The sequence below is a fragment of the Bradyrhizobium sp. WSM1253 genome (genome assembly GCF_000244935.1).
Lineage (GTDB): Bacteria > Pseudomonadota > Alphaproteobacteria > Rhizobiales > Xanthobacteraceae > Bradyrhizobium > Bradyrhizobium canariense.
This window is the reverse complement of the sequence record NZ_JH600073.1, coordinates 2,866,090-2,923,326: the sequence shown is the minus strand read 5'-3', so window position 1 is coordinate 2,923,326 and position 57,237 is coordinate 2,866,090. Positions and strand designations below refer to the sequence as shown.

Genomic DNA, 57,237 nt, shown 5'->3' with positions numbered 1-57,237 from the left:
GTCAAAGCTGCCGAGCCCGTGCGGATCGTCCGGGAAGTGGCCGGGCACCCAGTCGAGCAGCACGCCGACGCCCTCGCGGTGGCAGGCATCGACCAGTGCGGCAAAATCCTCCGGCGTGCCGAAGCGGCTGGTCGGCGCATACAGGCCAGTCGGCTGATAGCCCCATGAGCCGTCGAAAGGATGCTCGCTCACGGGGAGGAATTCGAGATGGGTGAAGCCCATGTCGCGGGCGTAGGCCGGCAGCTGCTCGGCCAGTTCGCGATAGGTCAGCCATTCATTGCCGTTCTTGCGCCGCCACGAGCCGAGATGGACCTCGTAGATCGACATCGGCGCGGACAACGCGTTGATGCCGTCGGGTGCCGGTCGCGGCCGGGGCAGATGTGCTTCGTCGAACACGATGGAAGCGGTCTTCGGCCGCACCTCGCTTGCAAAGGCCATCGGATCGGACTTCAGCGGAAGCAGATGGCCATGCGGTCCGATAATTTCGAACTTGTAGTGGTCGCCCGCCTTGGCGTGCGGGATGAACAATTCCCAATAACCCGCGCCGCGCACCCGCATCGGATGGCGCCGTCCGTCCCAGAAATTGAAGTCGCCGACCACGGAGACACGGCGGGCGTTGGGCGCCAGCACCACGAAGCCGATGCCATCGATGCCGTCGAGCCGCATCGGATGCGCGCCGAGCTTGTCGTAAAGGCGCTGGTGCGTGCCTTCGCCGAGCAGATAGAGGTCGAAATCGGTCAGGATCGGCGGAAAGCGATAGGTGTCCTCGAATTCGATGACGTTATCGCCGAACTTCGCGCGGAGCTGGTAGTGCTTCGCGCCGTTCGGCAGAGCGCCGATGAACAGGCCGGCATCATGGACGCGATCGAGCTTCGCCACCTCGCCGTGCTCGCCCACCGCCTCGACATTGGAAGCATCGGGAAGAAACGCGCGCACCACGCTCTTGTCGCCCTCGGGATGCAGCCCGAGATAGTGGAAGGGATCGGAGTGGCGACCCTCGATGATCGCATAGGCCTCGGCAGGGAGTTTAGGCATGGGCTTCGCTCTCGATACTGGACAGAATGCGAAGCAGTCCGGACAGCGGCGCATGGAGCCCCTCAGGCCGGTGGGACAGCTCGTACTCTACTTCCTCGAACGCTTGATCAAGCAGGAAAAACCTTAACAGGCCTGCCGCGGATTGCGGATCTTCCGGCCACAGCCGCCGATCGGTCATGGCTTCGCGGTAGGCGGTGAGGAACGTCGCGGTGGTGCGCTCGCGCCATTCGTCGAGCGCAGCCGTAAGCCGGCCCTGTTCGTCGGAAGCACCCGTGAGCGCGCGGTGGAGCGCCGCGTTAACCGAAAGATCAATCGAGCGGATCAGGCCGGCAACGTCGCGCGCCGCAGGCAGCTTGCGCCGCTTCTCCGCCAGCGGCAAACGCGGATCTCCGTCGAAGTCGATGATGAAGATATCGTCCTTCACGATCAGAGTTTGCCCGAGGCGGAAGTCGCCATGATGACGGATGTTCAACCCGCCGATCTCGGCAGGTAGTAGCGCGCTGAGCCGGCCGGACAGGGACGCGCGCTCCGCGGCGAGCTGATTGATCAGCGGCCGATCTGCCTCCCGCAGGCCGTCGGTGCTGGCGGCCAGCCGCTCGAAAATCCGCTCGGCCCGTGCCTTGAGCTCGGATGACCAGCGCTTGATGTGTGCGGAGCCAATCGGCTCCGGCGCGAGATCGCCGGACTTTGCGGCGGCCAAAGCCACATGCAGCTCGGCGAGGCGTCGACCGATCTGTGTAATGAAGTGCAGATAGGGCGCTTGCTCCTGGGTCTCGCGGGGCATCTCGCCCGGTGGCAGCACCCGCTGCTCGTCGATATAGCGGTCGAGATAGCCCGCAGTGACGCCCCAGCCGTCGCCCTGGTTCTCGACATAGGCGTGCAGCACGCCGACTGCGCTGCGACGGTCGTCTTCGACCAGTTCGACGCTGCCGAGCAGTGCCGGCGTATTGGCAAAGCGGGCGATTTCCGTGAGGTAGGAGCCGATCTCGATCTCGGGATTGATACCGGCTTCGAGCTGGCGATAGATCTTGGCGACATATTGATTGTCGACCAGCGCGGTGCTGTTCGACTGTTCGATCGCGCGGATGCGTTCGGGCTCCTTGATGGTGTACTCGGCAAACCGGCTGGTCGCCTTGAACTCCAGCCGCAGATTGTTTTCTTCCACCACCAGGTTCTGCGACAGATTGCGCAGGAACAGGCCAATGAAGATCTGCTCGGTTGCCACATCCAGCAGCGTCCCTTCGCGGGCGCCCTGACGCACGGCGGCGAGCGCCCTGGGATTGAAGCGTTCGCGGTCGAAGCGCACCCATTCGATCTGCATCGGCAGCACGTAGCGCGTGGTGACATCGCCCTGCGCCGCCTCGAAGAACGCGATCCAAGGCCTGTTGTCGCCGATGTCGCAGAACGGCACCGCCGAGGTCAGCGTCGGCTTGATGTGCTTGGGATTGTGCTCGGGATACCAGCGCGTGCGCGACAGGAATCCCGGCAGCACCTCGTGCTCGAACACGCCCCGCTCGCGCGCCAGCGACACCCAGGTCGAGTTCACCGGCACCACCAGCGTCTCGAATTCCGGCACCGCGCGCGGCGTCACCGGCTCGGACTTGTCGCGCTCGGTGAGCTGGAACCAGTAGAAGCCATAGGGCCCCAGCGTGACCATATAGGGCAGTTCGCCGATCGCCGGAAAACGCGTGCGGCCGAGCATCTCCTGCGGGATACGGTCCTTCCAGGGCGACAGATCGAGCTCGGTCGCCTGGGCCGCCCGCGACAGATTGGCGACGCAGAGGATCACCTCGTCGCGGTACTGCCGGACGTAGGCCAGCACGGCGCGGTTGGCCGGGCGGATGAAGGTCATGGTGCCGCGGCCGAAGGCGAGCGTCGATTTGCGCACCGAGATCAGGCGCTTGGTCGCGCTGAGCAGCGAGGACAGGCTGCGCGACTGCGCCTCCACGTTCACCGATTCGTAGCCGTAGACCGGATCCATGATCAGCGGCGCGTAGAGGCGGGCCGGGTCGCAGCGCGAGAAGCCGCCGTTGCGGTCCGGGCTCCACTGCATCGGCGTGCGCACGCCGTTGCGGTCGCCGAGATAGATGTTGTCGCCCATCCCGATCTCGTCGCCGTAATAGATGATCGGCGTTCCCGGGAAGGACAGCAGCAGCGAGTTCATCAGCTCGATCTTGCGCCGGTCGTTGTCCATCAGCGGCGCGAGGCGCCGGCGGATGCCGACATTGATGCGGGCGCGCGGATCGTTGGCGTAGGTGGTCCACAGGTAGTCGCGCTCGACGTCGGTCACCATCTCCAGCGTCAGCTCGTCATGGTTGCGCAGGAACAGCGCCCATTGGCAGCTCGCAGGAATGTCCGGCGTCTGGCGCAGGATGTCGGTGATCGGGAAACGGTCCTCCTGCGCGATCGCCATGTAGATGCGCGGCATCAGCGGGAAGTGGTAGGCCATGTGGCACTCGTCGCCGCGGCCGAAATATTCCTGCACGTCCTCCGGCCATTGATTGGCCTCGGCCAGCAGCAGCTTGCCCTTGGAGTAGGAATCCAGCTCGTGGCGCAGCCGCTTGATGATGGCATGCGTCTCGGGAAGGTTCTCGTTCGAGGTGCCTTCGCGCTCGCAGAGATAGGGAATGGCGTCCAGACGGAAGCCGTCGACACCGGCATCGAGCCAGCGCTTCATTACCTGAATCAGGGCGCTGACGACGCGCGGATTGTCGAAATTGAGATCCGGCTGGTGCGAGAAGAAGCGGTGCCAGTAGAAAGCGCCGGCCTCGTGATCCCAGGTCCAGTTCGACTTCTCGGTGTCGGTGAAGATGATGCGGGTGCCCTGGTATTTCTGGTCGGTGTCGCTCCAGACATACCAGTTGCGGGCGCTCGAGCCCGGAGGGCTGCGGCGCGCGCGCTTGAACCAATTGTGCTGGTCCGAGGTGTGGTTGACGACGAGCTCGGTGATGACGCGCAGCCCGCGCTTCTGCGCTTCCTGGATGAAGCGCTTGAAATCCTTCATCGTCCCGAAATCGGGATTGACCGCGCCGTAGTCGGCGATGTCGTAGCCGTCGTCGCGGCCGGGCGAAGGATAGAACGGCAGCAGCCACAGCGCGGTGACGCCGAGCTCCTGGAGATAAGGCAGCTTCTCGGTCAGCCCTGCGAAGTCGCCGATGCCGTCCTGATTGCTGTCGGCAAACGCCTTGACGTGGAGCTGATAGATGATGGCGTCCTTGTACCAGAGCTCGTCCACGATCTCGGCAGCCTCGGCTTTCTTGGTGTCGACGGAAGACAATACGTTCATGGCGTGCGCCCTTACGCCAGGCAGCGGAACAGTAGCGCCGGATCGCGCTCGGGATCGATACGCAACCTGATCCCGCCCCATTCGATGCGGGCCTGTTCGCCGGTGAGGAGGTTTTCGAGTGCCGACACATGGTGTCGCTGCCCGCCGGCGTCAACCGTGACGTCCCCGAGCGGCAACCAGAATTCGCGCACGTCGCGCGACAGTGCAACCACGGCGACGACGACGTTGGCCGGGCCGGTCGCCTCCTTCACGAAGGCGATCGTCTCGCCGTCTTCGATGCCGAGGAAGCGCAGGTTCGCGGTTTGGTGAAGCGCAGCATTCTCGTTGCGGATGCGATTGAGCTCCGTGATGTAGGCCTTGATGTTGCCGGGCTTGTTCCAGTCGCGCTGCCTGACCTGGTATTTCTCAGAATCGAGATATTCCTCGCGGCCGGGGATCGCGTCATGCTCCAGCAACTCGAACCCGCTGTAGACGCCGTAATTGCCGGACAGCGTCGCCGCCAGCGCGAGGCGCGATTTGAACGCCCAGGTCTCGCCGCCCTGGAGATGATAGGGCAAGAGATCGGGCGTATTCACGAACAGGTTCGGCCGATAGAAATCACGTTCGGGATAGCGCGTCAGCTCGCCGAGATATTGCTCCAGCTCCCACTTCGCCGTGCGCCAGGGGAAATAGCTGAACGATTGTGCAAAGCCGAGCTTGGCAAGCCCCTTCATCAGCTTCGGGCGCGCAAACGTCTTGGAGAACAGGATCACCTCGGGATGCCGGCGGCGGATGTCACGGATCAGCCACTCCCACAAGGCGAGCGGCGCGGTGTCATGATTGTCGATGGCGAAGATGGTGACGCCGTGGTCGATCCAGAACAGCATGGCGTCGCGAAACGCGTTCCACAGTCCAGCCCGGTCGACGGACGTGAAATCGGGGATGACGATATCGGAATAGGGCCCGTCAGCCGTCCGCACCGAGCGGTCCGGGCGCCATTTGAACCATTCCGGATGCTGCGTCAGCCACGGGTGGTCCGGCGAGCATTGCACGGCGAAGTCGAGCGCGAGTTCGAGGCCGTATTCCAGGCAGGTCGCGACCAGCGCGCGAAAATCCTCGATTGTGCCGAGTTCGGGGTGCAGCGCATCGTGCCCGCCCTCGATGGCGCCGATCGCATAAGGCGAGCCGGGATCGCCTTCGGCCGCCACCGGCGTGTTGTTGCGGCCCTTGCGCCGGGTGCGGCCGATGGGATGGATCGGCGTGAAGTAGAGCACGTCAAAGCCCATCGCGGCGATGTCGGGCACGCGCGCGATGCAGTCGCGGAGCGTGCCATGCTGTCCTGGCACCACGCTCTGGCTGCGCGGCATCATCTGATACCAGGCGCCGAAGCGTGCCTTGTCGCGGTCGACGAACAGTGGGAATAGCGCCGAGCGCGTGAGATCAGGCCGCGACTGGCTCTCGGCCATGGCTGCGCCGAGCTCGGTTGCCAGCAGCGGGGCAACGTCGCCGGTCTGAAGATAGTCCTCGCATTGCCTGACGATGACGGCGGCGGCGTCCTGCTGCGCGCCATGCGCCTTGGTCAGAAGGCCGGCGCCCTCGATCGCATCGAGACTGACATCGGCACCGGAGCGCTGCTTGCGCGCGACCGCGTGCGACCACGTGGCGAATTCGTCGGTCCAGGCTTCGATCGCATAGACATATTTGCCGGGCTCGACCGGTGTGAACGCGCCGGACCAGCGGTCATTGCCGTGAGGGATCATCGGCTCGCTCTGCCATTCGCGGTCCTGCTCCTGTCGCCAGATCAGCGCTGCGCCGATCACGGCGTCGCCGTCCCGGTAGATGTCGGCCCAGACCTCGACCGGTTCGCGCGCGATCCGCTTCACGGGGAAGCGCCCGCCGTCGATCAGGGGATAGACGTCCTCGATGAGGAAAGTGCTGCCGGCTGCGGCACTCTCGACAGTTTGAATTGTCTTGTTCACGGTGATGCCATTGACAAGAAAGCAGGAGCCCGTTTCCCTTGCCGGGAACCTACGCTTGATACCACTATAGAAAGCCGCTTGTGTGTCATTGGTTCCCTGGGGAACGGCAGGCGCGGCTTGCGAGTTGACCGTGACTAACCTCTTCCGCGACCTCGTTAAAATCGATGCCCCCGGCCAAAAAATGGCCTGCAAGCTGCGTGCCGAATGGATCTTTTAGCTCAAGCCCGGATCAAGGGCGTTCAATCCGAATTCGTCGATGCCCTCGGAAAGCTGCGGGTCACCGATCCCGTGGCCCTCAAATCCATCCTCGACGCCCTGCCGGAGAAGCGGGTTTACCGCTTCGTCAGCGGGCCCGTGGTGGTACGCGCCTTGGGCCATCCGCGCACCGAAATGGTGACGATCGGCGCGCCGCCGCTCAAATGGAAGATGACCGACAACGGCAATTTGATCGCGCAAGGTGAGACGCGCGAGCCCGTGATTGCCTGGCCCGCCGGCCTGCCGCTCGGCTATCACCGCCTGACGCTGACCGATGCCGAAGGCGTTACTGAAGAGGTGCCGATGATCGTGGCGCCGGAGCGGGCCTTTGGCGGCGATTTCGACCGCGGCTGGCTGCTTGCCGTGCAGCTCTACAGCGTCCGCTCGGACCGCAATTGGGGCATCGGCGATTTCACCGACCTCGCCGGTCTCGTCCGGCTCGCCAAGCAGTTGGGGGCCGACGGCGTCGGGCTCAATCCCCTGCATGTGTTGTTCGACGACCATCCGGCCGATTGCAGTCCGTATTCGCCGAACAGCCGGCTGTTTCTCAATCCGCTCTATATCGACGTCGAGGCGATCCCGGAATTTTCCCCCGACCTCGTCCCCGACGCGGCCGCGACCGCCGCGCGGCTCCGTGACGGCGATCGCGTGCCCTATCCCGACATGGCGGCCTTGAAATGGCTCGGCCTCCGCGCCGCCTTCGACAGCTTCGTCAAAACCGCGAGCGGCGTCCGCCGCAACCAGTTCGACGCCTTCCGCGCGGCTCGCGCGCCGCTATTGTCCCGCTTTGCCTGCTTCGAGGTGCTCCGTCATCGCTTCGCGGCGCCGTGGTGGGAATGGCCGGAGGAATGGCAAAAGCCGGACGAGACGAAATGCGCCGAGCTGCGCAATGGCCCAGACAAGCACGAGGTCGAGTTCGTCGAATTCGTGCAATGGACGGCCGACAGTCAGTTGCATGCCGCCAAGGAGCTGGCCGGCCAGCTCGGCATGCGGGTTGGGCTCTATCTCGACGTTGCCGTCGGCGTGCAGTCGAACGGCTTCGATGCCTGGAACGAGCAGGGGGCGATCTCCCGTCATCTCGCCGTCGGCGCGCCGCCGGACGTGCTCAATACCATCGGCCAGGACTGGGGCCTCGCCGGCTTCAATGCCGGCGGCCTGGAGGCGCAATCCTTCGTGCCATTCGCCGATATGCTCGCGGCTTCAATGCGCCATTCCGGGGCCATCCGTCTCGATCACGTGCTGGGCCTGAAGCGACTTTATCTGGTGCCGCGCGGCTTCAAGCCCGACAACGGCGCCTATGTGCAAATGCCGTTCGAGGCGCTGCTGGCGACTGTGGTGCGCGAGAGCGCGGCCCATAAGTGCATCGTGATCGGCGAGGACCTCGGCACGGTGCCGGAAGGTTTTCGCGAGACCATGCAGGATTTCGGCATCTGGTCCTACCTCGTCATGATGTTCGAGCGCGACGATGCCGGTCATTTCCGGCCCGTCGATCACTACCGGCCCAACGCGCTGGTGACGCTGAACACGCATGATTTGTCGACCTATGCCGGCTGGCGCTCATTCAGCGATCTCAGGATGAAGCGCTCGCTCGGGCTCGATCCCGGCGAGAACGATCAGGCCCGCTGGGATGCGCTCGGCCTGCTCGACGAGATCCTGCGCGCCAACGGCATCCGTGCCAATGATGTCTATTCGGTGCTCGCCTTCCTGTCGCGCACGCCGTCGCGGCTGCTTGCGGTGTCGCTGGAGGATCTGCTCGGGGTGATCGACCAGCCCAACATTCCCGGTACGATCGACGAGCATCCGAACTGGCGCCAGCGCCTGCCTGTGACGCTCGACAAGATTGCCTCGAAAGTCGATCTCGCGGCTTTGAAGGCCGCGACACGGGAACGCTCGTTGCCCGGCGGGCGTTGATCGCCGGGGCTCCAAGGGTGCCGTTTTCGAGGCTCGTACGACCTTGTCTCAGAGGATTGAGGACTATGCGCTGATCGGCGACTGCGAGACCGCGGCGCTGGTCGGCCGCAACGGCTCGATCGACTGGCTGTGCTGGCCGGCCTTCGATTCCGACGCCTGCTTTGCAGCGCTCCTCGGCACGCACAAGAACGGCCGCTGGCTGATCGCGCCGAGCGAGGACGTCACCGCGACGTCGCGCCGCTATCTCGGCGACACCCTCATCCTCGAGACGCGCTTTGAGACGAAGAGCGGCACCGTTGCGCTGATCGACTTCATGCCGCCGCGCGGCAAGGCCTCCGACATCGTGCGGCTGGTCCGCGGTGTCAGCGGCACGGTCAAGATGCGGATGGAGCTCGTCATCCGCTTCGGCTTCGGCGTCGACATCCCGTGGGTGCGGCGGATCGACCATTCCCTGCTGGCGGTCGCCGGGCAGGACATGACGGTGCTGCGGACTCCCGCGAAGACCCGCGGCGAGGATCTGACCACGGTCTCCGATTTCGAGGTGAAGGCGGGCGAGACCGTGCCGTTCGTGCTGACCTACGGCCCCTCGCATCTCGAGCCACCTGCACCGATCGACCCGGAGCTCGCGCTGCAGGAGACGGAAAAGTTCTGGCAGGACTGGTGCAGCCACTGTAATCGCGATGGCGACTATCGCGACCTGATCGTGCGCTCGCTGATCACACTCAAGGCGCTGACCTTCGGTCCGACCGGCGGCATCGTCGCGGCGCCGACCACCTCCTTGCCGGAGAAGCTCGGCGGCGCCAGGAATTGGGACTACCGCTTCTGCTGGCTGCGCGATGCCACCTTCACGCTGCTGGCGCTGATGAACTCGGGTTACACCGAGGAAGCCTCGGCCTGGCACAATTGGCTGTTGCGGGCGGCTGCAGGCTCACCGTCGAACATGCAGATCATGTACGGCATCTGGGGCCAGCGGCGACTGCTGGAATGGGAAGCCGGTTGGCTCGACGGCTACGAGGGCGCCCAGCCGGTGCGCGTCGGCAATGCCGCGCATGCGCAGCTCCAGCTCGACGTCTACGGCGAACTGATCGACGCCTTCCATCAGTCGCGGATGGCCAAGCTCAAGCTCGACGACGAGAGCTGGGCGCTGGAATGCGCCGTGCTCAAGCATCTCGCCGAAGTCTGGGACCAGCCCGATCACGGCATCTGGGAGCGGCGCGGACAGCCGAAGCACTATGTCTTCTCCAAGGTGATGACCTGGGTCGCCTTCGACCGCGGCATCAAGAGCGCCGAGACCTTCGGCTTCAAGGCGCCGCTGCTGCACTGGCGCACCTTGCGCGACGCCATTCATCGCGACGTCTGCAACCGGGGCTTCGACACGGAGGAGAATGCCTTCGTGGAGTCCTACGGCTCGAAGCTGCTCGACGCCAGCGTGCTGCTGCTGCCGGCCGTCGGCTTCCTGGAAGCGTCGGATCCGCGCATTCGCGGCACCATAGTGGCGATGGAAAAGCACATGATGCCTGACGGCTTCGTGCTGCGGCACGATCCGCGCGAAGTGCCTGCGGGGCAGCCGCCGCTCGAAGGCGCCTTCCTCGCCTGCAGCCTGTGGCTGGCCGATGCCCATGTGCTGGCGGGCGATCTCGACAAGGCGCAAGCCTTGTTCGATCGCGTGGTCGGGATCGCGAATGATGTCGGGCTGCTGGCCGAGGAATATGATTCAGGCGCCAAGCGTCAGACCGGCAATTTCCCCCAGGCGCTGACGCATATCGCGCTGGTCAACACCGCGCATAATCTGTCGGCGGCAAGGCAGGGCAGCGAGAAGCCCGCGATGCAGCGGTCGAAGTAGTGACGTGGATTAGTATCGATTGTATCCGGGGCGGAGGTGCGCCCCCTCTCCCGCTTGCGGGGGAGGGCTGGGGTGGGGGTCTCTCCGCCGGCGAGAGCCCCCGAGAGGAGAGAGCCCTCACCCGCCGCTACGCGGCGACCTGTCCCGCAGGCGGGAGAGGTGAAACCAGCCGGCCCGTCTACCCACTCCCGTTCCGCTTCAAAATCATCTCCATCGCCTCCGCAAAACCGTCCTGCTCGTTGGACGCGGTGACGTGGGTGGCCTGGTCTTTGACGTTGTCGGCCGCATTGCCCATCGCGATCGAGACGCCGCTGACGCGGAACATCGCAAGGTCGTTCTGCATGTCACCGATGGTGGCGACCGCGTCCGTTGAAATGCCGAGGCGCTTGGCCATCGCCTGCACGAAGGTGCCCTTGTCGAAGCCGGGCGGGGTGATGTCGAGATAATAGGTTTGCGAACGCACGGCGGTCGCCTCGCTGCCGAGCGCCTTCTGCATCGCCTTCTCGCAAGCTTCGAGGCCGGCCGCGTCGGCGCTGGCGCCGACGATCTTGCAGGCGCTCGCGAGATACGGCGAGAAATCCGTCACGATGGTCGGGTCGGAGCGGATGGTGTGCTGCTCATGTGCCACGTATTGGCCATCAGGCTTGTCGATCAGCCATTTGTCGGTGGTGAACAGCCAGATATCGGCGCCGAAGTCCCGGAGAATTTGCAAGCTTCGCTCGGCCGCGCCGGCCGGGATGAGATGCTGCTCGACCGGATGCATCTCGGGATCGACGATCGAGGAGCCGTTGAACGGGCCGACCGGCAGCCACAGCGCCAGCGGCTCGATCAGGAAGCGCATGCCGATCGCGGGGCGGCTTGACGTGATCGTGAAACCGATGCCGGCCTGGTGCAGACGCTGCACCGCGGACCTCGCGCGGTCGGTCAGCGTCTTGTCCTTGGTCAGCAGCGTACCGTCGACGTCTGAGACGACGAGCGAGATTTTTGGCATGGCGGTCCCTTGGGTGTTTCTTGGGTGTTTGGCCTCAGCGTTTCGCGCCGCCCAGTTTCAACTGCCGCACCGCGCCGTCCACGATCGCCTCCACGGACTCGTCGATCGAGACGGTGATCACGTGCTCGCCAGCCTCCGGCGGCTCCAGCGTGTTGAACTGGCTCGTCAGCAGGCCGGGTGGCATGAAGTGCCCCTTGCGTTGCGCGAGGCGAGCGGCGATCAACTCCTTCGTGCCCCTCAGGAAGACAAAGCGGACGTCGTCGCGTCCGCGCAGCAGCACGTCGCGGTAAGTGTGCTTCAGCGCCGAGCAGGCGATGATCACGTGCTCGCCCTTGTCACAGACCCGCGCGATCTCGTCGGCAATGGCGTTGAGCCAGGGCCAGCGGTCCTCGTCGGTGAGGGGATGGCCGGCCCGCATCTTCTCGACATTGCTGGCGGGATGAAAGCTGTCTCCGTCCTCGAATCGCCAGCCGAGGCGCTCGCCCAGCGCTTTTGCAACCGTACTCTTGCCCGAACCCGACACGCCCATCACGATCAATGCACAAGGTGCTTCAACGCCCGTCACGAATTCCCCCCGGAAGCGCGGCTTGGTCGACCAGCCAGACGGTCTCGCCATTCGAGCGCGCGCGTACAGCCGGCAGAGTCTCGCCATTGAGGAGGCGCGTCAAGATCGGCTGCTTGTCGTGCCCCGCAATCTCGAACAGCATTTCGCGGCAGGACGCCAGCGCGGGCAGGGTGAGCGAGACCCGCGGCACGAAGGGGGCAACATTGGCCTTGGGGACGCCGACCACCCAGCGTCGCGTCTCCTCGATTGCAGGATAGCCCGGGAACAGCGAAGCGGTGTGGCCGTCCGGGCCTGCGCCCATCAAAACCATGTCGAACAGCGGCCGTGCCGGATCCAGGCTTTCCGCGCCGTAGAAAGCCTGCAGCTCGCGCGCATAGGCCTCGGCGCTCTGATCGGGGGTGTCAGCCGTCGTCGGGATCGGGTGAACATGGCCGGAGGGCGCGTTGCGATCGAGAAAGGTCGCGCGCGCGACCGCCATGTTGTTGAGGGGATCGCTTTCGGGCACGAAGCGCTCGTCACCGATGAACCAGTGCACGCGCTCCCACGGGATTTTTTCGCGCCAGGCGTCGCTGCCCAGCAGCTGGTAGAGCCGCTTGGGGCTGGAGCCGCCGGTGAGGCAGATCGCGATGCGCCCGGGATTGGCCGCGATTCGCGCCATGACCCGTTCGGCCGCGGCGTGCGCGAGAGCCTCGGCGTCGGCCTCGACGATCAGCTTCGGTTGTCCCGCAGCCGTCACGAAAACTTACGCCAGCTTCGGCCGTCGCGGCGGAGCAATTCATCGGCGCAGGCGGGGCCGTCGCTGCCGGCTTGATAGGTCTCGATGCCGTTGCTGCCCGCGTTTTTCCAGGCGTCTAGGAACGGCTGCACCGCCTCCCATCCGGCTTCGATGCCGTCGGCGCGCTGGAACAGGATGTTGTCGCCGATCATGCAGTCGTAGATCAGCGTCTCGTAGCCGGTCGAGGGATCGGCCCGGAAATAGTCGCCATAGCGAAACTTCATCTCGACGCCGTCGATGGTGACGCTCGGCCCCGGGATCTTGGCGTTGAACTGGAGCTCGATGGTCTCCGTCGGTGCGATGCCGATCGTGAGGAAGTTCTGGGAGAGGCGATCGACAGCCGTGCCTGAGAACATCGACAGCGGCGCCTGCTTGAACTTGATCGCGACCTCGGTGCGCTTGTGGCCGAGCGCCTTGCCGGTCCGCAAATAGAACGGCACGCCGGCCCAGCGCCAATTGTCGATCATCAGTTTCAGCGCGACATAGGTCTCGGTGGTGCTGCCGGGTTTGACGTCCTCGGTCTTGCGATAGTCCGGGATCTCATCGTCGCCGATGCGCCCCGACAGATATTGGGCGCGCACCGAGCTCTTCAGCGCTTCTTCTTCGCTCGGGCGCTGAATCGAGGTCAGAATCTCGGCTTTCTCGGAGCGCACGGAATGGGCATCGAAACGCGCCGGCGGCTCCATCGCGACCAGCGACATCAGCTGAAACAGATGGTTCGGCACCATATCGCGTAGCGCGCCGGTGGCATCGTAGAAGCCGCCGCGATGGCCGACGCCGAGCTTTTCCTCCACCGTGATCTGGATGTGGTCGATATGGTTGCGATTCCAGATCGGCTCGAACATGCCGTTGGCAAAGCGCAGCACCAGGATGTTCTGCACTGTCTCCTTGCCGAGATAGTGATCGATCCGGTAGATCTGGTGCTCGTCCATGATCTTCAGCAGCTCGCCATTCAGCGCGCGCGCGGAGGCGAGGTCGGTGCCGAACGGCTTTTCGATCACCAGCCGCCGCCACGCGCCGTTCTCCTTCATCATGCCGGTGCGGCCGAGCTCGCGCGCGGTCGGCGCGAACGCGGCCGGCGGGGTCGCCAGGTAGAACAGCCGGTTGCCGCCGGTGTCCTGCGCGCATTCCAGGGAATCCAGATGCTCGCGCAGGCGATCAAAGGATGGCGGATCCTTTGCGTCGGCTTCGACGAAGGTCACGCATTCCAGCAGCTTCTTGGCAATGTCGTCGTCCACCGGCCGGGTTGCGAACTGGCGCAAGCCCTTCAACAGGCTGTCGCGCAGCTCGTCGTCCGACTGGCCCCGGCGGGCGACGCCGACCACGCAGAACTTTTCCGGTAACAGATGCTCGGCCGCCAGATTGTAGAGCGATGGCATCACCAGCCGATGGGTGAGGTCGCCGGTGACACCAAAGATGACGAAGGCGCAATTTTCCGGCTTGCGCTTGGCTTGCGGGTCTTTTGTCACGAACTATTGGCCTTCGCTCTGCTAATTGCTATTTCGGCTTCGAAGCAGCCGGCTGCTTCGGCTCCTTGTGGCCGCCGAAGCCGGCTCGCATCGCTGAGAGAATTTTCTCGGCGAAGGTGTGTTCCTTGCGGGAACGGAACCGTGCGAACAGCGCCGCGGTCAGGACTTCGGCCGGCACGGCCTCGTCGATCGCCGCGTTCACGGTCCAGCGTCCTTCGCCGGAATCGTCGACGAAACCGGAATATTCCGTCAACGCCGGGCTATCGGCGAGCGCCGTCGAGGTGAGATCGAGCAGCCAGGACGGGATCACGCTGCCACGCCGCCACACCTCGGCGATATCGGCGAGATCGAAATCGTAACGATGATCCGCCGGCAAGGCCTCGATGTTGGCGTTCTTGAGGATGTCAAAACCTTCGGCATAGGCCTGCATCAGGCCGTATTCGATACCGTTGTGGATCATCTTGACGAAATGCCCGGCGCCGACGGCGCCGGCATGGATGTAGCCCTGCTCGATGCGGGGATCGCGGCCCTCACGTCCCTCCGTGCGCGAAATGTCGCCGGCGCCGGGCGCGAGCGCGGCGAAGATCGGATCGAGCCGATCGACCACCTGTTTCTCGCCGCCGATCATCATGCAATAGCCGCGGTCGAGGCCCCAGACGCCGCCGGAGGTGCCGACGTCGACATAGTGGATGCCGCGCTGCTTCAGCGCCTTGCCGCGGCGGACGTCGTCCTGCCAGAACGTGTTGCCGCCGTCGATGATGACGTCGCCTTCCTGCATCGCGCCCGCGATCGTGTCGATCGTGGTCTCGGTGATGTGGCCGGCCGGCAGCATCACCCACGCCGCGCGCGGCCGCTCCAGTTTCGCAATGAACTCTTCGAGCGTCGCCGAGCCGACCGCGCCGTCTGCGGCAAGGCCGGCGACGGCCTTGGCGTCCTTGTCGTAGACCACGGTCGAATGGCCGTGGCGCATCAGGCGGCGAACGATGTTGCCGCCCATCCGGCCGAGGCCGATCATGCCGAGTTGCATTTGAGGAATTCCCTTAGTTCAGTGCGTCGTTGAGCGCGGCATTGAGCGCCGCGAGACCCTTCTTGAGCCCGCCCTTCAGGTGGACCCGCAGCGCGCGCCGGCCGCGCTCGGTGAGCACGTCGAAGTCGCCGCGCGCCTGCGCGGCCTTGATGACGCCGAAGCTGGCCTTCTGGCCCGGCACCGGCAGGTCCCTGGCATCGTCGGCGGTGATCTGGAGGAACACGCCGCTGTCGGGGCCGCCCTTGTAGGCCTGTCCTGTCGAGTGCAGGAAACGCGGTCCGAACTCGGCGCAGGTTGCGACATGTCGCTTCTCGCGCACTTCGAGCCGCATGGTCTGGAGTGCGTCGATCGTCGCCTTGTCGCGCGCGATGTAGCCGAGCAGGGCGACATAATCGCCATGGTTGGAGCGCGACAGATGCGCCTTCAGCCATGAGGTGAGGTCGCCGTTGGCGCCGGCGGCGCGCAGGGCCGCGGCGTTGGTCTCGTCGGTGTAGAGATCGGCCTCATTGGTGCTGACCACCGGCTGCTCGGCCGGCAGCGCGCCGGTCTTTTCGAATGACGCGGTGAGCTCTCGGGTCTTGATCTTGGCCGCTTCCACGTCCGGCTGGTCGAACGGGTTGATGCCGAGGATGCTGCCCGCCACCGCCGTTGCCATCTCGAAGCGGAAGAACTCCTGGCCGAGATGGTCGATCGACTTCATCACGATGCGCACGACGGGATGACCGGCCGCTTCGATCGCAGCAAGCTGCGAGTCATGGGCGGCGTCTGCTTCGCCCTCGATACGGATGTCGATGAAGAGCCGGTCATTGCCGTAGACCGCAGGCTCGCCCAGCGGCTCGCCGTCGATCGGGATCAGACCCTTGCCATCCTTGCCGGTCGATTCCGCGATGAGCTGCTCAGCCCAGGCGCCGAAATCGGCGATCCTCTTCGACGACAGGATCGTCACCTTGTCGCGGCCTTCGAGCGCTGCATGGCCCATGGCAAGGCCAAGCTGCACGCCAGGGTTCTCGGCTGGCGGCACGTCCGGTCCGCAGGAGCGGGCCATGGCAAGCGCATGCTTGACGAAGGTCTTGATATCGATGCCCGCGGTTGCCGCCGGCACCAGGCCAAACGGCGAGAGCACCGAATAGCGTCCGCCGATGGAGGGCTCGCCGTGGAAGATGCGCGCATAGCTCAGAGTCTTCGCCGCCTTCTCCAGCGACGATCCGGGATCGGTGACCGCAATGAAGCGATGGCCGGTCTTGACCTTCGGCCCGACCGCCTGCGTGACGCGCTCGTGGAAATAATCCTTCATCGCATTCGGTTCGGTGGTGCCGCCGGACTTGCTTGAGACGATGAACACGGTGTTGGCGATGTCGATCCTGGCCTCCATCGCCCGCACCTGCGCCGGATCGGTGGAATCCAGCACGTGCAGCTTCGGGAACCCGGGTTTCTTGCCAAAGGTCTCGGCCAGCACCTCCGGCCCGAGGCTTGATCCGCCCATGCCGAGCACGACGGCGTCGGAGAATTTCTGGCCTTTCACGCGGCTGGCATAATCCTCATAGTCGGCAACATCGGCCTTGGCGGCGCTGTCGAGCCAGCCGAGCCATTTGTCCTCGTCAGTGCCGGTCCAGACCGATTTGTCGCGCTGCCACAGCCTACGGATCTTGGCCGACGCGCGCCATTCCTCGGTGCTCTTGGCCACGGCCTTGCCGAGACCGTCGCCGAGCGAGAGCAGCTGGCGGTCGATCGCGGGCCCGAGCACGGTGGCGCGCTTGTGGGCGACCGCACCATAGAGCTTGTCGGCGGCGTCGGCGAACTGCTTGACGCCGTCCTTGACGAGCTCCTCTGTGATGGCATCGAGCGAGACGCCGGAGCGCTCCAGCTCTTCCAGCACGCGGCGGGCGTCGTCGAGGTTTTCTTCAAGGCTGTCGCGCGGCTTGCCGTGGTCACGGAATGCGTCGAGCGTCGCCGGCGGCACGGTGTTGATGGTGTCGGGGCCGATCAGCTCCTCGACATAGAGGACGTCGCTGTAATCCTTGTTCTTGGTGCCGGTCGACGCCCACAGCATGCGCTGCGGCTTGGCGCCCTTGGCGGCGAGCTTGTCCCAGCGGGGACCTGAGAACAGGCGCTTGTAATCCTGATAGGCGACCTTGGCATTGGCGATCGCGACCTTGCCCTTCAGCGCGGCCAGCCGCTCCTTCTCGGACGGATCGTTGGCGCGAGCGATCTTCTCGTCGAGCTGCTTGTCGACCATGCTGTCGATGCGGCTGACGAAGAAGCTGGCCACGCTCGCGACATGCGAGGGGTCGCCGCCACCGGCGACGTATTTCTCCAGGCCCGCGAGATAGGCCTCGGCGACCTGAAGGTAGACTGCCTTGGAGAACAGCAGCGTGATGTTAATGCTGATGCCGTCGCCGATCAGGGTCTCGATCGCCGGCAGGCCCTCCGGCGTTGCCGGCACCTTCACCATCAGGTTCTTGCGGTTGACGTCCTTCCAGAGCCGCCGCGCCTCGGTGACCGTGCCGGCGGTGTCCATCGCCAGATAGGGCGAGACTTCAAGGCTGACATAGCCGTCGCCACCCTTGAGGCGGTCGTAGACCGGGCGCAGCACGTCGGCGGCGTTCTGGATGTCCTCGACCGCGACGGCCTCGAACAGGTCGGCGACCGACCGATCGCCGCGCTTCAACGCCTTGCCGATCGGCGCGTCGTACTCGTCCGAGCTGCCGATCGCTTTCTCGAAGATCGAGGGGTTGGAGGTGACGCCCTTGACGCCGTCGGTGTCGATCAGCCGCTTCAGGTCGCCCTTGGCGATGAAGCCGCGGGCCAGGAAGTCCAGCCAGACGGCTTGTCCGTGCTTTTCCAGTTCTTTGACGGGATTCATGATGCTAATTTATCTCCAAGCCTGCGGGCGAGGGGTTTCCGCGCCGGTCCTGACGCGCTATCCTCTAGCTTACATGCTTCCTTGAGGGAACCAATCAAGGGTATGGGCGTCATATCCTCCAGTGTAACTCCGTCGCGATCATGGCGATCCGCGTAAAGGGAGCCGAGTTGCGTAAAAAGGTCGTTGGCCGTGAGGAATCGGTCGGGGCCTTGTTGTGTAGCGCCAGCTGTCTCGCCTCGCCGCTAGCGGCTGCGCGGAGTACTCATCAGCGGATTCCGGTCCGGCTGATGCATCGTGGCTCGGTCGCGAATGGCCATGCTGGGGGAAAGCATGCAAGCACATCATGACCGTCTGGCGCTCGCTGTCACAGACAGCCCCCAGTCGGTCACGTCGACCGGATGCGTCGATGCGTCCCACGATCTCGAAATCGGTCCGTGTACGACCCAAACGCGGCTGCTGGTCGTAGCGGGCTTCGCCATGACGCTGCTCAGCGCAACGCTCGCCTTGGGCTGGTCGAGCGCTTTTGGCGATTACGACGCGACGGTCGGCTCTGCCGGCGTGGTGGTGTTCGCCGTGATGACCGGTCGGCTGATCTGGATGCTCCCCGCCGAGCGGGGATCGGTGGTGATCGTCACCCCCTATGGCATCCGCGATCTCCGCATCGGCAATGAATTTCTGCTGTGGGACTCTATCGCGGAGATTTCGGCTGAAGAACGCCGCGGGCGCAAGGTGATCGTGCTGACGCCGACGCCGGCCTTGCAGCGGCAGCTCTGCAGCATCCGCGGCTTGGCCCGCTCCGTGAGGGACGATCGCATCGTCATCCGGTCGGAGGGCCTAGCGACCGATTTTGATACACTGCTGCGCGCTTGCCGCGACTATCACGCCGCCGGCGGTCCGCGCACCGCATTGCAGCAGGAAGATGAACGCGGCACGCAAGGCTTCGCCGCACAAGCGTCATAAGATCGCCGTTCGCAGACCGCTATGATGCGAGGCCGGATGAACGCATCCCCGGTAACGCCCGGATGTTGCGAGCGAGTGACATTTTCTGGAAATGAGCCAATATAGACAAAGATTCGCTCAAATATCAGGCAGGTGCCTGTTCGTAACTCACCCTGTGCCTACGTTGTGCGTTGCGCCGAGAAGGCGCCCGGGTGTCGAATGATCGTCATGTGCTCACGCTGATTCGAGAGTGGCGCTAAGGAACGGTCCGGTCGCTGCTTTCGTTCAATTGTGTAGCGGAACTCACGCGGAGAGGGATCATGTACAACGATTCTCTATTCAACGCTTTCGCTAAGTCGTTCGAGGCGAGAAGCCAACACGACATGTCGATGGCGGAATATCTGGAATCGTGTCGAAGCGATCCCATGAAATACGCGAACGCGGCCGAACGACTGCTAGCAGCGATCGGTGAGCCCCAGACGATTGACACGGCCAAGGACCCACGCCTTGGCCGTATTTTTTTGAACCGCACGATCCGCACCTATCCGGCCTTCGCCGGCTTCTACGGCATGGAAGAAACCATCGAGCGCATCGTCGGTTTCTTCCGTCACGCGGCGCAGGGCCTCGAAGAGCGTAAGCAGATCCTGTATCTGCTCGGTCCGGTCGGCGGCGGCAAATCCTCGCTCGCCGAGCGGCTGAAGTCGCTGATGGAAGTGCATCCGATCTACGTGCTCAAGGCTGGCGACGAGCTCTCGCCCGTGTTCGAAAGTCCGCTCAGCCTGTTCGATCCGGATCAGCTCGGCCCGATGCTGGAAGAGAAATACGGCATTCCACGCCGCCGTCTCACCGGCCTGATGAGCCCGTGGTGCTACAAGCGGCTGGAAGCCTTCGGCGGCGACATTTCCCAGTTCCGAGTCGCAAAAATCCAGCCGTCGCGGCTGCGCCAGATCGGCATCGCCAAGACCGAGCCGGGTGACGAGAACAACCAGGACATCTCCTCTCTGGTCGGCAAGGTCGACATCCGCAAGCTCGAAACCTACGCGCAGAACGATCCCGACGCTTACAGCTATTCCGGCGGCCTCAACCGCGCCAACCAGGGCGTGCTCGAGTTCGTCGAGATGTTCAAGGCCCCGATCAAGATGCTGCACCCGCTGCTCACCGCGACGCAGGAAGGCAACTACATCGGCACCGAGAACATCGGCGCGATTCCGTTCACCGGCGTCATCCTCGCGCACTCCAACGAAGCCGAGTGGTCGAGCTTCAAGGCCAACAAGAACAACGAGGCCTTCATCGACCGCATCTGCGTGATCAAGGTGCCGTACTGCCTGCGGATCACGGAGGAGCAGAAGATCTACGAGAAGCTGATCCAGGGCTCCGAGCTCGCGGCCGCGCCTTGCGCGCCCGCGACGCTGGAAACGCTGGCGCGGTTCTCGGTGATGTCGCGCCTGCGCAAGCACGAAAATTCCACGACCTACGCCAAGATGAGGGTCTACGACGGCGAGAGCCTGAAGGAGACCGATCCGAAGGCGCGCAGCGTCCAGGAATATCGCGATGCCGCCGGCGTCGACGAGGGCATGGACGGTGTTTCCACCCGCTTTGCCTTCAAGATCCTGGCTGCGACCTTCAACCACGATCCGCAGGAAGTCGCCGCCGACGCCGTGCATCTGATGTACGCGCTGGAGCAATCGATCAAGCGCGAGCAGCTGCCCGAGGAAGTCGAGAAGCGCTACCTCGAATTCATCAAGGCGGACCTTGCACCGCGTTATGCCGAGTTCATCGGCAACGAGATCCAGAAGGCGTATCTCGAATCCTACTCGGATTACGGCCAGAACCTGTTCGACCGCTACGTCGACTACGCCGATGCCTGGATCGAGGACCAGGATTTCAAGGACGCCGACACTGGCCAGCTGTTGGATCGCGAGCTTTTGAACCAGGAGCTGACCAAGATCGAGAAGCCGGCGGGCATCGCCAATCCGAAGGATTTCCGCAACGAGGTGGTCAAATTCTCGTTACGGTCGCGCGCCCAGAACGGCGGCAAGAATCCGACCTGGATCTCCTACGAGAAGATTCGCGATGTGATCGAAAAGCGGATATTCTCCCAGGTCGAGGACCTGCTTCCGGTCATCTCCTTCGGGTCGAAGAAGGACGGCGAGACGGAGAAGAAGCACGGCGAGTTCGTCGCACGCATGGTGGAGCGCGGCTACACCGAGCGTCAGGTTCGCCGGCTCGTCGAATGGTACATGCGCGTGAAGCAGGCCGGTTGAGGCGGATGGAAAAGTGCCGATTCACATTATTGACAGGCGCCTGAATCCAGGCGGCAAGAGTCTCGAGAACCGGCAGCGGTTCTTGCGTCGGGCCAAATCCCTGGTGCAAGGCGCCGTCAAGAAGACCTCGCAGGAACGCGACATCAAGGACGTCCTGGAGGGTGGCGAGGTCACCATTCCGCTCGACGGCATGCATGAGCCGCGTTTCCGCCGCGACGGCGGAACGCGCGACATGGTGTTGCCCGGGAACAAGAAGTTCATCGAGGGCGACTACCTCCAGCGCTCGGGCCAGGGCAGCGCCAAGGATTCCGGACCGGGCGAAGGCGACAGCGAGGACGCCTTCCGTTTCGTGCTCAGCCGCGACGAATTCGTCGATCTCTTTCTCGACGATCTCGAATTGCCCGACCTTGCCAAGCGCAAGATCGCGCACACCGAGAGCGAGGGCATCCAGCGCGCCGGCTACACCACGTCGGGCTCGCCATCCAACATCTCGGTGAGCCGGACGGTTCGGCGCGCACTGGCGCGCCGTATCGCGCTCAAGCGTCCCAGCAAGGAGGAGATCGAAGAGCTGGAAGCCGCCATCGCCGCCTGCGCGGACGAGGACGAGCGTCTGGTGCTGATGGCCCAGCTCGAAAAACTGAAGGCGAAGTCCAAGCGCATTCCCTTCATCGATCCGCTCGATATCCGCTACCGCCGCTTCGAGACGGTGCCCAAGCCCGTTGCCCAGGCCGTGATGTTCTGCCTGATGGACGTGTCGGGCTCGATGTCCGAGCACATGAAGGATCTCGCCAAGCGCTTCTACATGCTGCTCTACGTGTTCCTGAAGCGCCGCTACAAGCATGTCGACATCGTCTTCATCCGCCACACCGATCGCGCCGAGGAGGTGGACGAGCAGACCTTCTTCTACGGCCCGGCTTCCGGCGGCACGCTGGTCTCCAGCGCGCTGCAGGCGATGCACGAGATCGTGCGCGAACGCTTCAGCCCGTCGGACTGGAATATCTACGCCGCCCAAGCCTCCGACGGCGACAATTCCTATTCCGACGGCGAGCTCGCGGGCATGCTGCTGACCGACAAGATCCTGCCGGTCTGCCAGTTCTTTGCCTATCTCGAGGTCGGCGAGTCCGGCGGCAGCGCTTTCGATCTGTCCGACTCCTCGCTCTGGACTCTCTACGAGCGCCTGCGCAACAGCGGCGCACCGCTCTCGATGCGCAAGGTCAGCGAGCGCAGCGAGATTTTTCCGGTCTTCCACGATCTGTTTCAGCGCCGCGACACTGCCCAGGAGAAAGCCGCTCCATGACAGAACGCTTGTTCGAAGGCGCCGATTGGGATTTTCACACCTTGCAGCGCATCACGGATGCCTGCGAGGAGGTGGCGACGAAAGATCTCGGGCTCGACGTCTATCCGAACCAGATCGAAGTCATCACCGCCGAGCAGATGCTGGACGCCTATTCGTCGGTCGGCATGCCGCTGTTCTACAAGCACTGGTCATTCGGAAAGCACTTCGCGTATCACGAGGCCTCATACCGCAAGGGCCTGATGGGACTTGCCTATGAGATCGTGATCAACTCCTCGCCCTGCATCTCCTACCTGATGGAGGAGAACACGGCGACGATGCAGACCCTGGTGATCGCGCACGCCGCCTTCGGCCACAACCACTTCTTCAAGAACAACTATCTGTTCAAGCAGTGGACCGACGCCGACGGCATCCTGGACTATCTGGATTTCGCCAAGAACTACGTCATGCAATGCGAGGATCGCTACGGCCGCGTCGAGGTCGAGCGCACCCTCGATGCCGCGCATGCGCTGATGTCGCATGGGATCGACCGCTATCCCGGCAAGAAGAAGCTCGACCTCCGCGCCGAAGAGAAGCGGGCAGGGCGCCGCCGCCAGCATGAGGAGGAGGTCTTCAACGACCTCTGGCGCACCGTGCCGGCGGGAAAGAGCAAGACCCGGTCCGCGCTCAGCGTCGAACGGCGCCGCAAGCTGCTCGGCCTGCCGCAGGAAAACCTGCTGTATTTCCTAGAGAAGAGCGCGCCGCGGCTGGCGCCATGGCAGCGCGAGCTGTTGCGCATCGTTCGCCACATCGCGCAATATTTCTATCCGCAGAGCCAGACCAAGGTGATGAACGAGGGGACGGCGACCTACGTCCACTATCGCATCATGACCAAGCTGCATCAGCAGGGCCGCATCAGCGACGGCAATTTTCTCGAATTCCTGCAGTCGCACACCAACGTCGTGTTCCAGCCCGAATTCGACGACCAGCGCTTTTCCGGCTTCAATCCCTATGCGCTCGGCTTCGCCATGATGCAGGACATCGAGCGCATCGTCACCCGGCCGGAAGACGAGGACCGCGAGTGGTTCCCGGACATCGCCGGCAAGAACGACGTGATGGGCGTGCTGCGCGACGTCTGGGCCAATTACCGCGACGAGAGTTTTATCGCCCAGTTCCTGAGTCCGAAGCTGATGCGGCATCTCCGCATGTTCCACCTGCATGACGATCCCGAGGAGCGCGCCGGCATCCGGGTCGACGCCATTCACGACGAGCGCGGCTTCCGCCGTGTCCGGCGCGAGCTGGCACGGCAGCACGATGTCGGCTACATCGACGCGAATATCGAGGTGGTCGACGTCGATCTCTCCGGCGACCGGCGGCTGATCCTGCATCACCATGTCATCAAGGGCGCGCAGCTCAACGAGACCGACGCCAAGCGCGTGCTCCAGCATCTCGCCGATCTCTGGACCTACGATGTCGCACTGATCGAGGTCGATTCCAACGACAAGGTGCTGCGCGAATACGTCGTGAGCCCGCGGCCGATCTCGGCGGTGGCGTGAGGGCGGGGCAGCTTCCGGAGCGCGACAAGATTAGCCTTGTGGCTTCTGCCAGGGAGCTGCGCTCCCTCCCCCGCTTGCGGGGGAGGGGTGGGGAGAGGGTGTCTCCGCAGCGGGATTCCCCCAGAGGATAGAGCCCTCACCCGGCGCTACGCGCCGACCTCTCCCGCAAGCGGGAGAGGTTGCAGCCAGTCCGCGGCTGCTAAAGCGATCAACGTGAATCAATCGTGCTCTAAGTCGATCGCTTCTTCGCCGGCTTCTTCTTGGCTTTCGACGCATTCAGCTCCACGGCTGCGCGGATCAGCGCCTTCAACGCCTTCTCGTTGATCTTGTCGCCTTCGCGAATATCGATCGCGCGGCGCACGTTGCCCTCGAGGCTCGAGTTGAACAGGCCGGCGGGATCGTCCAGCGCGGCGCCCTTGGCAAAGGTCATCTTCACCACGGCCTTGTAGGTCTCGCCGGTGCAGATGATGCCGTCGTGCTCCCACACCGGAACGCCGCGCCACTTCCATTCCTCGACGACATCAGGGTCGGCCTCCTTGATCAGGCCGCGGATTCGCCCGAGCATGTCGCCGCGCCAGTCGCCGAGCTCCTTGATCCTGCCGTCGATCATCCTGGATGGCGAAGCGCCATTCGTCTTCATCGCGCTGCTGGTTTTCGCGGTCACGGCCTTCTTCATGCTCACGCCTCTTGTCGGGCGCCGCGGCCGCGGCCGAGATATGGCAGCGCGAACATGTAGAGCCCGGTCGCAAGCAACGGGATCAATGGGACGAAGGCGAGCAAGCCGATCCACGTCGCCTGGACTTGCATCGTCAGGGCGACGATGTTGGCGATGACGGCCAGCGTGAAAGCAATCGACAGCCAGCGATGGATCTGTCGAATCCACATATTTCCGGTCAATGAAACCTCCTCTTGAGATGATCGAAATGAAGGCCGGCGGCCGAGCTAGTCTGCCTTGGCCAGCAGCTCGTCCAGCTTGGTGAGAAACTGCTTCCAGCCGGCATGCGCGCCGCCAAATGCCTGCTTCTGCGCCGGGCTGAAGCCCGCTTGCTCGACACGCAGATGAGTGCCTGCGCCCGTCGGCGTCAGCGTGAAGGTCACGACGCTCTTGAGATCGAACGCCGCGTCCTCGTGCGAGAAATTCCAGGTGTAGGCGAGCGTCTTCTGCGGCTCGATGGTGAGGACTTCGCAGTCCAGCACGCCGCCCCATTCGCCGCGAAGGTTGAAGCGGTGGCCCACGTTCGGCTTGAAGTCGTTCTTCATCAGCCATTCCTCGATCAGATGCGGCTGCGTCAGCGCGCGCCAGATCCGCTCTGCCGGAAAGGCAAATTCGCGCTCGACGACGACAGATCGGGTTTCGGTCGCGGATTCGTTCATTGGTCCATCCTCTTCAGGAGATCGTCGAGCGCGTCGAGCCGGTTCTGCCAGAATCCGGCCATCTGGCTGGTCCAGTCGATCAGCGGATTGAGCGCGCCGGGTTGGGCGCTGTAATGCGTCTGCCGTCCTTGATGCCGGTCGCGCACGAGGCCAGCCTGCTTCAGCGCGCCGAGATGTTTTGAGACCGCCGGCTGGGACACGCCCGACAGTGCCGTCAGGGCCCCGACCGTCTGTTCGCCCTCGCGGCACAATCGCTCGAAGATCGCCCGACGGGTGGGGTCGGCGAGCGTCCTGAACAGAAGGTCGTGAGCGGCGGCGGGCATGTAACCCATAACCTGTAAGTTATGGGTATATTCATAACCGTGGAGTTATGGATGTGTCAAGTGGGAAGCGATCCCGCAAACTCCTCTTACCTCTCCCGCTTGCGGGAGAGGTCGGCGCGCAGCGCCGGGTGAGGGCTCTCTCCACTTGGGGGTTCTCGATTGCTGAGACACCCTCTCCCCGACCCTCCCCCGCAAGCGGGGGAGGGAGCCCACCACTTTCGCTGCTACCTACGGCCGCAGATAGAGATAGCCCTGCGACTGGAGCTCGGCCAAACGGACCACGCCGCCCTTCTCCGCGCTGACGAAGCCCGGCAAGAGATCCGTAAGCGTGACGTTCTGCGCCTTCATCGTGTTGCCGCAGGCGGCAAGCTCGACGCCATCCTTGGAGAAATCGCCGACGCGCTTGCTGATGTCAGGGTTGGCCTGCGCCGAGTGAAACGCCTTCAGCGCCGGCCCGTGGATCACCAGTGCGATCGTCACATGCTCGGGGCCGCCGACGCCCTCGATGTGGTTCTGGATGTTGCCAAGGACGAAATTGACCTTCTCGGCATCGCTCAGGTGATACACCACCTTCAGCTTGTTGCCCGCGCCGGCGTCCGTCGCGGCGTTCGCGCTGGAGGCGCCAAGCGCTGCGCCCAGGCCTGAGATGGCGCTCCACAACATGTTCCGGCGGTTCATGACGATCTCCTCGATTGCGCCGGAGACATATCATTTGTGGCGGAGCGCGGCGAGTTCCTTGCGGTCGGTCAGGAGCGAGGCGCATTCCTTATTGTCCGTTCGATCCAGGCGGAAAATCCCGTCGTCGGCGCCGGCGACCAGTGACAGTTCGGCATCCTCATCCGGCTTGTTGTTCTGCCAGACCCTGACCCGCGCGAGCCGCACGATCGCCGATTTGTCGTCCCTTGAGAGCGCGACGCCGATGCCGCCGCCCTCGCAGTCGACGCCGCAACCGAGGCGGATTTCGGTGCCGTCCTTGGTGAACACGGTGTGATGACAGAAGCCGCTGGAGTCGAAATCGCCGGAGCGGTGACGATATCTGAAACCAAGGCGGAAGGAGTTGTGGAGCTGCTTGTCTTCGGTGTCCATCTCCGACGAGATCAGCAGCTTCATCGCGGCGACCTTCTGCTTCGGATGACGCGCCAGGTGCTCGGCATCGTAGCGGCGCACGAAGCAGGCATAGGCCTTGTTGCCGGGTGCGCCGGCATACATGCGCGCGTTGAAGGTCTCGGCTTCGGCCTTGCTGGCCTCACGGATATCGTCGGCCTCCTCGGCGTGAGCGGCGCCGCCGAGCGCGGCAAGGAAGACGGCCGCAACGAGAAAAGACTTCATGATGGCCTCGCGTGCAGCAACTGAGCTGTACTTTAGACGCGAACCCGGTGCGACGCGTTCATGGTTCGCACATCAATGACACGAGCATCGCAGGGCGGAGCGAGGTGATTAGTTCCACGCGGGGCGTTAGTCATCGGTGGGGTCATAAAGGTTCATTCGATGTAACGCCTTCGCCTTTCGGAACTCGACTCCTGCGATCCCCACGGACATTGCCCGATTTCGTCGATGTGATAGCCTTCACAGACGATCGCCTTTGGCAGTCGTAGGTTGGGGTCTGCCTTTGTAAGTTTGTGGAGTCCCCGCAATGGGCGAAATTCGCAACTTCAGATCCGGGAATGACGAGCCGCCTTCGCACGGCCCTATGCCTCGTCGCCTCGCGGCCATCATTGTCGGTGACATCGCTTCCTACAGCCGCCTGATGCAGGCCGACGAGGAGGGCACGCACGTCCGCGTCAAGCGGATCGAGCGGGATCTCATCCAGCCCAGCATCGTCGAGCACAATGGAAGTCTGGTGAAGACGACGGGCGACGGCTTCATCGCGATTTTCGACAGTCCGGTCGAGGCCGTCCGATGCAGCATCGTCATCCAGCAGAATCTCATCGGCCGCAACGCCTCGCTTCCGAAGGACACCCGGATCGAGTACCGGATTGGCGTCAATCTCGGTGATGTCATCGTGGAGCCGGACGACGTCTACGGCGACGGCGTCAACATCGCCACGCGCATCGAGGGCATCGCCGAGCCAGGCCAGGTCTTTATCTCCGGCGCGATCTACGAGCAGATCAAGCACAAGGTCGTGTGCGGTTACGAGTCGCTCGGGGACCGCAAGGTCAAGAACATCACCGATCCCGTGCGCGTCTATAAAGTGCTGCCGGATGCAGACGCGGTCGGCAGGACGCGGGGGCGGCGCGAGAATACTCTGATCTTTCTCCTGGGTATCACGCTGTCGGTGATTGCCGCCGGTGTGCTGTGGTATCTGCTGGCTCAGACACCGGGCAGGGTGAGCGAGCAGGCCACCGGGCCCACCGCTTCTCCCACCGCTTCTCCCACCGCTTCGCCTGCCGCATCACCGAGCCCGCAGCCTCCGTCGCGCGAAGCAGCGCCGCAGACGCCGCAGCCTTCTCCCTCGTCGGCTTCGTCATCTCCGTCGCCCGCTCCGGCGCCAAGTCATTCGGCCATTCCCGCCCGCGAACCCGAGATGGTCGCCATTCGCGGCGGCAGCTTTGCGATGGGAAGCAATGACGATCTGACCGAGCGTCCCGTCCATCAGGTGACGGTCAAGCCGTTCTCGATCGGCAAATATCCGGTCACCGTGCAGGAATGGAATGAGTGCGCCGCTGTAAAGGCGTGCGGCTTCACGGCGATCGGCAAGGACGATGCGCCGGTCAGCAATGTGAGCTGGACCGACGCGCAGCAATATGCGGCTTATCTCGCTCAGGTGACGAAGAAGACTTATCGGCTTCCGAGCGAAGCCGAATGGGAATATGCCGCGCGGGGCGGAACGCAGACCAAATATTGGTGGGGCGACAAGCTGCAGCCGGGCATGGCCGGTTGCAAGGATTGCGGTGATCTCGCGGCCGAGCAACCGGCGAAGGTCGGCAGCTTCAGGCCTAATCCGTTCGGGCTCCACGACATGGGCGGCGGTATCGATCAATGGGTCGAGGACTGCTGGCATAAGACCTATCAGGGCGCGCCCGGTGACGGCTCGGCATGGAGCAGCGGGGACTGCAGCGCTCATGTCCTGCGCTCGGGCTCCTGGAAGAACGATTCGAGATATGTGCGGCCGTCCAACCGCGACGGCTACGACACCAACGTTCGTTATCCCACGCACGGATTCCGCGTGGCGCTCAGTCCCTAAGTGGTGGAGTTGGTTTGATGCAGATCCTTCGTTGCGTCGCGCTGGCGGCGGCGCTCGCATTGCTCCCGGGGGTGGCCTTTTCGCAGGGCAAGGCAGCGCCCAAGGACGCCAAGCTCTATTTCATCACCCCGCATGACGGGCAGAAGGTCCGCGGCGGATTCTGGGTCCGGTTCGGCTTGCGCAACATGGGAGTGACCCATGCCGGCGACGAGTATCAGAACGCCGGTCATCATCATTTGCTGATCGACGTCAACGACCCCATCGATCCCAAGGAGCCGATCCTGCAGGACAAGTCGCATCTGCATTTCGGGGCAGGGCAGACCGAAACGCTGCTCGAGCTTCCGCCCGGGACGCATACGCTCCAACTCGTGCTGGGCGATGCCAAGCACTATCCGTTCGAGCCGCCCATCGTGTCGGAGAAGATCACCATACGCGTCCGGCAGCCGGCTGCGGCGCGGTAGCGATCACCGCAGGCTGGCGTTGAACTTGTCCAGCATCGCCGAGCCCGGGCAGAGCGTGTCCGCTTCCAGCGTGTTGAGCGGCGTCTCGACCGTGTTGAGATGCTCGTGCAGATCTTCCGCGTCGGGATCGACGTAGAGCAGCCCCGTGACGATCTGTCCCTTTGCGGCGTGCTTTTGCAGGAAGGTCTGGGCGCCGAGCCGGTCATGCGGATCGTAGTCGGCATCGATCTTGCGCAGCGCGATCCTGCTGCCGTCATGCTGCTCGACCATTTGCACCGTGCCCGGTGCGTAATCCACCGCAATCGGATCGCGGCCGACCAGCACGTCGAGCCGGTTCACCGCGTCATTGTGCTCGCGAACATAGTCGAAGCTCTTGGTCGAGCCGGCGTGATTGTTGAAGGCGATGCAGGGGCTGATGACGTCGATGAACGACGCGCCCTTGTGGCGGATCGCGGCCGCGATCAGCGGCACGAGCTGGGTCTTGTCGCCGGAGAACGAGCGCGCGACGAAAGTCGCCCCCAACTGCAGCGCGATGGCGACGAGGTCGATGGCGTTGTCGGTGTTGGTGACGCCCTTCTTGGACTTCGAGCCGCGGTCGGCGGTCGCCGAGAACTGGCCCTTGGTCAGGCCGTAGACGCCGTTGTTCTCGACGATATAGGTCATGTTCACCCCGCGCCGGATCGAATGGGCGAACTGGCCGAAGCCGATCGAGGCGGAATCGCCGTCGCCGGAGACACCTAGATAGATCAGGTCGCGATTGGCGAGATTGGCGCCGGTCAGCACGCTGGGCATGCGGCCGTGCACGGAGTTGAAGCCGTGCGAATTGCCGAGGAAATAGTCCGGCGTCTTCGACGAGCAGCCGATGCCCGAGATCTTCGCAACCCGGTGCGGCTCGATCGAAAGCTCATAGCAGGCCTCGATGATCGAGGCCGTGATCGAATCGTGGCCGCAGCCGGCGCACAGCGTCGAGATCTTGCCTTCGTAGTCGCGATGGGTGTAGCCGAGCTCGTTCTTCTTCAGCCCGGGATGGTGGAATTTCGGCTTTGCGATGTAGGTCATGACCGTCTCTCTCTGCTCCCTCTCCCCGCTCTTCGCGGGGAGAGGGTCGGGGTGAGGGGCTCTTTCGACGAGCTCGACTCGTGGTGAGTCCCCCTCACCCGGATTGCTGCGCAATCCGACCTCTCCCCGCACGCGGGGAGAGGTGATTGCATCCGATGCCTGCGCCTTACCATCATGACACGGCCTTGCGGAGCGGGGTCACCTTGAGGTGATCCTGGTGGTCGCCAATGGCTTTTGCGATGAAGCGGGCGGTGATCGGCGAGCCGTCGTAGTGCACGATCGGCACCAGCCGCACCGGGTCGATGCCGTTTTCGTTGACGATGAGCTGGCGCAGCTGGCTGTCGCGGTTCTGCTCGACTACGTAGACGAAATCGTGCTCGGCGAGGAAGCTCGCCACGCTGGAGTGGAACGGGAAGGCGCGGATGCGCAGGCGATCGAGCTGATGGCCTCGTGCCTCCAACAATCCGATCGCCTCGTCCATCGCCGGCGTAGTCGAACCGAAATAGATCACGCCGTATTTGGTCGGCCGTTCCGCATTAGCCTGAAGCGGCCGCGGCACCAAATCCTGCGCGGTCTCGAACTTGCGCATCAGCCGCTGCATGTTGTCGGCGTAGACCGAGCCTTCTTCGGAGTAACGCGCATAGCGGTCGCGCGACGTGCCGCGGGTAAAATATGAGCCCTTGGTCGGATGCGTGCCGGGATAGGTTCGGTAGGGGATGCCGTCGCCGTCGACGTCGAGATAGCGGCCGAAGTCGCGGCCTTCCTCCAGCATCTCCGAAGTCATCACCTTGCCGCGGTCATATTGCTTGGCGTCGTCCCACTTCAAGGGACGGCAGAGCCGGTGGTTCATGCCGATGTCGAGGTCGAGCATCAGGAAGATGGTGGTCTGGAGCCGCTCGGCGAGATCGAAGGCCGCGGCCGCGAACTCGAACGCCTCGGCGGGATCCTCAGGGAACAGCAGCACATGCTTGGTGTCGCCATGCGAAGCATAGGCGCAGGCGATGATGTCGCATTGCTGGGTCCGGGTCGGCATGCCGGTCGAGGGACCGGCGCGCTGGATGTTCATGATCACGGCCGGGATTTCGGCGAAATATGACAGGCCGATGAACTCGGTCATCAGCGAGATGCCGGGGCCGGAGGTTGCGGTGAAGGCGCGCGCGCCGTTCCAGGAGGCGCCGATCACGATGCCGATCGAAGCGAGCTCGTCCTCGCCCTGCACGATGGCGTATTTCGCCTTGCCGGTTTCCGGATCGTGCCGGTACTTCTTGCAGTGGGCGGTGAAAGCCTCGGCAACGGACGAGGACGGCGTGATCGGATACCAGGCGCACACCGTGGCGCCGCCATAGACGGCGCCGAGCGCGGCGGCGCTGTTGCCCTCGATGAAGATGCGGTCGCCGACCTTATCGGACTTCTTCACCCGCAGCCCGGTCGGACATTTCAGGTTTTGCAGCGCCCAGTCGCGGCCGAGATGCAGCGCGTGGACGTTGGAGGACAAGAGCTTCTCCTTGCCCTTGTACTGCTCGCCGATCAGCTGCTCGATCAGCTTCGGGTCCATATCGAGCAGCGCCGAGAGCGCCCCGAGATAGATGATGTTCTTGAACAGCTGGCGCTGGCGCGGATCGGTGTAGGTCGAGTTGGTGATCGCGGTCAGGGGAACACCGATCACGGTGATGTCGTCGCGGAATTTCGTTGACGGCATCGGCTTGGTGGAATCGTAGAACAGATAGCCGCCGGGCTCGATGCCGGCGACGTCCTTGTCCCAGGTCTGCGGGTTCATCGCCACCATCATGTCGACGCCGCCGCGGGCGCCGAGATGGCCCTGTTCGGTCACCCGCACCTCGTACCAGGTCGGCAGGCCCTGGATGTTGGAGGGGAAGATGTTACGGGGGCTCACCGGAACGCCATGGCGCAGGATCGCGCGCGCAAACATCTCGTTGGCGCTGGCCGAGCCCGATCCGTTGACGTTGGCGAAGCGGACGACGAAGTCGTTTACGCTGCTGATCGGCTTTTTGTCGGACATGCTGAACCTGCGTGAGTCATCTCGATCAAATATTTCTGCATGTCCCAGGCGCCGGTGGGACAGCGCTCGGCACACAGCCCGCAATGCAGGCAGACATCCTCGTCCTTGATCATCACGCGCCCGGTCTTGAGGTCGCTCGAGACATAGAGATCCTGGTCCGGATGCAGCGAGGGCGCTTTCAGGCGCTGACGGAGATCGCCTTCCTCGCCATTGTCGGTGAAGGTGATGCAGTCCATCGGACAGATGTCGACGCAGGCGTCGCACTCGATGCAGAGCGAGGTCGAGAACACGGTCTGGACGTCGCAGTTCAGGCAGCGCTCGGCCTCGCCCAGCGCCAGCTTGACGTCGTAGCCGAGCTCGACCTCCGTGCGGATGTCCTTCAGCGCGATCACCTTGTCGCGATGCGGCACCTTGTAGCGCTTGTCGTTGGAGATGTCGTTGTCATAGCTCCATTCGTGGATGCCCATCTTCTGCGAGGAGATGTGCACCTCCGGCAATGGACGCTCGGTGACGTCCTCGCCCGAGAGCATCTTGTGGATCGACAGCGCGGCATCATGGCCCTGCGCCACCGCCCAGATGATATTCTTCGGCCCGAACGCGGCGTCGCCGCCGAAGAATACTTTCGGGTTGGTCGAGACGAAGGTTTGCGGATCGACCTTGGGCATGTGCCATTTGTCGAACTCGATCCCGCAGTCCTGCTCGATCCAGGGAAAGGCGTTCTCCTGGCCGACCGCGACCAGCACGTCGTCGCATTCGATGGTTTGGTCCGGCTCGCCCGAGGGCACGAGGTTGCGGCGGCCCTTGGCGTCGTATTCGGCCTTCACCTTCTGGAAGGTGATGCCGGTGAGCTTGCCGTTGTCGTGGACGAAGGCTGTGGGCACGAGGAAGTTGAGGATCGGGATGTCCTCGTGAAGCGCGTCTTCCTTCTCCCAGGGCGAGGCCTTCATTTCCTCGAAGCCGGAGCGCACGACCACTTTCACCTCTTCGCCGCCGAGGCGACGCGCGGTGCGGCAGCAATCCATCGCGGTGTTGCCGCCGCCGAGCACGATGACGCGCTTGCCGATCTTGTCGGTATGGCCGAACGAGACCGAGGACAGCCAGTCGATGCCGATATGGACGTTGGCGGCTGCTTCCTTGCGTCCGGGGATGTCGAGCTCGCGGCCGCGCGGTGCGCCGGAGCCGACGAAGATTGCGTCGTACTTCTCCGCGAGCAGCGCCTTCATGCTCTCGATGCGATGGCCGCCCTTGAAGTCGACGCCGAGACCCAGGATGTAGCCGGTCTCCTCGTCGATGACCGAATCCGGCAGGCGGAATTTCGGGATCTGCGAGCGCATCATGCCGCCGGCTCGTGGATCGCCGTCGAACACCGTGCAGTGATAGCCGAGCGGGGCGAGATCGCGGGCCACCGTCAGCGAAGCGGGACCGCCGCCGACGAAGGCAACGCGCTTGCCGTTCTTGGCCGACGGCCGCGGCAGGCGTTGCGTGATGTCGTCCTTGAAATCGGCGGCGACGCGCTTCAGGCGGCAGATCGCGACCGGGGTCTCCTCGACGCGTCCGCGGCGGCACGCCGGCTCGCATGGACGATCGCAGGTGCGTCCCAGAATTCCGGGAAACACGTTCGATTTCCAGTTGATCATATAGGCGTCGCTGTAGCGGCCTTGGGCGATCAGTCGGATGTATTCGGGAACGGGGGTGTGCGCAGGACAGGCCCATTGGCAATCGACCACTTTGTGAAAGTAGTCGGGGGCCGCAATGTCGGTCGGTTTCATTCCTACCCTGTCCGCGCAGGCTCAAAGACCCGGCGGCCTTTTCTTGAGCTTGGCGAACGCTAACGCGCGGCGATCTGGTTTCTGAATGACGTCATTGGGTTAGCTTATTAGAACCGGTCCGAAGTACAACGGCAAAATTCGCGCTTCCCCTCTTTCATGGGAGCTACGCGCGCACAGCATTAACGGCCGCGCGCGCTATGTGGCGGTGCAGCATGTTGCGATGCGTCCGATGGCCTAGTTGCGCGCGATGTCGCTCTTCGCGAGGTCCCACATCAGGCTGTAGGTGCCGACCGACACGGGAAGCGGGAATGGCGAGGCGGCAGGGCCGGTGAAGCGCGCCGCGATCACGGCCGAGACCGCACCGACATGCGTGCCGTCGATCAGCACGAACCAGTCGCGCGCGCCTTCGTTGCGCACCGCCGGAATGTCCGCAGTCGCGCCCGACAATTCCGGTTCGCTCTCGAGCAGGTGCATCGAGATGATGCCATCGTGCTTTTCCGGCGCCAGCCGTTCTTGCAGTGCGTCACGCCATGCGGCCGCATTGTCCGGCGTCGGCCGCAGCCGCACGAGGCCGAGCGCCGCGCCTCGGCCGGTGCCGTTGCTGATCGTGATGCGGGCGACCACGCGCAGCATGTCCTTGAAATGCGCCATGCTGCGCCGCGACCATTCGGTCTGATTGGCGAGCCGCGCCCGGTAGGCGGGACTATCGAGCACGTCGAGCGTCGCGGTTGAATACAGCGAGAGGTATTTGGGATTGGCGGCGTGCGCGAGATAGCGCCGCGCCTCGAGGAATCCCTCGATCGCGACGCGCTCTTCCAGATGCTCGCGATCGTACCAGCGATTGAAATCGGCTTCATCTGAAATGTCGATATTCATCGACGTGAGCAACATGCCCTTCCCGGCGAGTGGCATTTTCTTGTCCCGCTATCGCGAAATCTTCGAAGCGATATCCGCGATCGACTTCATGACCGCGTCCCGCACGCCGGTATCATAGAGCGAATGGCCGGCTTCTTCCACGATGCGAATCTCGGAACCCGGCCACACTTTCGCGAGCGCCTGCGATGTCTCGGGAGGGCACAACAGATCGTAGCGGCCCTGGACGATGATGCCGGGAATGCCGTCGAGCTTGCCGGCGTTCCGCAACAACTCGTTCTCCGTCATGAAGCTGTCCTGGACGAAATAATGCGCCTCCATGAAGGGCGTCGCCGGCAATGTGCGCCAGACGTTCAGCGACGCCAGGTCCAGCCGGGTCTTGGCCGCCTTGTGTTCCGACAAGGCGCGCTCGGTATCGTACCAGGCGCGCGATGCCGGGCCATGCACGGCCGGATCGGCATCGAGGATGCGGCGATAGTAGGCTTCCACCGGCCGCGCGCGCTCCTCGAGCGGCAGCACGCTCAGAAAATCCTCGTAGAGCGCGGGGTAGAATTGCGACAGGCGCGAGGTGAAGGCGATCTCGACTTCAGCACGCGTGCCGAGAAACGTCGCGCGGAGCGCAATCCCGGAAACGCGCGCGGGATGCGCCTGCGCATAAGCCAGCGCCAGCGTCGCGCCCCAGGAGCCGCCGACCACCATCCAGCGCGCGATGCCGAATTTTTCGCGGATCTTTTCCATGTCCGCGATCAGATGCTGCGTAGTGTTGTGCTCGCGCGATCCCTTCGGACGGCTGCGGCCGCAGCCGCGTTGGTCGAACAGCACGGCATGGAAACGGTCGGGATCGAACAGCCGGCGGTGGTCGGGCTGGCAGCCGCTGCCGGGGCCGCCATGCAGGTAGACCGCGGGGATTCCGTCGGCGCGGCCGACGCTCTCGACATAGAGCTCGTGGCCGTCGCCGACGTCGAGCGTTTCGGAGGTCAGCGGCGCAAAAGGATCGGCGCGCTTGACTGAGCTGGCCGCGTCGGCGTCAGGCATCATTCCCGGATTCCAGAGTGCCACCGGCGAAATTGCGATAGACGAAGCGGTTGGTTTCGCCCTCGGCCTCGCGCTCGGCCTGCTTGAAGATGGTCTCGTGCAGTGGCGACAGCGCACAGGCCGGATCGGTGTTGGCAGCGTCACCGGTCAGCGCAAAGGCCTGGCAGCGGCAGCCGCCGAAATCGATCTCGCGGAATTCGCAACTCTTGCACGGCTCCTTCATCCAGCCGGTGCCGCGATAGCGGTTGAAGGCGTCCGAGTTCTGCCAGATCCAGGCGATCGAATGGTTGGAGCGTACCGATTCGAAGTCGAGCCCGGTGATGCTCTCGGCGGCGTGGCAGGGCAGCACCTTGCCGGCCGGCGAAATGTTGAAGAACTGCCGGCCCCAGCCGCCCATGCACTTCTTCGGCCGCAGCGCGTAATAATCGGGCACGACATAGTCGATCGTGAGCCGGCCCTTCAGTCGCTCGCGCGCCTCCTCGACGATGCGGGTGCACTCGTCGAGCTGCGCCACCGTCGGCATCAGCGCGGCGCGGTTCTTCAGCGCCCAGCCGTAATATTGGACATTGGCGACCTCGAGCCGGTCGGCGTCGAGATCGACCGACATCTGGACGATATCAGGCAGTTGATGCAGGTTTTGCCGATGCATCACCGCATTCACAGTGAGCGGCAAATCAAGCTCGCGTGTCCATTTTGCCACTTCGAGCTTCTTGCGGTGTCCGTTTTTGTAGCCGCCGACGCGATCGGCCAAGCCTTCTTCAACGCCCTGGAAGCTGATCTGCACGTGGCAGAGCCCGGCATCGGCCAGCTCGCTCAGCCGCTCGCGCGTCAGCAGCACGGCCGAGGTGATGAGGTTGGTGTAGAGGCCGACGTCGCTGGCATGCTTGACCAGCTCGACGAGGTCCTTGCGCGCCGTCGGCTCGCCGCCGGAGAAATGCACCTGGAGCACGCCGATCTCGGCGAGCTCGCTCAGCACCTTCTTCCATTCCTCGGTGGTCAGCTCCTTGCCCGAGCGGTCGAGCTCGACCGGGTTGGAGCAATAGGGGCATTGCAGCGGGCAGCGGTGGGTGATCTCGAGCAGCACGGCGAGCGGAATGCCGAACGTCTCCGCCGTCGAGCGGCTCTTCTCCAGCACCGCGAGGCTGTCACTGGCGTCGGGCGGAATGGTGGGATTGCCGAGCACATCGCTCATGACGTCTTCTCCCGGGCCTCCGTGAGAAAGCCCTTGTCGGCGAGATCCTGCAGCATGACGATGACGTCGGCCAGGATCGCCTCTCGCGGCGCGGCGTATTTTGCCGCGAGCTGGTCGGACATGTCGCCGACATTGCGCTCGCCGTCGCAGAGCTGCAAGACCTCGACCGCGATCTCGTCCGGCGCCAGCACGCGTTCGGGCGCCAGGATCACCCAGACTTTTCGCGTCTCGTCATATTTCAGCTTGGCGTGCCGCGGCAGCACCGGCCGGCTGGTCTCGCTGACGCTGATGTTGCGCGGCCCGGCCATTGTTCCTCAGCTCGCTTTTTGGTGTTCTTGGGGCACGAATGCGCCCGGCGGAACGTGGCCCTCGACATAGGCGTGCTGGAGCGCGTCGAGCTGCACCCACAGCACGCTGGTCTTGAAGATCAGTGCGTTGCAGACCGACGCGCGTTGCTCGGGCGTGGTGGCATGCGCCTTGACATAGTCGAGCGCAAAGCCGGCATCGCGCGGCGCCTGTGCCAGCCGGCGTTTGAAGTAGCTCATGGTGTCAGGATTGACGAAGTCGTAGTGCTCCAGCATCCCGGCAATGCGCTCTTCGTGCAGGTTCGGCGCGAACAATTCGGTGAGCGAGGAGGCGATTGCCTCCAGCGGCGACTTCTCGCGGCAATAGTGGACATAGGCTTCGACCGCGAAGCGCGTCGCGGGCAGGATGCCCTCGGTCGATTCCACATAAGCCGTGTCCAGCCCGAGGCCGTCGGTCAGCTTCAGCCAGCGCTCGATGCCGCCTTCGGAGCCGATATCGCCGTCATGGTCCTCGATGCGGTGGCGCCATTCCACGCGCGTGGCGCGGTCGCGGAAGCGCGAGATCACCACCGCGTCCTTGATCGGGATGGTGCTCTGGTAATAGTAGCGGTTCAGCGCCCAGGCCTGGACCTGACCCTTGTTCAGCTTGCCGCCGTGCAGGAGCTTATGAAACGGATGCAGGCTGTGATAGCGCGTCGCCCCGATATGGCGCAGCGCCGCCTCCAGCTCCTCGGCGCTAGTGAGCCTGATGTCCTTGCCGACCGAGAGCGCGGTCATTCCAGTCAGTGACGCGGCATTCACAGCACGATCTCCGTTCCGTCGGCGGGTATCTGCCAGCCCGCCGCTTCAGCGGCCTTGCGCTCGGGGGAAGCGGGCAGCAGCGCCGGGTTCGAGTTATTGATATGCAGAAATATCTTCCTGTCGAGTGTGAGGTCGGCGAGCCGCGCGATGGCGCCGTGGTCGCCGGACATCGCGACATGGCCCATGCTCTTGCCGGTCTTGTGGCTAAGCCCAGCCTTGATCATCTCGTCGTCCTGCCACACCGTGCCGTCGAAGAACACCAGCGCAGCGCCGTCGATCTCGGCCTTGAGCGCGTCGGTGATTTCGGCGCAGGCGGCGATGAAGTAGAAGCATTTGCCGGTCGCTTTGTCGGTGATCTTCAGCCCCAGCGTATCGCCCTCGCCGGTGTCGCCGCCCGGATGCGCCCTGCCTTCCAGGTACCAGGCCGATTTGCCCGAGACCGCAAAGGGCAGCACCTCAAGTCCCGAGCGCGCCCCGTCCGGCAGCCGCGGCTCGAACGGCTCGTTGATGTCGACCGGCAGGCGCTGCACGTTCTTCTCGTTCAGCACGTTGAAGATGCTGTTGGCCTTCAGGATCGCCAGCACCTTCTCATGCGCATAGACCGCGAAGGGCGAGCCCTCGCGCATCGACAGCAGGCCTGCCACCGCGTCCACTTCGCTGTTGGTCAGGATCACGCCTGCGATCGGCGTATGGCGCAGCGCGCCTGCCTTCGGATGCAGCTGTGGCGTCGCATTCAATTGCTGGCGGAGGTCGGGGGAGGCGTTGATCAAGAACCAGTGCTCGCCGTCGCCAGTGAAGGCGACCGAGGCTTGGGTCCGTTGCAGCTCTTGGCCGTTATCACGGGCCGTCCGGCAGCCCTCGCAGCCGCAATTCCATTGCGGCACTCCGCCGCCGGCTGCGGCGCCCAGGACGACGACGCGAAGCATGATCCGTCTCCTGGAGGCAATGTCGCGAGGTGGACCTCACGCCAACACAAATCCTGTCTTCCGGACATGCATCGTGACCGAAAGATCCACCTGCGCAGAACGCGAACTCACCAACCGCTTACTTGCGGGTAGCGCTCACATACATGTTGATTTCCATGCCACAGGGCACTTCGACGATCTTCGGGGCTTTCCAGGCCATTTCGGCTCTCCATTTTCGAGATTTCGGACGTATCCGCCCGGGGCTAAGTTACTGCGAGCACAAAAGTTCGCCAGTGAAATTTTCCCGAGGACGGGCATATTGCGCCGCGAAAAAAGCGTGGGGAACAGTACTTTCTGGTGATGCGGCCCTGCGCTCGGCGCATTCGGTCGCGAACCCTGTCCTGATAAAGCAGTTGTGAGTGCAGTGCAGCTTTCAATCCGGTACAGGCGACCCAACTGGAACTTCGTGATGCCCAGATATTTCTTCAACACCCGTATCGGCAACGAACTGATCGTGGATCCTGAGGGAGAGGATCTGCGCAATCCCGACCGTGCCTGGGAGGTTGCCCGCCAGATGATTCTGGAGGTGCTGAGATCGGAAGGCACCCAGCCGGCCCTGCTTGAGGCCGTGATCGAAGTTACCGACCGCGAAGGCGAGATCGTGCTCGAATTCCCCTTCACCGAGGCATTGCTGGACATCCCGGACCAGTCTGCCACCCGGCATTAGAGGTCCGCCGCTCTTTCCCCGTCATTGCGAGGAGCCCTTGCGACGAAGCAATCCAGACTGCTTCCGCGGAGGCACTCTGGATTGCTTCGCTTCGCTCGCAATGACGGCGAATGAGGCGTCACCCGGCTCTCGCCCTTCGCCCCTGCGAAATCCGCATGGCTTTGCCGCGTTCCCGGGGCTAAAAGACGCCGGTTAAACGGAGCAAGCCATGCAAGATCTCTGGCGCCTGTCGGCCGCCGACCTCGCCACCCTCGTCAAAACCAAAAAGGTCTCCGCCAGGGAGGCCGCGCAGGCCGGCCTCGCCCGGCTCGACGCCGTCAATCCCCAGCTCAACGCCGTGATCGACCACCGGCCCGAGGACGTGCTCAAGCAGGCCGACGCCGTCGATGCCGCCATCGCCAGGGGCGAGGACCCAGGCCCGCTCGCCGGCGTGCCCGTCACCATCAAGGCCAATGTCGACCAGGAGGGCTTTGCCACCACCAACGGCCTCAAGCTCCAGCGCGACCTGATCGCGCGCGAGGACAATCCGGTGGTCGCCAATTTCCGCAAAGCCGGCGCCGTTCTGCTTGGGCGCACCAATTGCCCGGCCTTCTCCTATCGCTGGTTCACCACCAATCTGGTCCATGGCGACACCAAGAACCCCCGCGATGCCTCGCTCACGCCGGGCGGCTCGTCCGGCGGCGCCGGTTCGGCGGTCGCGGCCGGCATCGGCCATATCGCCCATGGCACCGACATTGCGGGCTCGATCCGCTATCCCGCCTATGCCTGCGGCGTGCATGGCCTGCGCCCGACGCTCGGCCGCATCCCCGCCTTCAATCCGGCCCTGCCGGAGCGTCCGATCGGGCCGCAGATCATGGCGGTGTCGGGGCCGCTGGCGCGCACCGTCAACGACATCAGGATTTCGCTCGCGGCCATGTCGGCCCGCGACATCCGCGATCCCTGGTTCGTGCCCGCGCCGCTGGAAGGCCCCGCGCGGCCGAAGCGCGCCGCGCTGTGTCTCAATCCGGACGGCCTTGCGACCACACCGGAGGTGAAGGCAGCCGTGACCGATGCCGGCAAGCGCCTGGAGCGTGCGGGCTGGACGGTCGATGTGATCGAGAACACGCCGCCGATGCGCGAAGCGGTCGAGTGGCAGATCAAGCTCTGGCTCGGCGACGGCTATGAGGCGCAGCTCGAGATGGCCGAGCGTGAGGGCGATCCCGGCGCGCTGGCGTGCCTGCGCGGCAACCGCGCCAGGGTCACGCCGATGGACCAGGCGAATTACGCCAAGGCATTGACCCGCCGCGCCACGCTGACCCGTGACTGGATGCTGTTCTTCGAGACCTATGCCGTGCTGCTGACACCGGTCTCCGGCGAGCTGCCGTTCCCGGATCATCTCGACCGCAAGGACGAGGAATCCTTTAAGCGGGTCTGGGAAGCGCAACTGCCGCAGATCGCCACTCCCTTCATGGGCCTGCCGGGCCTCGTGGTCTCCACCGGCCTCGTCGGCAAGGCGCCGGTCGGCGTGCACATCGTGTCCGGCCGCTATCGCGAGGATCTCTGTCTGCTCGCAGGCGAGGCGATCGAGGCGGGCGGCGTGCCGCCGTCGCCAATCGATCCCGTGGGTTAGCGATGTCCGTGATCTACGACTTCAAGGCCAACTCGCTTCTCGGCGAAGAAGTGCCCATGCGCCGCTTCGAGGGGCAGGTGCTGCTGATCGTCAACACCGCGAGCAAATGCGGCTTCACGCCGCAATATCGCGGGCTGGAGGATCTGCATCGCGATCTCAATCCGCGCGGCTTCTCGGTGCTCGGCTTTCCCTGCAACCAGTTCGGTGCGCAGGAGCCTGGGCCGGCGAGCGAAATCCAGGCGTTCTGCTCGACCAACTACGACGTCACCTTTCCCCTGTTCGAGAAGATCGACGTCAACGGCAGCAATGCGCATCCGTTGTATAAGTACCTGAAACGCCAGCAATCCGGCCTGCTGGGCGCCTCCATCAAATGGAATTTCACCAAATTCCTGGTGGATCGCGCCGGCAAGGTGGTTTCGCGCTATGCGCCGACCGCGCGGCCCGAAGGATTACGGCAGCAAATCGAGACCCTGTTATGAGCGAGACAATCATGAGCGACGAATTTCCGGACCGCCTCTCGGTCGATCCGAGCAGCCCCTATTACAACGCGGACATTTTGGCGCGCGACGTCGGCATCCGCTTCAAGGGCGTCGAGAAGACCAATGTCGAGGAGTACTGCATCAGCGAAGGCTGGGTCCGCGTCACCGCCGGCAACGCCAAGGACCGCCACGGCAACCCGCTGACCATCAAGGTGCACGGCCCGGTCGAGCCGTATTTCAGGGATAAGAAGTAGGAGCGCGCTCTCTCCACCCGTCATCGCGAGCGCTCTCTCCTCGTCATTGCGAGGAGCCCTTGCGACGAAGCAATCCAGACTGTCTCCGCGGATGCATTTCTGGATTGCTTCGCTACGCTCGCAATGACGAAAGCAAGAGGTCCCCCATGTCCGTCCGCATCGTCGACGTCCGCGAGATCACGAAACCGATCTCTTCGCCGATCCGCAACGCCTATATCGATTTCACCAAGATGACGACGAGCCTGGTTGCGGTCGTCACCGACGTCGTGCGCGACGGCAAGCGCGTCGTCGGCTACGGCTTCAACTCCAACGGCCGCTACGGGCAGGGCGGCCTGATCCGCGAGCGCTTTGCCTCGCGCATCCTGGAGGCCGATCCGAAATCGCTGCTGAATGCGGCCGGCGACAATCTCGACCCCGACAAGGTCTGGGGTGCGATGATGACCAACGAGAAGCCGGGCGGCCACGGCGAGCGCTCCGTCGCGGTCGGCACCATCGACATGGCGGTGTGGGATGCCGTGGCGAAGATCGCAGGGAAACCGCTTTTCCGCCTGCTGGCTGAGCGTCACGGCGTCAAAGCCAATCCGCGCGTGTTCGTCTACGCCGCCGGCGGCTATTATTATCCGGGCAAGGACCTCTCGATGCTGCGCGGCGAGATGCGCGGCTATCTCGATCGCGGCTACAACGTCGTGAAGATGAAGATCGGCGGCGCCGATATCGAGGACGATCGCACCCGCATCGAGGCGGTGCTGAAAGAGATCGGCAACGACGCGCAGCTCGCCGTCGATGCCAACGGCCGCTTCGATCTCGAGACCGGAATCGCCTACGCCAAGATGCTGCGGGATTATCCCTTGTTCTGGTACGAGGAAGTCGGCGACCCCCTCGACTACGCGCTGCAGGCAGCCCTCGCCGAATTCTATCCGGGACCGATGGCGACCGGCGAAAACCTGTTCAGTCACCAGGACGCCCGCAATTTGATCCGCTACGGCGGCATGCGCCCGGACCGCGACTGGCTGCAATTCGATTGCGCGCTGTCCTACGGCCTATGCGAATACCAGCGCACCCTTGAAGTGTTGAAAACCCATGGCTGGTCGCCGAGCCGCTGCATCCCGCACGGCGGTCACCAGATGTCGCTCAACATCGCAGCCGGCTTAGGCCTCGGCGGCAACGAGAGCTACCCCGATTTGTTCCAGCCCTACGGCGGCTTCCCCGACGGCGTCCGCGTCGAGAACGGCCACATCACCATGCCCGATCTCCCGGGCATCGGCTTCGAAGGCAAATCGGATCTCTACAAGGAGATGAAGGCGCTGGCGGAGTAGCGCAACGCGAGGGGCGCGACGGCCGCGCCACACACTCCGTCATTGCGAGCGCAGCGAAGCAATCCAGAGTGTTTCCACGGGAGCAGTCTGGATTGCTTCGTCGCAAGGGCTCCTCGCAATGACGGTGGCGAGAGGGGAGCGCTTCGACGGGCGCTTCGGCTGCTGCGGGCGAATTGCTGGGATTGCGCGAGGTGTCGCCACAATCTCCGTCATTGCGAGCGCAGCGAAACAATCCAGAATCTTTCCGCGGAGGCAGTCTGGATTGCTTCGTCGCAGAGCTCCTCGCAATGTCGGCGGAGAGAGCGTCGTCGGCTGGGTTCGCCTTGACGATGTGCCGTGAGCCGAATGTCGCTACGACAGCCGCATGTCCAGCAGCCGCCGCCCTTCGCCCTTCAGCAGCTTCTTCACCGCGCTCGAGGCCACCACCTCGCCGTCATTCGCATAAGCTTCGTGGTTCTTCTCGATGTCGTCGAGGCGGTAGAGATAGTTGACCATCACGCCGGCGGACTCGCGCACGCCCTTGGGCGAGAGATCGCCTAACCAATTGATGCGCTCGAGGCGGGCGCCGTTGCCGAGATGGAAGCGCGCGACGGAATCGATCAGCTTGCCTTTCGGCGTGCGTGCCTTGAGGAAGTAGTGCGCCGCGAGGGGTTCGATCACGCCACGTAGCAGTGTCGTGGTCTCGGGGTTCTCGAACCATTTGGGATCGTCGAGGCGCTTCAGGATCTCGCGGTCCTCGTCCGACAGCGGCAAATCCTTGTCCTGCTTCACCCATGGCATGAAGCCCGGCACCGGCGACAGCGTCACGAAATTGTCGAGCTTGGGCAATTCGCGGCGCAGCTCCTCCACCACCTGCTTGATCAGGAAGCTGCCGAAAGAGATGCCGCCGAGACCGCGCTGGGTGTTGGAGATCGAGTAGAACACGGCGGTGCGGGCGCGCTCGATCGGGACGGAGGGGCGGTCGACCGCGAGCAGCGGCGCGATCGCGCCGGGGATCGTCTCCGTCAGCGCCACCTCGACGAAGATCAGGGGCTCGTCGACCATCGCGGGATGGAAGAAGGCGTAGCAGCGACGGTCGACCGGATCGATGCGGCGGCGCAGATCGTCCCAGTCGCTGATCTCGTGTACGGCTTCATAACGGATGATCTTTTCGAGGATGTTGGCCGGGGTCGACCAGTCGATCCTGCGCAGCACGAGAAACCCCCTGTTGAACCATGACGAGAGAAGATGCGAGACGTCGCGATCGAGTGCGGCGAGATCGGCGTGCCCGTTCATCATGTCGAGCAGGTCGGCGCGCATCTTGACGAGATCGCCGGTGCCGCCGGGCGCGCGGTTGAGGCGGCGGATCAGCTCCTGCCGGCGCGGCTCGGAGGCGAAGTGCAAGGCGCTGGCATCCTCGTCGGCCGGCTTGGCGCGCCATGTCTCGATCGCCTTGGACAGGCGTTCCCGATCCGGGCCGAAATCGCGCACCAGTGCTTCGAAAAAGGCGCGACGTCCCGCCGCATCCAGGTCCTGGTAGATGTCGAGCACCTCACGCGCCATGGCGGTGCCCGACGCTTCGCCCCGACCCGACAGCAGCGCGCCGCAGAGCTCGATCAATCCATCGGCGTCCGGCTTGGTGTCGGCAGAATCCCCGCGGCGAAGCAGCGTGCGGCCACGCTCGGAGATGGTGGTGAGCAGGTCGGAGAAGAAAGCGTTGGCCATCGGGGCTTTCGTGTCAGGTTTGTGCGGTGCGGGAATCTTACACGGGATTTGGGCGGAAGCCGATCACAATCAAGCGGGGGATTTTGGCAAGTTTAGCGGGGGCGGGCGGTTCGAAAACCCAAAGAAAGCTGTCATGCCCCGGCTTGACCGGGGCATCCAGTACGCCGCGGCTTTTCGGTTCTAGCCGCGCCGTCCCAGAGTACTGGATCGCCCGGTCAAGCCGGGCGATGACACGGAGTGTGTGGCAAACTCCGTCGGCGTCCGTCCCGTCACCTGACGGAACGCGGCCGAAAACGCCGGCACGCTGGCATAGCCGAGCTGGGTCGCGAGCTGCTTCACCGATACATTGGCATCCGTCGACAGCCGCTGGATCGCCGCCGCGATTCTTGCGCGCTGGCACCAGCTCTTGAAGCTCAGCTGCGTCTCTGTCGAAAACAGCCGCGACAGCGTGCGCGCGGAGGTTCCGACCTCGCGCGCCAGCGCGTCGATGTCGTGCAGGCCGGTGGGATCGTCGAGTACGATCATGGCCGCGCGCCGGCAGCGCGGCTCGTGTGGCAGCGGCACGAAGGTCGCGGAATCCTCAGCCTGGACCAGCTCCAGCATCACCAGGCGAACCAGCAGATCGGTCCGCTCCTCGGTATTGTGGGCGTCGAACAGCGCGAGGATCGCCTGGTTCAGCAGCGGCGACACCCGCACCACGAATTCCCTGGTCAGTCCCTCATGGCGCTGCTCGCGCTTCAGCCAGGCGAGGTCGAAATACAGCGTGCGCATCTCGATGTCGGCGAGCAGATCGATGGCGTGCTGGAGCCCGGCGGGGACCCAGACCGCGCGGTCCGGCGGCACCAGCCAGCGCCCCCCGGGCGTCGTCACCTGCATGGTGCCCCTGGCGGCATAGATCAGCTGTGCCTCGCGGTGCATATGCGGATCGATCCGCATGCCCTTGGGGTAGTCGCGCGCGACCAGATGCACGCCCGCGGGCGAGCGATGATTGCTCCGGACCGCCCGGAGGATTGGCGTCTCGACGACAGTCATTGGCGGCATCCCGTCACTCGCCCGACATATAACTCATTTCGGAGCAGGAGAGGATTCGGAATGAACAGCCCCGGCCGGGTGATCAGTTTCGTCAACGCGGGCCATTTCATCGACCATTACGCGATGCTGATTTTCGCCGCCGCGGTGATCATCATGGGACCGGCGCTCGGTATGGCCTATTCGGAACTCTTGCCTTATGCGACGCCGGGCTTCGTCGCCTTTGGCGCGGGCTCGCTGCTCACCGGCTGGCTCGGGGACCGCTGGAGCCGCCGCCACATGATGCTGATCTTCTTCGTCGGCATCGGCGCCTCCATGATCTCGGTCGGGTTCGTGCAGACGCAGGCGCAGCTCGGCGCGGCGCTGTTCGCGATCGGCATTTTTGCCTCGATTTATCATCCCGTCGGCACCGCAATGATCGTCTCCTACGCCGACAGGCTCGGCCGCGAGATGGGCATCAACGGCGTCTGGGGCAATCTCGGCGTCGCATCGTCGGCGCTGGTCACCGGCGTAATCGGCCAATATCTCGGCTGGCGCTTCGCCTTCATCGTACCCGGCATCGTCACCATCCTGATCGGCATCGCCTTTGCGATGATGGTCGTGCACGAGGACCGCAAGGGCTCGAAGCAGGCGGCAGCGCAGGCGCGGGTCGCCAAGCAGGACATGTGGCGCGTGATCCTGTCGCTGCTGATCGTGGTGATCGCGATCTCCACCACGTTCAATGCCGTCACCGTGGCGCTGCCAAAGCTGTTCGCGGAGCGGCTCGCCGATCTCACCAAAAGCCCGGCGCTGCTTGGTGTTATTGCCGCCTGCGTCTACGTGTTCGGCGCGATGACGCAATACACGATCGGCCGGCTGCTCGACCGCTATTCGCTGAAGACGGTGGCGCTGCCGCTGTCCTTCATGCTGGCGCCGTTCCTGTATCTGGCCGCGAGCCTGTCCAATTTGCCGCTGATCCTGGTCTCGATCGGCATCGTCATGGGCGCGTTCGGGCAGGTCACGGTCAACGACGCCATGGTCGGCAAATACACCAGCGAGGAATGGCGCTCGCGCGCCTATGCCGTGCGCTACTTCATCGGCTTCACCGCGGCCGGCGCCTCGGTCGGCCTGGTCGCCTGGCTCTACGAGCAGGGCGGCTTCGTCACCATGCTGCATGCCTTCGCCGCACTCTGCCTGCTCGCGATCGCAGCCGCGATCATTCTGCCGCGCGAGATCAGGACACCGCACGCGGTGTGAGGGATCGGCATGAGGCGCGCGGCTGCCTCAACGTCGTCATTGCGAGCGCAGCGAAGCAATCCAGAATCTTTCCGCGGCGGCAGTCTGGATTGCTTCGCTGCGCTCGCAATGACGGGGGATGAGGAGGCACCCTGCGCAGACCACTCATGATGCCATCATGCCAGTGTTTTGCCCGACGGCGCAAGCAGTTTCGGCAAAGACGAAATTTGAGTTTCGCAGAGACAAAATTTTTCTTCAGTCTTTTCAACCTCATCCCTACTGTGCATGGGGTTGTTTTCGCGTTTTTTGGTGTTGTCCCCTTACCCGGCCGCGAACTCAAGGAACTCCGGTTGCCTGCCGCGGGTTCTATCCCCGTCATCCCGGCACCTCGCCGGGGCAGATGAAGGGGGAAAATTCCTGCATGCAGTGGAGCCTGCTCCGACCGGTCGGCCTTGTCCCCGCGGCGCTTGTCCTCACCACAATTGCGGCCAGTGCCGAGGGCGGCAAATCGGCCGGTCCGTCCGAATTCCTGCTGGTGGCCCAGATCGTGCTGTTGATCGCGGTCGGCCGCGGTCTCGGCGAGATCATGCAGCGCCTCGGCCAGCCCTCGGTGATCGGCGAACTGCTCGCCGGCATCCTGCTCGGGCCCTCGCTGTTCGGTTGGATCTGGCCCGAGGCGCAGCACGCGATCTTCCCCAAGACGCCCGAGCAGAAAGCGATGATCGACGGCATCGCGCAGTTCGGCATCCTGCTTCTGCTGCTGCTGACCGGCATGGAAACCGACCTCAAGCTGGTCAGGAAGGTCGGCAAGGCCGCGATCGCGATCTCGATCGCCGGCATCCTCGTGCCCTTCGCCTGCGGCTTCGCGCTCGGCGAGTTCCTGCCGGACACGCTGTTGCCGAATCCGCAAGCCCGCCTGGTTGCGTCGCTGTTCATGGGCACGGCGCTGTCGATTTCCTCGGTGAAGATCGTCGCAGTGGTCGTCCGCGAGATGAACTTCATGCGCCGCAATGTCGGCCAGATCATCGTCGCCACCGCCGTCATCGACGACACCATCGGCTGGATCATCATCGCCGTCATCTTCAGCCTGGCGTCGCACGGCACGCTGGATATCGCCTCGGTGGCGAAAGCCGTGCTGGGCACGCTCGCCTTCCTCGCCATCAGCTTCACCATCGGCCGCCGCCTCGCGTTCCAGCTCATCCGCTGGGCCAACGACAATCTCGTCAGCACCGCGCCGGTCATCACGGTGATCCTGCTGATGATGTGCGCCATGGCGCTGATCACGCATCTGATCGGCGTTCACACCGTGCTCGGCGCCTTTGTCGCCGGCATTCTGGTCGGCGAGTCCCCGATCCTGACGCGGCAGATCGACGAGCGCCTGCGCGGGTTGATATCCAGCTTCTTCATGCCGGTGTTCTTCGGTCTGGCCGGCTTGAGCGCCGACCTCACGGTGCTGCGCGATCCCCATCTGCTGATGCTCACCGGCCTGCTGGTCGTGATCGCCAGTGTCGGCAAGTTCGGCGGCGCCTTCGTCGGCGGAACCGTGGGCGGGCTGAACACACGGGAGTCGCTGGCCCTCGCAAGCGGGATGAACGCGCGCGGCTCGACCGAGGTGATCATCGCCACCATCGGTCTTTCGATCGGCGTGCTCAGCCAGAACCTGTTCACGATGATCGTGACCATGGCGATCGTGACCACGATGGCGATGCCGCCGATGCTGCGTGCGGCGCTGGCGAAGCTGCCGATGAACGAGGAGGAGCAAGAGCGCCTGGAGCGCGAAGAGTTCGAGAAGCGCGGCTTCGTCGCCAATCTCGAACGTCCCTTGCTGGCAGTAGACGAAAGTGTCAACGCCACCTTCGCCGCCCACATTGCCGGCCTGATCGCCGGCATGCGCGGTCTGCCGATCACGGTGCTGCACATCGGCAAGCGCGCCAAGGATCAGGAGAAGGGACGCGACGAGGAGGAGAGCCCCGAAGCCGTGGTGAAGAAGGCCGCCGAGACCGTCTCGGCCCATGGCGATGGCGATTCCGGCAGCGTCGATGTCGTCACCCGGGCAAGGCGTGCGGAGCTCGGCGCGTCCATCGCCGACGAAGCGCGCAAGGGCTTCGACCTCCTGGTCATCGGCGTCGACAAGGTTGCTGCCGCCAAGGATCGCTTCGATAGGAAGATCGAGGACATCGCAGCGAAGTTCGAAGGACCGCTCGCGATCGTGGCGGCCAAGGGCAAGCACCTGAAGCAGCCGATGCCCGAGGCGCTCAACATCCTCGTTCCGGTCTCCGGCAGCGGCGTCTCCAAGCGCGGCGCGGAGGTCGCGGTCGCGCTGGCGCAGGCGGGATCAGGCTCGCTCCGGGTGATCTATGTCGCGACGACGCGCGACAAGGGCGCGCAACGCGGGGCCTCTCGGGGTCTGAGTCACGAGGCCGGCATCCTGAAGGACGCCAGCGATCTTGCCGCCCGCTACGAGGTCGACATCACCACGACCTTGCGCGCGAACCGGGCGCCGGAAGCGGCGATCCTGCGCGAGATCGAGACCACTGACGTCGATCTCGTGGTGATGGGCGTCGATCGCATCCAGGCCGATCACCTCTCCTTCGGTGGCGTCGCCGACGCCGTGCTCAGGCAGGCAAAAGTCTCGGTGCTCCTGGTCTCAAGCGGCGAGGCGCGGCAGGTGGCTGCGGAGCAAGCCTAGGACTTCACCTCGGCCACCGCCTTCGGCGTCTTCTTCGACGCACGCCAATTCTCGAACCGCTGCACCACCACGAAGAACGCCGGCACGAACAACACCGCAAGGCAGGTCGAGGCCAGCATGCCCGAGAACACCGTGATGCCGATCGACTTCCGCGCGCTGGCGCCGGCGCCGGTCGCGATCACCAGCGGCACCACCCCGAGGATGAAGGCGAACGACGTCATCAAGATCGGGCGGAAGCGGGCGCGCGCAGCTTCGATCGCGGATTCCAGCACCGGCTTGCCATCGCGGCCGTGCAGCTCGAGCCCGACCTCGACGATCAGGATGGCGTTCTTGGCCGACAGCGCGATCAGCAGGATCAGGCCGATCTGGCAATAGAGGTTGTTGTCGATCTTCAGGGCATTGAGGATCAGCATGGGGCCGAGCAACGACAGCGGCACCGCCAGGATCACCGAGATCGGCGCGTACCAGCTCTCGTATTGGCCGGCGAGCACGAGATAGACCAGCAGCATGGCGAGACCGAACACCCAGTAGATCTGGTTGGAGACGGCCTTCTCCTGATAGGACATCGCGGTCCATTCGTAGCCGGTGCCCGGCGGCAGCGTCTTGTCCGCGATCTCCTCCATCAGCTTCAGCGACTGGCCGGAGGAATAGCCCTGCGCCGGCAGGCCGATCACGGTCGAGGACGGATAGAGATTGTAGAGGCTGATCAGCGAGGGGCCGGTGGCCGGCGTGATCGTGGCGACGGTGCCGATCGGGATCATGTCGCCGTTCGAGTTGCGCACCATCATGTTGGCGATATCGCGCTCGGTGACGCGGAAGGCCGGATCGGCTTGCGTGTAGACCTGGAACACGCGGCCGAACTTGTTGAACTGGTTGACATAGGACGAGCCGAGATAGGTCGACAGCGCCGCGAACACCTGGTCCGTCGTGACATGCAGCGTCTGGGTCTTGATGCGGTCGACTTCGACGTTGAATTGCGGCACCGAAGAGCGGAACGAGGACTGGACGCGCTGCAGCGCGCTCTGGCTCTGGCCATTGCTGACCATCGCGCCCGTGATGGCCTGGAGCTTGGCGAAATCGCTGTTGCCGTCGCGCAGCTCGACCTGCATCGAGAAGCCGGCCGCGTTGCCGATGCCCTGGATCGGCGGCGGCGGCAGCACCAGCGTGCGCGCTTCCATGATGGCCGCGAGCTTGTCGTTCAGGCCGTAGACCAGTGAGCGCAGATCCTCGCCCGGTCCTTTGCGCGCGTCCCAGTCCTTCAGGATGATGTAGGCGACGCCGGCATTGGCAAGGCTGGCGCTGTTGTCGAGCGCGGAGATGCCGGCGATGGTGATGACTTGCTGGACTCCAGGCGTGTCCTTGATCAGCTCGCTCGCTCTGTCGAGCACCTTCTGGGTCCGCTCCAGCGCTGCGCCGTCGGGCAGTTGCACGGCGGCGATCAGATAGCCCTGGTCCTCGATCGGCAGGAAGCCGGTCGGCACCCGCGACAACCCGTAGCCGCCGATCACGATCAGCACCAGTGCGATCGCGACCGAGATCGTGCTGTTCCTGCACAGCACGCCGATCAGACGGATGTAGCCGCGCTCGACGCGGTTGTAGACCGCGTTGAAGCCGCGATAAAAGAAGTTGCGCTGCTCCGGCGGCACTGTCGGCCGTAGCCAGAGCGCACATTGCGTCGGCTTCAGCGTCGCCGCGTTGATGGCGGACAGAAGCGCGGTCGCGGCGATCACCAGCGCGAATTGCGAATAGATGCGGCCGGTGAGCCCGGCGAGGAACGACGCCGGCAAAAACACCGAGATCAACACCAGCGTGATGCCGACGATCGGCGCGAACAACTGGTCCATTGCTTTGATCGCGGCGTCGTGGCCGTTCATGCCCTGCTCGATGTTGTGGGCCGCGCCTTCCACCACGACGATGGCGTCGTCGACGACGATGCCGATCGCGAGGACGATCGCGAACAGCGTCGACATGTTGATGGTGAAGCCGAGCGCCGCCATGGCGGCGAAGGCGCCGATGATGGTCACCGGCACCGTGGTGGCCGGCACCAGCATCGCGCGCCAGTCCTGCAGGAACACCAGGATCACGACCAGCACCAGCAGGCCGGCCTCGATTAGCGTCATGTAGACCTCGTGCACCGAGGCCTGCACGAACTTTGTGGTGTCGAACGGCGTATCGTACTTCATGCCTTGCGGGAACGCCTTCGCAAGCTCCGCCATCTTCTTCTCGACGGCCTGCTCGACCTGGAGTGCATTGGCGCCGGGCGACTGGAACACGCCGATGCCGGTGGCCGGCTGCTTGTTTAGCGAGAAGATCTGGCTGTAGGTCTGCGCGCCGAGCTCAACCCAGCCGACGTCGCGCACCCGCGTGACGTCGCCGCTGGTGCCCGATTTGACGATGATGTTCTCGAACTCGGTGGTGTCGTCGAGCCGGCCGTTGACGTTGAGGGTGTACTGAAACGCCTGGCCCGGCGGCGTCGGCGGCGCGCCGACTTGGCCGGCCGAGACCTGCTGGCTCTGCTGCTGGATCGCCTGGATGACGTCCTGCGGCACCAGGCCACGGACCTGCAGCTTGTTCGGATCTAGCCACACCCGCATCGAATACTGACCGGCGCCGAACACGGTGACGTTGCCGACGCCGGGCAGGCGCGAGAGTTCGTCGCGGAGGTTGATGGTGGCGTAGTTGCTCAGATACAGGCTGTCGAACGTCTTGTCGGGCGAGGTCAGCGTCACGAATAGCAGGATCGACGTCGACCGCTTCTGGACGGTGACGCCCTGGTTCTGCACCGACTGGGGCAGTTGCGACAGTGCGCTGGAGACGCGGTTCTGCACCAGCACCTGCGCGAAGTTGAGGTCGGTGCCGATCTTGAAGGTCACGGTCAGCGTATAGGTGCCGTCAGAGCCGCTGTAGGACTGCATGTAGAGCATATCCTCGACGCCGTTGACCTGCTGTTCGATCGGCAAGGCAACCGTGTCGATCACGGTCTTGGCGCTGGCGCCGGGATAGCGGGTCGTGACCTGCACCGTCGGCGGCACCACGTCGGGATATTGCGCGATCGCGAGGTTGAACAGCGCGACGCCGCCGATCAGGATCATCAGCAGCGCGATGACGTTCGAGAGGACCGGCCGCTCGATGAAGAATTTTGAGATCATGGCAGGCGCTCCTACTTACTTGGCAGACGCCTGCGGCTGCTCGATCTTCGTCACCTGCGGATCGATCTTCTGGCCCGGAATCACCCGCAGCAGCCCTGCGATCACCACGCGGTCCTCCGGCTTCAAGCCGCTTTCGATCACGCGCAGGCCGTTGTCGACGGGACCGATCTGCACCTTGCGCTGCTCGACGACGTTGTCGCCGTTGACGACGAGGAGATAGCGGCCGCCCTGGTCGCTGCCGAGCGCGGTGTCGGGCACGAGCAGGGCGTCCTTCTCCTGGGTGAAGGGCACGCGGACGCGGACGAAATAGCCGGGCAGCAGCACCCGCTTGTCGTTGGGGACGAGACCGCGCACCGCGAGCGTGCCCGTCGACTGGGTGAGGGTCGGGGCGACATAGTCGAGCTTGCCCTCATGCGGATAGCCGGCCTCGGTCTGCAGGCCGACTTGAATCGGAAATTGCTTCATGTCGGCGGCGGTGAGCCCCCGGCGGGAGGCCTCGGCACGGATGCGCAGCACGTCCTGCTCGTTGACGGTGAAATTCACATAGATCGGGTCCATCGCGACGATGGAGGCGAGTTGAGTCGGGGAGGAGACCCCGACGAGCTCGCCGATCGAGACCATATGCGCGCTGACGACGCCGTCGAATGGTGCGCTCACCTTGGTGTAGCCGTAGTTGACTTCGGCGAGGCGGGTGTTGGCCTGGGCCTGCTGGAGGTTGGCCTGTGCGTTGTCGCGGTTCGAAGTCGAGCTGTCCAAAGTCGCTTGCGAGACCGCTTGCCGCTGCACGAGATCGCTCTGCCGCTTGAAGTCGGCTTCCGCCTGCCGGAGCGAGGCCTGCGCGCCGGCCTCGGCCGCCTGCGCCTGGTCGAGCTTGAGCTTGTAGGTTTCGGGCTCGATCGTGAACAGCTGGGCGCCCTGCTTGACGAAGGCGCCGTCCTGGTAGTCGATCGATTGCAGGAATCCCTGCACGCGTGCGACGAGATCGACATTCTTGACCGGCGCGGTGTTGCCGGTGGCCTCGACATACCGCGTCACCGGGCGCTGTACGGGCGTAGCCACGTCCACCTTGGGCGGGGGCGGGGCGACGAAACTGTTCTTGTCCTCGCAGCCGGTGAGTGCGGCCACGGCCATCGCGGCGGCCAGTGCCCGCCCGACATGTCTCCACGCTCCGTTGCTTCGTGCGGGAGATGCGGGATTCGCGCAGGTCATTCGGTGGCCCCCGGTTGCTGTCTGTCGGGGCGGGAGGCTATCAACAAATGCCCGGACGTGGAACACCATAGCCATGGCAGTCGTCGGCCTTGCACCGCAGACTGCGCTGTGGCCTTTGGCAGCTTTGCCGTCACAAACCGCTTTTCATCGCGCGCACGATCGACCAGAATTATGTCACAGGCTGAGCGACGGCGCGCGAAGCGGTCGGGACAAAAAAGAGAAGAATAAAAGAAGAAAAGGTCGGGAGATCATGACATGCCCACGCCTCTCCAGTCGGTGCTTAAATCGGTCCTTGCCGGCCTCGTTCTCGCCGCGGCGGTTGCCATGCCCGCGCTAGCCGATGGCCTGAAGGACGAGATCGCGCCGACCAGCAGGCTGCGGGTCGCGATCGCGATCAGCCCGGCGGGCGGCGCGTTCTGGTCCACCAAAACCGAAGCCGGCTATGCCGGCGTTCCGGTCGATCTCGGCAAGGAGATGGCCGCCCAGCTCCGCGTGCCCGTCGAATATGTCGTGCACCAGAATTCCGGCCAGATCACCGATGCCGCATCGAAAGGCACTCTTGAAAAAGGTGCTTGGGACGTCACCTGGCTCCCCAAGGATCCCGAGCGCGAGAGCAGGATGACGTTCGGTCCGATCTACGAGGTCGCGGATGCCACCTACATCGTCAAATCAGGCTCGAACGTCACCAATTTCGCCACGCTCGACCAGGTGGGCATCAAGGTCGCGGCCGTCAACGCCACCACCACCATGCGCGGCGCGGTTGCCCATCTGAAGAATGCGAAGGTCACGGGCTACCAGACCTATGACGAAATCTTCGGCCTCCTGAAGAGCGGCGAGATCGACGCCTTCGCGCTGTCGCGCGACCAGCTCAACAAGATGGCGCAGAAGATTCCGGGCACGCGAGTGCTCGACGAGACCTTCAAGAAGACCGTCACCGCGGTCGCCGTCCCGCTCGGCCATCCCCAAGCGCTGACCTTCGCCGCCAAGTTCATGAACGAGGCGGTGACGAACGGCACCTTGCGCAAGGCGTATGACAGCAATGGCCTGAAGGACACGCCGATAAGGACAGAGTAGCGGCGGCAGCGCCTCCATGACAAGAGAGATTGAGATTCGCGCCTTTGCACCGCCTGATGCTGCTGCCGTGCGCGAGCTGTTCGTCCGGGTGAATCGTCTATTGGCACCAGCGCATATGGCGGAGGCGTTTGAACGCTATATCGTCCACTCTCTCGCCGAAGAGATCGATCGGCTCGCGGATTACTATGCAAGCCGGAACAGCGGTTTCTGGGTCGCCGTTGCCGACGACGAGATCGTCGGCATGTTCGGTCTGGAGGCCTCAGGCGAGCATGCGATGGAGCTGCGGCGCATGTACGTCGCTCCCGGCCTGCGCCGCCAGGGAATTGCGCGAAAGATGCTGGCGTTCGCGGAGGATGAATGCCGTCGGCGAAATCGGCAGCAACTGCAACTCAGTACGTCGGAGCTTCAGCAGGACGCGCTGGCGCTGTATCGAAACTCTGGATACCGAAGCGAGCGCGAAGAGATTGCCGATGCCGCCAGCAACAAGACCGTGGGTGGTGGCATTCGTCGCTATCATTTCACCAAGCGGCTTTGACAGCCCTCCGCCAAAATGCGCGCCTTCAGGGCGGTTGCGCTGATAGTCAGCGGCTCGTGATCGCGGAGGCGATGGTTGCGATGGCACGCTATCAGGTGCAACGGACGAAGCCGACATCATCACCTTCCTGAAGATGCTGACGGACGGCTACAAGCCGGAGGACTAGTGCGCATCCAGTAGGGGTGTAATCCTCAGCGCGGCTTGATCTCCGCATACTTCGCCATCGCCTTCTCGAATTTCCGCTTGAACAGCCACATTGCGCCAAGGATCTCGCGGAAGCTTGCCGAGGTGCGCGCCCGGTCGGCCTGTCCGAATGCGAAGATGCTGTTGTTGCGCAGGTGCTTCATGATCGTCGGACTGGACACCCTGTAGTTCAGGAGATCGCCGGACTTGAGCGCCGACCGTGTCGGCGTAGGAATGATCTGGATCAGCTCGAACAGCTTCATCTGCTCGATCCGGTCGGGCAGCGTCTTCACGATTCCTGGGATCTCCCGGAAAACATCCGCATGCGCGTTCATCAGGCCATCGCGTACGTTGGTCCAGTGATTGAAGCGATGATCGGTACCGCTGGCCCGCGCCTCCTCCTTGTCGTCGCGCGCACTCAACCCGGGATCGGCCGCCGCGATCTCGCCCTTGATGGCTTCCCACTTCCTGCGGCCGTTGCGGTCCTCGGACGAGCCGGTCTGGAAGCTGCCCATATAGGTGTTCGAGCGTCCGTTGCGGACGTTCTGCTTGCCGTTGGTTTCGGCGAAGAACAGCCCGAGGCTGATCCGGCCCGCGGCCTCGGCGTGGTCAGGCGCCAGCCCCTTCGCGCGTGCGATCGCGACCGCGAGATCGACCACGTCCTTGAACGGCGTCGCCGAGTTCTGCGCGCCCGCCGGCGGCGCTTCCATGATGTCGAACAGTATTGAGTATTCGTCGATCAACGGTTCGATAT

General features: G+C 64.0%; 47 protein-coding genes (2 of these 47 cut by a window edge). 17 read left to right on the top strand and 30 right to left on the bottom strand.

Translation table 11 applies throughout. The features are described from left to right. The 3 genes in view from glgB to BRA1253DRAFT_RS15310 are tightly spaced (at most 11 nt apart) and all read right to left on the bottom strand, a layout consistent with a single transcriptional unit that may run on beyond the window. Positions 1-1,035, bottom strand: partial view of a 1,4-alpha-glucan branching protein GlgB gene (gene glgB, locus BRA1253DRAFT_RS15320; protein WP_007595727.1) — the beginning only. Its footprint begins 1,104 nt before the window's first position; only the first 1,035 of its 2,139 coding nucleotides appear in the window; the start codon lies at positions 1,033-1,035; its stop codon lies beyond the left edge, outside the window. Then, on the bottom strand, positions 1,028-4,321 hold the full coding sequence (gene treS, locus BRA1253DRAFT_RS15315) for a maltose alpha-D-glucosyltransferase (RefSeq protein WP_007595725.1): 3,294 nt from the start codon (positions 4,319-4,321) through the stop codon (positions 1,028-1,030). The genes glgB and treS overlap by 8 nt, the downstream gene beginning before the upstream one ends. Positions 4,322-4,332: 11 nt before the next feature. Beyond that, positions 4,333-6,279 carry a maltotransferase domain-containing protein gene (locus BRA1253DRAFT_RS15310; protein WP_035993442.1) on the bottom strand — a complete coding sequence of 649 codons (1,947 nt, stop codon included), beginning with the start codon at positions 6,277-6,279 and terminating at the stop codon, positions 4,333-4,335. Between the two features lie 204 nt (positions 6,280-6,483). Here BRA1253DRAFT_RS15310 and malQ point away from each other — a divergent pair, with 204 nt between their 5' ends. After that, entirely contained in the window at positions 6,484-8,445 is a 1,962-nt protein-coding gene (gene malQ, locus BRA1253DRAFT_RS15305) for a 4-alpha-glucanotransferase (protein ID WP_007595722.1), read from the top strand. Positions 8,446-8,488: 43 nt separating this feature from the next. Further along, complete coding sequence (locus tag BRA1253DRAFT_RS15300) at positions 8,489-10,288, top strand: glycoside hydrolase family 15 protein (RefSeq protein ID WP_007595720.1); 1,800 nt, start codon at positions 8,489-8,491, stop codon at positions 10,286-10,288. A 178-nt stretch (positions 10,289-10,466) separates the two neighbouring features. Here the strand turns inward: BRA1253DRAFT_RS15300 and BRA1253DRAFT_RS15295 are convergent, their stop codons facing one another. Genes BRA1253DRAFT_RS15295 through BRA1253DRAFT_RS15270 form a run of 6 tightly spaced genes read right to left on the bottom strand, consistent with a single transcriptional unit; the run spans position 10,467 to position 17,978 of the window. Beyond that, on the bottom strand, positions 10,467-11,279 hold the full coding sequence (locus tag BRA1253DRAFT_RS15295) for a Cof-type HAD-IIB family hydrolase (protein ID WP_007595718.1): 813 nt from the start codon (positions 11,277-11,279) through the stop codon (positions 10,467-10,469). A gap of 34 nt (positions 11,280-11,313) precedes the next feature. After that, positions 11,314-11,844 carry a gluconokinase gene (locus BRA1253DRAFT_RS15290; protein WP_007595717.1) on the bottom strand — a complete coding sequence of 177 codons (531 nt, stop codon included), beginning with the start codon at positions 11,842-11,844 and terminating at the stop codon, positions 11,314-11,316. Further along, the gene (pgl, locus tag BRA1253DRAFT_RS15285) at positions 11,831-12,580 is read right to left on the bottom strand and encodes a 6-phosphogluconolactonase (RefSeq protein WP_007595716.1); all 750 of its coding nucleotides are present in this window, start codon (positions 12,578-12,580) and stop codon (positions 11,831-11,833) included. The genes BRA1253DRAFT_RS15290 and pgl overlap by 14 nt, the downstream gene beginning before the upstream one ends. After that, positions 12,577-14,088, bottom strand: a complete 1,512-nt coding sequence (gene zwf, locus BRA1253DRAFT_RS15280) for a glucose-6-phosphate dehydrogenase (protein WP_007595715.1) — start codon at positions 14,086-14,088, stop codon at positions 12,577-12,579. Before zwf ends, pgl begins: the two co-directional genes overlap by 4 nt. 28 nt (positions 14,089-14,116) lie before the next feature. After that, entirely contained in the window at positions 14,117-15,115 is a 999-nt protein-coding gene (gene gnd / locus BRA1253DRAFT_RS15275) for a phosphogluconate dehydrogenase (NAD(+)-dependent, decarboxylating) (RefSeq protein WP_007595714.1), read from the bottom strand. A 13-nt stretch (positions 15,116-15,128) separates the two neighbouring features. Then, entirely contained in the window at positions 15,129-17,978 is a 2,850-nt protein-coding gene (locus tag BRA1253DRAFT_RS15270) for a bifunctional transaldolase/phosoglucose isomerase (protein ID WP_007595713.1), read from the bottom strand. A gap of 330 nt (positions 17,979-18,308) precedes the next feature. On the opposite strand from BRA1253DRAFT_RS15270, the gene BRA1253DRAFT_RS15265 reads away from it, so the two are divergent. The 4 genes from BRA1253DRAFT_RS15265 (at position 18,309) to BRA1253DRAFT_RS15250 (ending at position 24,010) form a co-directional block, all read left to right on the top strand. Then, positions 18,309-18,938: a hypothetical protein gene (locus tag BRA1253DRAFT_RS15265; RefSeq protein WP_007595706.1), complete on the top strand. Its 630-nt coding sequence runs from the start codon at positions 18,309-18,311 to the stop codon at positions 18,936-18,938. A gap of 299 nt (positions 18,939-19,237) precedes the next feature. Further along, the gene (locus BRA1253DRAFT_RS15260) at positions 19,238-21,181 is read left to right on the top strand and encodes a PrkA family serine protein kinase (RefSeq protein WP_007595704.1); all 1,944 of its coding nucleotides are present in this window, start codon (positions 19,238-19,240) and stop codon (positions 21,179-21,181) included. A gap of 19 nt (positions 21,182-21,200) precedes the next feature. After that, a complete protein-coding gene (locus BRA1253DRAFT_RS15255) occupies positions 21,201-22,478 on the top strand; it encodes a YeaH/YhbH family protein (protein WP_198288307.1) in 1,278 nt (425 codons plus the stop codon). Further along, positions 22,475-24,010, top strand: a complete 1,536-nt coding sequence (locus tag BRA1253DRAFT_RS15250; protein ID WP_007595700.1) for a SpoVR family protein — start codon at positions 22,475-22,477, stop codon at positions 24,008-24,010. Before BRA1253DRAFT_RS15255 ends, BRA1253DRAFT_RS15250 begins: the two co-directional genes overlap by 4 nt. Before the next feature lie 229 nt (positions 24,011-24,239). Here the strand turns inward: BRA1253DRAFT_RS15250 and BRA1253DRAFT_RS15245 are convergent, their stop codons facing one another. The 6 genes from BRA1253DRAFT_RS15245 to BRA1253DRAFT_RS15220 all read right to left on the bottom strand — a co-directional run bounded on the left by BRA1253DRAFT_RS15245 (position 24,240) and on the right by BRA1253DRAFT_RS15220 (position 27,036). Then, a complete protein-coding gene (locus tag BRA1253DRAFT_RS15245; RefSeq protein WP_007595698.1) occupies positions 24,240-24,686 on the bottom strand; it encodes a DUF1801 domain-containing protein in 447 nt (148 codons plus the stop codon). Positions 24,687-24,688: 2 nt separating this feature from the next. Then, complete coding sequence (locus BRA1253DRAFT_RS15240; protein ID WP_007595696.1) at positions 24,689-24,907, bottom strand: hypothetical protein; 219 nt, start codon at positions 24,905-24,907, stop codon at positions 24,689-24,691. 45 nt (positions 24,908-24,952) lie between these two features. Beyond that, entirely contained in the window at positions 24,953-25,384 is a 432-nt protein-coding gene (locus BRA1253DRAFT_RS15235) for an SRPBCC domain-containing protein (protein WP_007595695.1), read from the bottom strand. Continuing rightward, positions 25,381-25,707 carry a helix-turn-helix transcriptional regulator gene (locus tag BRA1253DRAFT_RS15230; RefSeq protein ID WP_007595691.1) on the bottom strand — a complete coding sequence of 109 codons (327 nt, stop codon included), beginning with the start codon at positions 25,705-25,707 and terminating at the stop codon, positions 25,381-25,383. Before BRA1253DRAFT_RS15230 ends, BRA1253DRAFT_RS15235 begins: the two co-directional genes overlap by 4 nt. Positions 25,708-25,935: 228 nt before the next feature. Further along, positions 25,936-26,385, bottom strand: coding sequence for a DsrE family protein (locus tag BRA1253DRAFT_RS15225; RefSeq protein ID WP_007595690.1), 450 nt, complete (start codon positions 26,383-26,385; stop codon positions 25,936-25,938). A gap of 30 nt (positions 26,386-26,415) precedes the next feature. Continuing rightward, positions 26,416-27,036 (bottom strand): hypothetical protein, encoded by a 621-nt coding sequence (locus BRA1253DRAFT_RS15220; RefSeq protein WP_007595689.1) that lies wholly within the window; start codon positions 27,034-27,036, stop codon positions 26,416-26,418. A 304-nt stretch (positions 27,037-27,340) separates the two neighbouring features. Between BRA1253DRAFT_RS15220 and BRA1253DRAFT_RS15215 the strand changes: the two genes are divergently transcribed. Both BRA1253DRAFT_RS15215 and BRA1253DRAFT_RS15210 read left to right on the top strand, forming a co-directional pair. Then, complete coding sequence (locus tag BRA1253DRAFT_RS15215; RefSeq protein WP_007595688.1) at positions 27,341-28,891, top strand: SUMF1/EgtB/PvdO family nonheme iron enzyme; 1,551 nt, start codon at positions 27,341-27,343, stop codon at positions 28,889-28,891. Between the two features lie 17 nt (positions 28,892-28,908). Beyond that, a complete protein-coding gene (locus tag BRA1253DRAFT_RS15210) occupies positions 28,909-29,352 on the top strand; it encodes a DUF4399 domain-containing protein (protein WP_007595687.1) in 444 nt (147 codons plus the stop codon). 3 nt (positions 29,353-29,355) lie between these two features. Here the strand turns inward: BRA1253DRAFT_RS15210 and BRA1253DRAFT_RS15205 are convergent, their stop codons facing one another. From BRA1253DRAFT_RS15205 to pqqA, 10 genes are all read right to left on the bottom strand, one after another. Beyond that, entirely contained in the window at positions 29,356-30,411 is a 1,056-nt protein-coding gene (locus BRA1253DRAFT_RS15205) for a 2-oxoacid:ferredoxin oxidoreductase subunit beta (protein ID WP_007595686.1), read from the bottom strand. A gap of 172 nt (positions 30,412-30,583) precedes the next feature. Further along, positions 30,584-32,431: a 2-oxoacid:acceptor oxidoreductase subunit alpha gene (locus tag BRA1253DRAFT_RS15200; protein WP_007595684.1), complete on the bottom strand. Its 1,848-nt coding sequence runs from the start codon at positions 32,429-32,431 to the stop codon at positions 30,584-30,586. Continuing rightward, positions 32,401-34,200 carry an FAD-dependent oxidoreductase gene (locus BRA1253DRAFT_RS15195; protein ID WP_007595682.1) on the bottom strand — a complete coding sequence of 600 codons (1,800 nt, stop codon included), beginning with the start codon at positions 34,198-34,200 and terminating at the stop codon, positions 32,401-32,403. The genes BRA1253DRAFT_RS15200 and BRA1253DRAFT_RS15195 overlap by 31 nt, the downstream gene beginning before the upstream one ends. Before the next feature lie 234 nt (positions 34,201-34,434). Continuing rightward, positions 34,435-35,112, bottom strand: coding sequence for a DUF4286 family protein (locus tag BRA1253DRAFT_RS15190; protein ID WP_007595676.1), 678 nt, complete (start codon positions 35,110-35,112; stop codon positions 34,435-34,437). Between the two features lie 12 nt (positions 35,113-35,124). Then, positions 35,125-36,111, bottom strand: coding sequence for a prolyl aminopeptidase (pip, locus tag BRA1253DRAFT_RS15185; protein WP_007595673.1), 987 nt, complete (start codon positions 36,109-36,111; stop codon positions 35,125-35,127). Then, a complete protein-coding gene (gene pqqE, locus BRA1253DRAFT_RS15180; protein ID WP_007595671.1) occupies positions 36,101-37,300 on the bottom strand; it encodes a pyrroloquinoline quinone biosynthesis protein PqqE in 1,200 nt (399 codons plus the stop codon). The genes pip and pqqE overlap by 11 nt, the downstream gene beginning before the upstream one ends. Continuing rightward, the gene (gene pqqD / locus BRA1253DRAFT_RS15175; RefSeq protein WP_007595669.1) at positions 37,297-37,608 is read right to left on the bottom strand and encodes a pyrroloquinoline quinone biosynthesis peptide chaperone PqqD; all 312 of its coding nucleotides are present in this window, start codon (positions 37,606-37,608) and stop codon (positions 37,297-37,299) included. Before pqqD ends, pqqE begins: the two co-directional genes overlap by 4 nt. 6 nt (positions 37,609-37,614) lie before the next feature. Then, positions 37,615-38,406 (bottom strand): pyrroloquinoline-quinone synthase PqqC, encoded by a 792-nt coding sequence (pqqC, locus tag BRA1253DRAFT_RS15170; RefSeq protein WP_007595667.1) that lies wholly within the window; start codon positions 38,404-38,406, stop codon positions 37,615-37,617. After that, the gene (gene pqqB / locus BRA1253DRAFT_RS15165; RefSeq protein WP_007595666.1) at positions 38,403-39,332 is read right to left on the bottom strand and encodes a pyrroloquinoline quinone biosynthesis protein PqqB; all 930 of its coding nucleotides are present in this window, start codon (positions 39,330-39,332) and stop codon (positions 38,403-38,405) included. Before pqqB ends, pqqC begins: the two co-directional genes overlap by 4 nt. Before the next feature lie 118 nt (positions 39,333-39,450). Beyond that, positions 39,451-39,531, bottom strand: a complete 81-nt coding sequence (gene pqqA / locus BRA1253DRAFT_RS15160; RefSeq protein WP_007595659.1) for a pyrroloquinoline quinone precursor peptide PqqA — start codon at positions 39,529-39,531, stop codon at positions 39,451-39,453. Positions 39,532-39,780: 249 nt separating this feature from the next. On the opposite strand from pqqA, the gene BRA1253DRAFT_RS15155 reads away from it, so the two are divergent. The 5 genes from BRA1253DRAFT_RS15155 to tarD all read left to right on the top strand — a co-directional run bounded on the left by BRA1253DRAFT_RS15155 (position 39,781) and on the right by tarD (position 43,696). After that, positions 39,781-40,038 carry a hypothetical protein gene (locus BRA1253DRAFT_RS15155; RefSeq protein WP_007595657.1) on the top strand — a complete coding sequence of 86 codons (258 nt, stop codon included), beginning with the start codon at positions 39,781-39,783 and terminating at the stop codon, positions 40,036-40,038. Between the two features lie 208 nt (positions 40,039-40,246). Next, positions 40,247-41,647, top strand: a complete 1,401-nt coding sequence (locus BRA1253DRAFT_RS15150) for an amidase family protein (protein WP_007595655.1) — start codon at positions 40,247-40,249, stop codon at positions 41,645-41,647. 2 nt (positions 41,648-41,649) lie between these two features. Then, the gene (locus BRA1253DRAFT_RS15145) at positions 41,650-42,126 is read left to right on the top strand and encodes a glutathione peroxidase (RefSeq protein WP_007595653.1); all 477 of its coding nucleotides are present in this window, start codon (positions 41,650-41,652) and stop codon (positions 42,124-42,126) included. Further along, positions 42,123-42,380, top strand: a complete 258-nt coding sequence (locus BRA1253DRAFT_RS15140) for a DUF3297 family protein (RefSeq protein ID WP_007595651.1) — start codon at positions 42,123-42,125, stop codon at positions 42,378-42,380. The genes BRA1253DRAFT_RS15145 and BRA1253DRAFT_RS15140 overlap by 4 nt, the downstream gene beginning before the upstream one ends. Before the next feature lie 146 nt (positions 42,381-42,526). After that, entirely contained in the window at positions 42,527-43,696 is a 1,170-nt protein-coding gene (tarD, locus tag BRA1253DRAFT_RS15135; RefSeq protein WP_007595649.1) for a D(-)-tartrate dehydratase, read from the top strand. Between the two features lie 351 nt (positions 43,697-44,047). Here the strand turns inward: tarD and BRA1253DRAFT_RS15130 are convergent, their stop codons facing one another. Together BRA1253DRAFT_RS15130 and BRA1253DRAFT_RS15120 are read right to left on the bottom strand one after the other, a co-directional pair. Next, the gene (locus BRA1253DRAFT_RS15130; RefSeq protein ID WP_007595642.1) at positions 44,048-45,400 is read right to left on the bottom strand and encodes a malonyl-CoA decarboxylase; all 1,353 of its coding nucleotides are present in this window, start codon (positions 45,398-45,400) and stop codon (positions 44,048-44,050) included. Positions 45,401-45,580: 180 nt separating this feature from the next. Next, positions 45,581-46,432 carry a helix-turn-helix transcriptional regulator gene (locus tag BRA1253DRAFT_RS15120; RefSeq protein ID WP_007595640.1) on the bottom strand — a complete coding sequence of 284 codons (852 nt, stop codon included), beginning with the start codon at positions 46,430-46,432 and terminating at the stop codon, positions 45,581-45,583. Positions 46,433-46,492: 60 nt separating this feature from the next. Between BRA1253DRAFT_RS15120 and BRA1253DRAFT_RS15115 the strand changes: the two genes are divergently transcribed. Together BRA1253DRAFT_RS15115 and BRA1253DRAFT_RS15110 are read left to right on the top strand one after the other, a co-directional pair. Further along, the gene (locus BRA1253DRAFT_RS15115) at positions 46,493-47,665 is read left to right on the top strand and encodes an MFS transporter (protein ID WP_007595638.1); all 1,173 of its coding nucleotides are present in this window, start codon (positions 46,493-46,495) and stop codon (positions 47,663-47,665) included. Positions 47,666-48,065: 400 nt separating this feature from the next. Then, positions 48,066-50,333 carry a cation:proton antiporter gene (locus tag BRA1253DRAFT_RS15110; protein ID WP_007595636.1) on the top strand — a complete coding sequence of 756 codons (2,268 nt, stop codon included), beginning with the start codon at positions 48,066-48,068 and terminating at the stop codon, positions 50,331-50,333. Here the strand turns inward: BRA1253DRAFT_RS15110 and BRA1253DRAFT_RS15105 are convergent. Both BRA1253DRAFT_RS15105 and BRA1253DRAFT_RS15100 read right to left on the bottom strand, forming a co-directional pair. After that, complete coding sequence (locus BRA1253DRAFT_RS15105) at positions 50,330-53,482, bottom strand: efflux RND transporter permease subunit (protein ID WP_007595627.1); 3,153 nt, start codon at positions 53,480-53,482, stop codon at positions 50,330-50,332. The two genes, BRA1253DRAFT_RS15110 and BRA1253DRAFT_RS15105, sit on opposite strands and share 4 nt — an antisense overlap. Positions 53,483-53,497: 15 nt before the next feature. After that, the gene (locus BRA1253DRAFT_RS15100; RefSeq protein ID WP_007595625.1) at positions 53,498-54,691 is read right to left on the bottom strand and encodes an efflux RND transporter periplasmic adaptor subunit; all 1,194 of its coding nucleotides are present in this window, start codon (positions 54,689-54,691) and stop codon (positions 53,498-53,500) included. A 255-nt stretch (positions 54,692-54,946) separates the two neighbouring features. On the opposite strand from BRA1253DRAFT_RS15100, the gene BRA1253DRAFT_RS15095 reads away from it, so the two are divergent. Together BRA1253DRAFT_RS15095 and BRA1253DRAFT_RS15090 are read left to right on the top strand one after the other, a co-directional pair. Next, complete coding sequence (locus BRA1253DRAFT_RS15095) at positions 54,947-55,765, top strand: transporter substrate-binding domain-containing protein (protein ID WP_007595623.1); 819 nt, start codon at positions 54,947-54,949, stop codon at positions 55,763-55,765. Between the two features lie 16 nt (positions 55,766-55,781). Continuing rightward, positions 55,782-56,300, top strand: coding sequence for a GNAT family N-acetyltransferase (locus BRA1253DRAFT_RS15090; RefSeq protein WP_007595621.1), 519 nt, complete (start codon positions 55,782-55,784; stop codon positions 56,298-56,300). A gap of 191 nt (positions 56,301-56,491) precedes the next feature. Here the strand turns inward: BRA1253DRAFT_RS15090 and BRA1253DRAFT_RS15085 are convergent, their stop codons facing one another. Continuing rightward, a protein-coding gene (locus BRA1253DRAFT_RS15085) for a hypothetical protein (RefSeq protein WP_007595619.1) crosses the window boundary here: on the bottom strand, positions 56,492-57,237 show its 3' portion. 328 nt of this gene lie beyond the right edge of the window; only the last 746 of its 1,074 coding nucleotides appear in the window; the start codon falls outside the window, past its right edge — the gene reads right to left on this strand; it ends in the stop codon at positions 56,492-56,494.

Bases quoted from the DNA above. Each gene is read 5' to 3' on its own strand.
- treS (WP_007595725.1), bottom strand. From the start codon at position 4,321: ATGAACGTATTGTCTTCCGTCGACACCAAGAAAGCCGAGGCTGCCGAG.
- malQ (WP_007595722.1), top strand. From the start codon at position 6,484: ATGGATCTTTTAGCTCAAGCCCGGATCAAGGGCGTTCAATCCGAATTC.
- BRA1253DRAFT_RS15295 (WP_007595718.1), bottom strand. From the start codon at position 11,279: ATGCCAAAAATCTCGCTCGTCGTCTCAGACGTCGACGGTACGCTGCTG.
- gnd (WP_007595714.1), bottom strand. From the start codon at position 15,115: ATGCAACTCGGCATGATCGGCCTCGGCCGGATGGGCGGCAACATCGTT.
- BRA1253DRAFT_RS15270 (WP_007595713.1), bottom strand. From the start codon at position 17,978: ATGAATCCCGTCAAAGAACTGGAAAAGCACGGACAAGCCGTCTGGCTG.
- BRA1253DRAFT_RS15265 (WP_007595706.1), top strand. From the start codon at position 18,309: ATGCAAGCACATCATGACCGTCTGGCGCTCGCTGTCACAGACAGCCCC.
- BRA1253DRAFT_RS15260 (WP_007595704.1), top strand. From the start codon at position 19,238: ATGTACAACGATTCTCTATTCAACGCTTTCGCTAAGTCGTTCGAGGCG.
- BRA1253DRAFT_RS15250 (WP_007595700.1), top strand. From the start codon at position 22,475: ATGACAGAACGCTTGTTCGAAGGCGCCGATTGGGATTTTCACACCTTG.
- BRA1253DRAFT_RS15245 (WP_007595698.1), bottom strand. From the start codon at position 24,686: ATGAAGAAGGCCGTGACCGCGAAAACCAGCAGCGCGATGAAGACGAAT.
- BRA1253DRAFT_RS15235 (WP_007595695.1), bottom strand. From the start codon at position 25,384: ATGAACGAATCCGCGACCGAAACCCGATCTGTCGTCGTCGAGCGCGAA.
- BRA1253DRAFT_RS15230 (WP_007595691.1), bottom strand. From the start codon at position 25,707: ATGCCCGCCGCCGCTCACGACCTTCTGTTCAGGACGCTCGCCGACCCC.
- BRA1253DRAFT_RS15225 (WP_007595690.1), bottom strand. From the start codon at position 26,385: ATGAACCGCCGGAACATGTTGTGGAGCGCCATCTCAGGCCTGGGCGCA.
- BRA1253DRAFT_RS15220 (WP_007595689.1), bottom strand. From the start codon at position 27,036: ATGAAGTCTTTTCTCGTTGCGGCCGTCTTCCTTGCCGCGCTCGGCGGC.
- BRA1253DRAFT_RS15215 (WP_007595688.1), top strand. From the start codon at position 27,341: ATGGGCGAAATTCGCAACTTCAGATCCGGGAATGACGAGCCGCCTTCG.
- BRA1253DRAFT_RS15210 (WP_007595687.1), top strand. From the start codon at position 28,909: ATGCAGATCCTTCGTTGCGTCGCGCTGGCGGCGGCGCTCGCATTGCTC.
- BRA1253DRAFT_RS15205 (WP_007595686.1), bottom strand. From the start codon at position 30,411: ATGACCTACATCGCAAAGCCGAAATTCCACCATCCCGGGCTGAAGAAG.
- BRA1253DRAFT_RS15200 (WP_007595684.1), bottom strand. From the start codon at position 32,431: ATGTCCGACAAAAAGCCGATCAGCAGCGTAAACGACTTCGTCGTCCGC.
- BRA1253DRAFT_RS15195 (WP_007595682.1), bottom strand. From the start codon at position 34,200: ATGAAACCGACCGACATTGCGGCCCCCGACTACTTTCACAAAGTGGTC.
- BRA1253DRAFT_RS15190 (WP_007595676.1), bottom strand. From the start codon at position 35,112: ATGCCACTCGCCGGGAAGGGCATGTTGCTCACGTCGATGAATATCGAC.
- pip (WP_007595673.1), bottom strand. From the start codon at position 36,111: ATGATGCCTGACGCCGACGCGGCCAGCTCAGTCAAGCGCGCCGATCCT.
- pqqE (WP_007595671.1), bottom strand. From the start codon at position 37,300: ATGAGCGATGTGCTCGGCAATCCCACCATTCCGCCCGACGCCAGTGAC.
- pqqD (WP_007595669.1), bottom strand. From the start codon at position 37,608: ATGGCCGGGCCGCGCAACATCAGCGTCAGCGAGACCAGCCGGCCGGTG.
- pqqB (WP_007595666.1), bottom strand. From the start codon at position 39,332: ATGCTTCGCGTCGTCGTCCTGGGCGCCGCAGCCGGCGGCGGAGTGCCG.
- pqqA (WP_007595659.1), bottom strand. From the start codon at position 39,531: ATGGCCTGGAAAGCCCCGAAGATCGTCGAAGTGCCCTGTGGCATGGAA.
- BRA1253DRAFT_RS15155 (WP_007595657.1), top strand. From the start codon at position 39,781: ATGCCCAGATATTTCTTCAACACCCGTATCGGCAACGAACTGATCGTG.
- BRA1253DRAFT_RS15150 (WP_007595655.1), top strand. From the start codon at position 40,247: ATGCAAGATCTCTGGCGCCTGTCGGCCGCCGACCTCGCCACCCTCGTC.
- BRA1253DRAFT_RS15145 (WP_007595653.1), top strand. From the start codon at position 41,650: ATGTCCGTGATCTACGACTTCAAGGCCAACTCGCTTCTCGGCGAAGAA.
- BRA1253DRAFT_RS15140 (WP_007595651.1), top strand. From the start codon at position 42,123: ATGAGCGAGACAATCATGAGCGACGAATTTCCGGACCGCCTCTCGGTC.
- tarD (WP_007595649.1), top strand. From the start codon at position 42,527: ATGTCCGTCCGCATCGTCGACGTCCGCGAGATCACGAAACCGATCTCT.
- BRA1253DRAFT_RS15130 (WP_007595642.1), bottom strand. From the start codon at position 45,400: ATGGCCAACGCTTTCTTCTCCGACCTGCTCACCACCATCTCCGAGCGT.
- BRA1253DRAFT_RS15120 (WP_007595640.1), bottom strand. From the start codon at position 46,432: ATGACTGTCGTCGAGACGCCAATCCTCCGGGCGGTCCGGAGCAATCAT.
- BRA1253DRAFT_RS15115 (WP_007595638.1), top strand. From the start codon at position 46,493: ATGAACAGCCCCGGCCGGGTGATCAGTTTCGTCAACGCGGGCCATTTC.
- BRA1253DRAFT_RS15110 (WP_007595636.1), top strand. From the start codon at position 48,066: ATGCAGTGGAGCCTGCTCCGACCGGTCGGCCTTGTCCCCGCGGCGCTT.
- BRA1253DRAFT_RS15105 (WP_007595627.1), bottom strand. From the start codon at position 53,482: ATGATCTCAAAATTCTTCATCGAGCGGCCGGTCCTCTCGAACGTCATC.
- BRA1253DRAFT_RS15100 (WP_007595625.1), bottom strand. From the start codon at position 54,691: ATGACCTGCGCGAATCCCGCATCTCCCGCACGAAGCAACGGAGCGTGG.
- BRA1253DRAFT_RS15095 (WP_007595623.1), top strand. From the start codon at position 54,947: ATGCCCACGCCTCTCCAGTCGGTGCTTAAATCGGTCCTTGCCGGCCTC.
- BRA1253DRAFT_RS15090 (WP_007595621.1), top strand. From the start codon at position 55,782: ATGACAAGAGAGATTGAGATTCGCGCCTTTGCACCGCCTGATGCTGCT.